The 57,671-nt window shown below is 39.1% G+C and carries 49 protein-coding genes and 1 tRNA gene; 37 read left to right on the forward strand and 13 right to left on the reverse strand.

The annotated features are described in order from the left end of the window. The first annotated feature begins 152 nt into the window (after positions 1-152). Entirely contained in the window at positions 153-554 is a 402-nt protein-coding gene (locus AC27I2_RS17705) for a hypothetical protein (protein WP_487205044.1), read from the forward strand. Between the two features lie 67 nt (positions 555-621). Here AC27I2_RS17705 and AC27I2_RS17710 read toward each other — a convergent pair whose 3' ends face one another. Continuing rightward, the gene (locus AC27I2_RS17710; protein WP_219423103.1) at positions 622-960 is read right to left on the reverse strand and encodes a zinc ribbon domain-containing protein YjdM; all 339 of its coding nucleotides are present in this window, start codon (positions 958-960) and stop codon (positions 622-624) included. Between the two features lie 317 nt (positions 961-1,277). On the opposite strand from AC27I2_RS17710, the gene AC27I2_RS17715 reads away from it, so the two are divergent. Genes AC27I2_RS17715 through AC27I2_RS17725 form a run of 3 tightly spaced genes read left to right on the forward strand, consistent with a single transcriptional unit; the run spans position 1,278 to position 4,316 of the window. Beyond that, positions 1,278-2,672: a RimK family protein gene (locus AC27I2_RS17715; protein ID WP_487205045.1), complete on the forward strand. Its 1,395-nt coding sequence runs from the start codon at positions 1,278-1,280 to the stop codon at positions 2,670-2,672. A gap of 4 nt (positions 2,673-2,676) precedes the next feature. Continuing rightward, the gene (locus AC27I2_RS17720; RefSeq protein WP_487205046.1) at positions 2,677-3,786 is read left to right on the forward strand and encodes a GNAT family N-acetyltransferase/peptidase C39 family protein; all 1,110 of its coding nucleotides are present in this window, start codon (positions 2,677-2,679) and stop codon (positions 3,784-3,786) included. Positions 3,787-3,803: 17 nt separating this feature from the next. Further along, entirely contained in the window at positions 3,804-4,316 is a 513-nt protein-coding gene (locus AC27I2_RS17725) for an MgtC/SapB family protein (protein ID WP_058403909.1), read from the forward strand. Positions 4,317-4,334: 18 nt separating this feature from the next. Here AC27I2_RS17725 and AC27I2_RS17730 read toward each other — a convergent pair whose 3' ends face one another. Next, positions 4,335-5,345 (reverse strand): GlxA family transcriptional regulator, encoded by a 1,011-nt coding sequence (locus AC27I2_RS17730; RefSeq protein WP_487205047.1) that lies wholly within the window; start codon positions 5,343-5,345, stop codon positions 4,335-4,337. A 124-nt stretch (positions 5,346-5,469) separates the two neighbouring features. On the opposite strand from AC27I2_RS17730, the gene AC27I2_RS17735 reads away from it, so the two are divergent. Together AC27I2_RS17735 and AC27I2_RS17740 are read left to right on the forward strand one after the other, a co-directional pair. Beyond that, positions 5,470-7,377 carry a beta-ketoacyl synthase gene (locus AC27I2_RS17735; RefSeq protein ID WP_487205048.1) on the forward strand — a complete coding sequence of 636 codons (1,908 nt, stop codon included), beginning with the start codon at positions 5,470-5,472 and terminating at the stop codon, positions 7,375-7,377. Positions 7,378-7,539: 162 nt separating this feature from the next. Further along, entirely contained in the window at positions 7,540-8,562 is a 1,023-nt protein-coding gene (locus AC27I2_RS17740) for an energy transducer TonB (RefSeq protein WP_487205093.1), read from the forward strand. Positions 8,563-8,625: 63 nt separating this feature from the next. Here the strand turns inward: AC27I2_RS17740 and AC27I2_RS17745 are convergent, their stop codons facing one another. Then, complete coding sequence (locus AC27I2_RS17745) at positions 8,626-9,042, reverse strand: MgtC/SapB family protein (protein WP_006794759.1); 417 nt, start codon at positions 9,040-9,042, stop codon at positions 8,626-8,628. A 244-nt stretch (positions 9,043-9,286) separates the two neighbouring features. Here AC27I2_RS17745 and AC27I2_RS17750 point away from each other — a divergent pair, with 244 nt between their 5' ends. Continuing rightward, a complete protein-coding gene (locus AC27I2_RS17750) occupies positions 9,287-9,664 on the forward strand; it encodes a hypothetical protein (RefSeq protein WP_487205049.1) in 378 nt (125 codons plus the stop codon). Here the strand turns inward: AC27I2_RS17750 and fghA are convergent. After that, a complete protein-coding gene (fghA, locus tag AC27I2_RS17755) occupies positions 9,618-10,460 on the reverse strand; it encodes an S-formylglutathione hydrolase (protein ID WP_487205050.1) in 843 nt (280 codons plus the stop codon). The genes AC27I2_RS17750 and fghA overlap by 47 nt on opposite strands. A 68-nt stretch (positions 10,461-10,528) precedes the next feature. After that, entirely contained in the window at positions 10,529-11,650 is a 1,122-nt protein-coding gene (locus AC27I2_RS17760) for an S-(hydroxymethyl)glutathione dehydrogenase/class III alcohol dehydrogenase (protein ID WP_138530120.1), read from the reverse strand. Between the two features lie 131 nt (positions 11,651-11,781). Here AC27I2_RS17760 and AC27I2_RS17765 point away from each other — a divergent pair, with 131 nt between their 5' ends. The 7 genes from AC27I2_RS17765 (at position 11,782) to AC27I2_RS17795 (ending at position 17,815) form a co-directional block, all read left to right on the forward strand. Next, a complete protein-coding gene (locus tag AC27I2_RS17765; protein ID WP_487205051.1) occupies positions 11,782-12,654 on the forward strand; it encodes a LysR family transcriptional regulator in 873 nt (290 codons plus the stop codon). A gap of 137 nt (positions 12,655-12,791) precedes the next feature. Continuing rightward, positions 12,792-14,009, forward strand: coding sequence for a lipoprotein-releasing ABC transporter permease subunit (locus tag AC27I2_RS17770; protein ID WP_487205052.1), 1,218 nt, complete (start codon positions 12,792-12,794; stop codon positions 14,007-14,009). Further along, complete coding sequence (gene lolD / locus AC27I2_RS17775) at positions 14,002-14,700, forward strand: lipoprotein-releasing ABC transporter ATP-binding protein LolD (protein WP_487205053.1); 699 nt, start codon at positions 14,002-14,004, stop codon at positions 14,698-14,700. The genes AC27I2_RS17770 and lolD overlap by 8 nt, the downstream gene beginning before the upstream one ends. Beyond that, positions 14,690-15,934, forward strand: coding sequence for a lipoprotein-releasing ABC transporter permease subunit (locus AC27I2_RS17780; protein ID WP_487205054.1), 1,245 nt, complete (start codon positions 14,690-14,692; stop codon positions 15,932-15,934). The genes lolD and AC27I2_RS17780 overlap by 11 nt, the downstream gene beginning before the upstream one ends. Positions 15,935-16,040: 106 nt before the next feature. After that, on the forward strand, positions 16,041-16,502 hold the full coding sequence (locus AC27I2_RS17785; protein WP_058403919.1) for a YehS family protein: 462 nt from the start codon (positions 16,041-16,043) through the stop codon (positions 16,500-16,502). Positions 16,503-16,730: 228 nt separating this feature from the next. Continuing rightward, a complete protein-coding gene (locus tag AC27I2_RS17790; protein WP_487205055.1) occupies positions 16,731-17,075 on the forward strand; it encodes a hypothetical protein in 345 nt (114 codons plus the stop codon). Between the two features lie 14 nt (positions 17,076-17,089). Then, the gene (locus AC27I2_RS17795) at positions 17,090-17,815 is read left to right on the forward strand and encodes a GGDEF domain-containing protein (RefSeq protein WP_487205056.1); all 726 of its coding nucleotides are present in this window, start codon (positions 17,090-17,092) and stop codon (positions 17,813-17,815) included. Between the two features lie 43 nt (positions 17,816-17,858). On the opposite strand, the gene AC27I2_RS17800 is transcribed toward AC27I2_RS17795, so the two are convergent. From AC27I2_RS17800 to AC27I2_RS17810, 3 genes are all read right to left on the reverse strand, one after another. After that, the gene (locus AC27I2_RS17800) at positions 17,859-19,592 is read right to left on the reverse strand and encodes an AMP-binding protein (protein ID WP_487205057.1); all 1,734 of its coding nucleotides are present in this window, start codon (positions 19,590-19,592) and stop codon (positions 17,859-17,861) included. Between the two features lie 179 nt (positions 19,593-19,771). Beyond that, positions 19,772-20,944, reverse strand: a complete 1,173-nt coding sequence (locus AC27I2_RS17805; RefSeq protein ID WP_487205058.1) for a zinc-binding metallopeptidase family protein — start codon at positions 20,942-20,944, stop codon at positions 19,772-19,774. A 75-nt stretch (positions 20,945-21,019) separates the two neighbouring features. Next, positions 21,020-21,838, reverse strand: coding sequence for an SHOCT domain-containing protein (locus AC27I2_RS17810; RefSeq protein WP_487205059.1), 819 nt, complete (start codon positions 21,836-21,838; stop codon positions 21,020-21,022). Positions 21,839-22,434: 596 nt separating this feature from the next. On the opposite strand from AC27I2_RS17810, the gene AC27I2_RS17815 reads away from it, so the two are divergent. The 5 genes from AC27I2_RS17815 to AC27I2_RS17835 all read left to right on the forward strand — a co-directional run bounded on the left by AC27I2_RS17815 (position 22,435) and on the right by AC27I2_RS17835 (position 31,687). After that, complete coding sequence (locus tag AC27I2_RS17815; RefSeq protein WP_487205060.1) at positions 22,435-25,746, forward strand: transglutaminase family protein; 3,312 nt, start codon at positions 22,435-22,437, stop codon at positions 25,744-25,746. Positions 25,747-25,864: 118 nt separating this feature from the next. Continuing rightward, the gene (locus tag AC27I2_RS17820) at positions 25,865-28,384 is read left to right on the forward strand and encodes a circularly permuted type 2 ATP-grasp protein (protein ID WP_487205061.1); all 2,520 of its coding nucleotides are present in this window, start codon (positions 25,865-25,867) and stop codon (positions 28,382-28,384) included. Beyond that, complete coding sequence (locus AC27I2_RS17825; RefSeq protein WP_058403923.1) at positions 28,381-29,259, forward strand: transglutaminase family protein; 879 nt, start codon at positions 28,381-28,383, stop codon at positions 29,257-29,259. Before AC27I2_RS17820 ends, AC27I2_RS17825 begins: the two co-directional genes overlap by 4 nt. A gap of 42 nt (positions 29,260-29,301) precedes the next feature. Next, the gene (locus AC27I2_RS17830; RefSeq protein WP_058403924.1) at positions 29,302-30,756 is read left to right on the forward strand and encodes a circularly permuted type 2 ATP-grasp protein; all 1,455 of its coding nucleotides are present in this window, start codon (positions 29,302-29,304) and stop codon (positions 30,754-30,756) included. Position 30,757: 1 nt separating this feature from the next. Beyond that, positions 30,758-31,687 carry an alpha-E domain-containing protein gene (locus AC27I2_RS17835; RefSeq protein WP_058403925.1) on the forward strand — a complete coding sequence of 310 codons (930 nt, stop codon included), beginning with the start codon at positions 30,758-30,760 and terminating at the stop codon, positions 31,685-31,687. Between the two features lie 76 nt (positions 31,688-31,763). On the opposite strand, the gene AC27I2_RS17840 is transcribed toward AC27I2_RS17835, so the two are convergent. Next, positions 31,764-32,210, reverse strand: coding sequence for a DUF3010 family protein (locus AC27I2_RS17840; protein WP_058403926.1), 447 nt, complete (start codon positions 32,208-32,210; stop codon positions 31,764-31,766). Between the two features lie 358 nt (positions 32,211-32,568). Between AC27I2_RS17840 and thrS the strand changes: the two genes are divergently transcribed. From thrS to AC27I2_RS17890, 10 genes are all read left to right on the forward strand, one after another. Continuing rightward, positions 32,569-34,479 (forward strand): threonine--tRNA ligase, encoded by a 1,911-nt coding sequence (thrS, locus tag AC27I2_RS17845; protein ID WP_058403927.1) that lies wholly within the window; start codon positions 32,569-32,571, stop codon positions 34,477-34,479. 59 nt (positions 34,480-34,538) lie between these two features. Continuing rightward, positions 34,539-35,099 (forward strand): translation initiation factor IF-3, encoded by a 561-nt coding sequence (gene infC / locus AC27I2_RS17850; protein WP_006794470.1) that lies wholly within the window; start codon positions 34,539-34,541, stop codon positions 35,097-35,099. Between the two features lie 212 nt (positions 35,100-35,311). Then, positions 35,312-35,512, forward strand: coding sequence for a 50S ribosomal protein L35 (gene rpmI / locus AC27I2_RS17855; RefSeq protein WP_002960713.1), 201 nt, complete (start codon positions 35,312-35,314; stop codon positions 35,510-35,512). Between the two features lie 15 nt (positions 35,513-35,527). Then, a complete protein-coding gene (rplT, locus tag AC27I2_RS17860) occupies positions 35,528-35,887 on the forward strand; it encodes a 50S ribosomal protein L20 (protein ID WP_002960711.1) in 360 nt (119 codons plus the stop codon). 297 nt (positions 35,888-36,184) lie between these two features. Continuing rightward, a complete protein-coding gene (locus tag AC27I2_RS17865) occupies positions 36,185-38,002 on the forward strand; it encodes a M14 family metallopeptidase (RefSeq protein WP_487205062.1) in 1,818 nt (605 codons plus the stop codon). Between the two features lie 2 nt (positions 38,003-38,004). Continuing rightward, positions 38,005-38,646 carry an MBL fold metallo-hydrolase gene (locus tag AC27I2_RS17870; protein WP_487205063.1) on the forward strand — a complete coding sequence of 214 codons (642 nt, stop codon included), beginning with the start codon at positions 38,005-38,007 and terminating at the stop codon, positions 38,644-38,646. A gap of 115 nt (positions 38,647-38,761) precedes the next feature. Continuing rightward, the gene (locus AC27I2_RS17875; RefSeq protein ID WP_002960703.1) at positions 38,762-39,220 is read left to right on the forward strand and encodes an Lrp/AsnC family transcriptional regulator; all 459 of its coding nucleotides are present in this window, start codon (positions 38,762-38,764) and stop codon (positions 39,218-39,220) included. A 114-nt stretch (positions 39,221-39,334) separates the two neighbouring features. Then, positions 39,335-40,891 (forward strand): SulP family inorganic anion transporter, encoded by a 1,557-nt coding sequence (locus AC27I2_RS17880; protein WP_058551890.1) that lies wholly within the window; start codon positions 39,335-39,337, stop codon positions 40,889-40,891. A 244-nt stretch (positions 40,892-41,135) separates the two neighbouring features. Further along, on the forward strand, positions 41,136-42,209 hold the full coding sequence (locus tag AC27I2_RS17885) for a sensor histidine kinase (RefSeq protein ID WP_058403929.1): 1,074 nt from the start codon (positions 41,136-41,138) through the stop codon (positions 42,207-42,209). After that, positions 42,206-43,030 (forward strand): LytR/AlgR family response regulator transcription factor, encoded by an 825-nt coding sequence (locus AC27I2_RS17890; RefSeq protein ID WP_058403930.1) that lies wholly within the window; start codon positions 42,206-42,208, stop codon positions 43,028-43,030. The genes AC27I2_RS17885 and AC27I2_RS17890 overlap by 4 nt, the downstream gene beginning before the upstream one ends. Positions 43,031-43,087: 57 nt before the next feature. Here AC27I2_RS17890 and pyk read toward each other — a convergent pair whose 3' ends face one another. Next, the gene (gene pyk, locus AC27I2_RS17895) at positions 43,088-44,524 is read right to left on the reverse strand and encodes a pyruvate kinase (RefSeq protein WP_058403931.1); all 1,437 of its coding nucleotides are present in this window, start codon (positions 44,522-44,524) and stop codon (positions 43,088-43,090) included. A gap of 378 nt (positions 44,525-44,902) precedes the next feature. Between pyk and gndA the strand changes: the two genes are divergently transcribed. Continuing rightward, positions 44,903-46,276, forward strand: a complete 1,374-nt coding sequence (gene gndA, locus AC27I2_RS17900; protein ID WP_487205064.1) for an NADP-dependent phosphogluconate dehydrogenase — start codon at positions 44,903-44,905, stop codon at positions 46,274-46,276. A 67-nt stretch (positions 46,277-46,343) separates the two neighbouring features. On the opposite strand, the gene ansA is transcribed toward gndA, so the two are convergent. After that, complete coding sequence (gene ansA / locus AC27I2_RS17905) at positions 46,344-47,354, reverse strand: asparaginase (protein ID WP_058403933.1); 1,011 nt, start codon at positions 47,352-47,354, stop codon at positions 46,344-46,346. 81 nt (positions 47,355-47,435) lie between these two features. Then, a complete protein-coding gene (sppA, locus tag AC27I2_RS17910) occupies positions 47,436-49,301 on the reverse strand; it encodes a signal peptide peptidase SppA (protein ID WP_487205065.1) in 1,866 nt (621 codons plus the stop codon). 288 nt (positions 49,302-49,589) lie between these two features. On the opposite strand from sppA, the gene AC27I2_RS17915 reads away from it, so the two are divergent. The 7 genes from AC27I2_RS17915 to bamJ all read left to right on the forward strand — a co-directional run bounded on the left by AC27I2_RS17915 (position 49,590) and on the right by bamJ (position 55,044). Next, positions 49,590-51,551, forward strand: a complete 1,962-nt coding sequence (locus AC27I2_RS17915; protein ID WP_487205066.1) for an oxidoreductase — start codon at positions 49,590-49,592, stop codon at positions 51,549-51,551. 89 nt (positions 51,552-51,640) lie between these two features. Continuing rightward, positions 51,641-52,324, forward strand: a complete 684-nt coding sequence (locus AC27I2_RS17920) for an HvfX family Cu-binding RiPP maturation protein (RefSeq protein WP_487205067.1) — start codon at positions 51,641-51,643, stop codon at positions 52,322-52,324. 246 nt (positions 52,325-52,570) lie between these two features. Further along, positions 52,571-53,119, forward strand: a complete 549-nt coding sequence (locus AC27I2_RS17925; protein ID WP_058403937.1) for an NAD(P)H nitroreductase — start codon at positions 52,571-52,573, stop codon at positions 53,117-53,119. A gap of 203 nt (positions 53,120-53,322) precedes the next feature. Beyond that, positions 53,323-53,700 (forward strand): hypothetical protein, encoded by a 378-nt coding sequence (locus AC27I2_RS17930; protein WP_058403938.1) that lies wholly within the window; start codon positions 53,323-53,325, stop codon positions 53,698-53,700. A 125-nt stretch (positions 53,701-53,825) separates the two neighbouring features. Then, a tRNA-Ser gene (locus AC27I2_RS17935) sits at positions 53,826-53,916 on the forward strand. A gap of 51 nt (positions 53,917-53,967) precedes the next feature. Continuing rightward, positions 53,968-54,354 (forward strand): hypothetical protein, encoded by a 387-nt coding sequence (locus tag AC27I2_RS17940; protein WP_058403939.1) that lies wholly within the window; start codon positions 53,968-53,970, stop codon positions 54,352-54,354. A gap of 69 nt (positions 54,355-54,423) precedes the next feature. Next, positions 54,424-55,044, forward strand: coding sequence for a BamJ family beta-barrel-assembly machinery protein (bamJ, locus tag AC27I2_RS17945; protein WP_487205068.1), 621 nt, complete (start codon positions 54,424-54,426; stop codon positions 55,042-55,044). A 215-nt stretch (positions 55,045-55,259) separates the two neighbouring features. On the opposite strand, the gene AC27I2_RS17950 is transcribed toward bamJ, so the two are convergent. After that, entirely contained in the window at positions 55,260-57,647 is a 2,388-nt protein-coding gene (locus AC27I2_RS17950; protein ID WP_487205069.1) for a TonB-dependent receptor, read from the reverse strand. Positions 57,648-57,671: the final 24 nt, after the last annotated feature.

Here is a 57,671-nt window from a genome sequence, read left to right on the forward strand (position 1 = left end):
GAGTCAGGTTGGAAACTGATAATAACTAATTATACACCTATCTAAATTTTGAAATTAAGATGGATGTCAGTCTAATAAATAGTTTGTTCGGAGCAATTTTCGCTACGTTTCAAATGCCCGCTGAGCTAGGCAGCAGTAAACAAGGAAGTATTTTGATTTATAGATTTTTATCAATATTCGCAGTGCTCTTTTTATTATCAGCTTGCACAACAGGAAAGCTTTATTACACGAAGGCTTCTGGCGAACGTGTTTTAGGGTGTGATGTGGAGTTTGTTGGTTTACCAAGTGTAGACAAGTTTGCGGTTGAATATGCACTAAGCCTTTGCGCAAAAAGCTCTGTTAAAAAAGGGTATTCCATAGATAAAGAAATGGAGTATCTACTTACCCTAGATCTTCAAATTCCAGAGCCAAAATGTGGTGAATCATGGAACCATAAGTCGGTAAAAAAGCTGTATAAAACTGGTAAACTGTCAAAGAAGGAATATGGCTATATTGTGGCTCACATAGACCTGGGTTTAGCGGTTGTTAATGAATGTTCACCTTTAGCTCAATAAACTTAATCATTTGGAGTGTTTGGGCGAGACATGCAGGATGGCTTCGCCACTTATCCGACCTACCCAACTAGTTAGCTTTTTTCACAAACTTGGCTGTTACCATCATTTCGCCAATGCCATCTACTTTACAATCTAGCTCATGATCTTTTTTATCAAGCACTCGCCTTACGACCGCTTTGGTGCCAATTTTAATAACTTGTGAGCTGCCTTTTATTTTTAAATCTTTGGCTACGGTTACTTTATCGCCATCAGTAAGTAGGGTGCCGTTGGCATCTTTAACTAAAATTGCGTTTTCATCCTTTGTACTATTTGGGTTCCATTCATAGGCGCACTCAGGGCAAATAAGCAGTTGCTGGTCTTCGTAGACATATTCAGATTGGCACTGTGGGCAGGCTGGGTGTGACATTTTTAACGCTCATAAAATAGTAATTTTGCGTATTTTAATCTGCATTAATTGGAAAATATAGTTAATCAATATTTTTTATCTTTACGCTAAAAATATCTCGTTTGTGTGGTTTTTAAAAAGGGCATATAAAGCAGATGTCGCCTAAGCAATTTAGGCGCTAACACTTACAGTAGGTATTTGTTAAAGCACCCATCGGATTAAGTGATACGCGCAATGCACACTTAGTACGATGGGTGTTTCTATTTATAGTGCGATAATTTAAAGATCGCACGCATTTATATTTGGCTTACTACCGATTGGTATAACTAGGAAAAGTCGTGTTTAAAACCTTAATAGTGGTTGATAACAACGAGCAAACACTTGCTCAATCTTTCGAAAATGTAATTACGTTTAATAGTTACTTACGTGATTACCCAAAACATAATGAACCTAAAACTCGCATTATTAATTTATGCGACTCAAGCCAATACTTGAGTAAGGGTTACTATTGCTCATTGCTTGCAGAGGCCCGCAAGCACCAAGTGTTACCCAGTGTAAAAACAATAAACGCGCTTCGAGGCGGCCACGCACCTATGTTAAATGTGGGTCAAATTGATGGCGCAGTATATTTTGGTGATGCCTTAAACGAATTACAAAGTAAAGCGGCTAAATCGGTATTTAAACAATACCCAGCGCCTATTTTATTTGTAGATGAACAAGGTTTGTTACAGCAAGGTTCGCTTAGCTCTTTAAACGAGGAGCAATACAGCAATTTTGTAGCAAAACTAAATATGTTTACCCAAACTCAATGGCGCATTGGCAATGTGCAGCGCCGTTTTAGATGGGATATGGCAATACTCGTTGATCATAACGAAAAAGTACCACCGAGTGATAAAGACGCCATTGCCCGTTTTATAAAAGCAGCGGCCAAACATGGTATTAATGCACAAGCATTGAGCTTTGACGAAATAGACAACATTGCCCAGTTTGATGCGTTATTTATTCGCCAAACTACAGCGATTGACCATCCAACGTATCGCCTTGCAAGTAAAGCGCAAAGCCTTGGTTTAGTGGTAATAGACGATGCTGAGTCTATTTTACGTTGTTGTAATAAAGTGTACTTACACGATGCGTTTAATTATCAAAAAGTGCCCAGTTTAAAAACGGTTGTAGTGGCTGATCAATCAGCGCAAACGCTTGAGCAATTAGAAGAGGCGTTTACCTATCCGCTTGTGTTAAAAATGCCTGAAGGGTCGTTCTCAAAAGGGGTGTTTAAAGTTGCAAACCGCAGTGAGCTTGAAGCTAAATTAACCGAGCTGTTTGAATATAGCGCATTGGTACTTGCACAAGAATACATGTACACAGAATACGATTGGCGAGTGGGTGTGTTAAATGGCCGCGCTATCTATGCGTGTCGTTACTTAATGGCGCGCAACCATTGGCAAATTTATAACCATGACGCTAAGCGGTTTTTCTCGGGGGGCTTTGAAACGCTACCAACCTTTGAGTTACCAAAAGCTGTATTAGATGCCGCATTAAAAGCATGTAAAACTGTGGGGAAAGGCTTATATGGCGTTGATGTTAAAGAGCATCAGGGCCGTGCTTATGTACTTGAAGTAAATGACAATCCAAGTATTGATCACAAAGTAGAAGACGGCTATTTAGGCGACGAGCTATACATGATCATTATGGACGAATTTAAACAACGTTTAGAAGCCCGAGGCCGTGGATAATAACATGAGTAACCTTGTTATTCGAAAGGCACTTAACAGTGATTTAAACGCACTGATTTACGTTGAAAACGTCTGCTTTAATAACGACAAATTGAGCCCGCGTAGTTTAAAACGCTGGTTAAGTGCTAAGCACGGTATTTTACTAATTGCAGAAAATGGCGAGCAAGTATGCGGCTATGGGCTTGTGTGGTGCCATAAAGGTACACGTTTAGCGCGTTTATATTCGCTAGCTGTAAAACCCACAATGCAAGGTAAAGGCATTGCCAAAATGCTATTAGCTGCGCTTGAAAAACAAACCTGTGAGCGTGGGCGTATTTACCTTCGCTTAGAAGTGGCTGTAAATAACGACAGTGCGATAGGGCTTTATAAAAGTTTGGGTTACAGAGTCTTTGGCCAATACAGCGATTATTATGACGATCATAGTGATGCGCTGCGAATGCAAAAAAATATTCGCCAAACGAGTGAGTTAAAAGTAGCGCGATTAACGCCGTGGTATCAGCAAACTACCGAGTTTACCTGTGGGCCTGCGGCGTTATTAATGGCAATGGGGGCACTTAAGCCAACAACCGAGCTTAGCCAATCACACGAGCTGGCACTGTGGCGTGAAGGCACCACCATTTTTATGACCTCAGGGCATGGTGGTTGCCATCCGTTTGGTTTAGCACTTGCCGCTAACAAACGCGGCTTTAAAAGCGAGGTCATGGTTAATACCACAGAGCCTTTGTTTTTAGATGGCGTACGCAATGAGAACAAAAAAGTGGTACTAGCAACAGTGCATCAACAATTTGTTGATGGCATTGCACAGGCAAATATACCGCTGATGCACAAAGACGTAGAGCTTGAGCATATTGAACAGTGGTTAAGCCAAGGCTTTAGCGTACTGTTATTGATTAGTACATACAGTTTTGATGGTAAAAAATCACCGCATTGGGTGTGCGTTACCCACCTTGATGAGCACTGCGTGTATGTTCACGACCCATTTTGCGAGCCAGGAAGCGACAAACAACTCGCAATAGATTGCCAGTACGTGCCTATAGCGCGCAGTGATTTTAGTAAAATGTCAGCATTTGGTGGCCAACGGCTAAGAACCGCAGTAGCCATTGCTAATAATTAATAGGTATTAATTAAAGAGTGACTTTTTTAGATTTAATTGATGTAGCCCCTTATTCGTGGGCAGCCATTGGCACCGCCGCTTTTTGCGGTGCCATAATTGGTATAGAGCGCCAGTTACGAGGTAAACCTGTGGGTATTCGTACCTCAGCGTTAATAACGCTGGGCACGTATTTGTTTTTATCGACCGCGTTTAACTTACAAGGCGATGTGATTGATCATTCTCGTGTAGTGGGGCAAATAATTACAGGCATAGGCTTTTTAGGCGCTGGGGTCATGCTTGCAAAAGACGGCGCCGTAGTAGGGGTTACCTCAGCTGCAACCATTTGGGTGCTTGCCTCAATTGGCGTAATGATAGCCACCGACAATTTAGGCGCTGCTATTAAACTTTCAGTGCTGGTGGTTGGTATTTTATATGGTGTAGATGTACTTGAAGCAAAATTTAAAAGCTTAAGTAAAGGCGTACACGCTAAAGTAAAAAACTATCAAAAGCGTTACTACCGAAAAGACTTTAACGACATAGAACGCCACTAATTTAGTGGCGTTTTTGCATTAGCCAAATAATTTTCTTCTTACTACTTTTCTGTACTCGCTTGGCGTTTGGCTTAGCACTTTTTTAAACACGCGAGTTAAATGACCTTGGTCGTTATAGCCAACCTCAAGCGCCACTTCTTGAATAGTTAAATTAGACGACGCTAATAATTCTTTAGCTCCTTCAACCCGTAATTGCTGCCAATATTCTATAGGGCTTTGATTAGTGGCAAGCTTAAAACGCCGTGTGAAGGTACGGTAGCTTAAACTAAATTGTGCCGCTACTTCTTGAAGGTTTAATTCGCTGGCTAGATTAGTTTTAAGCCAAAACTGAATTTGCGCTATGAGTTCATCTGGGTGGCGGTCAACCGCGCCTTCAAGGTAGCGCTGATCTTCGTAAGGTTTTCGTACTTCGTGCGAAAAGTTACGTTCTACGTGCTGCGCAGCGGCTTTGCCGTAATATTGGCTAATAATATGTACGATCACATCGGCAAGGGCATTTAAGCTTGCCACCGTATACATGCGCTCAGATTGGGTTATAAAAAAGTCGGGTTTTAGGCTTACTAATGGGTAGTCGTGGCTAAATTGTTTTGCATAATGCCAGTGGGTTGTTGCAGGGTGCCCATCAAGTAACCCTGCCTCTGCAATTAAGCAGTTACCAGTGCCCACACCAATTATATGGCTGCCAGTTTCAAAGCTTTCTTGTAGCCATTCAACAATTTCTTTATTAGTACGAACGACAGGGCGTGGGTTTCGCCAAATGCCGGGGACTATAATTAAATCGTTATATGGTGCGTTGGCAGTCGTGAAGTCGGGAACTATAGCAAGGCCTGTACGGGTTTGTATTGGCTCATTATTTTTAGCAATTAAATTTATACTAAGTGGTCTAAAGTCAGCTTGGTTTAAGTGGCCTTTTGCATAGGCTTCGCCCGCTCTCAGCATTTCAATGGGGAGCGTTAAACTGGTAATGAGTAAGTGTGGGTACACAGTGATTGCAATGTTTAGCGCGGGGTTAAGCGATTTTTTATTCATTTCAATGCTCCGACCAGTACTTTTTGGCCTTTTGTGCAAAATATTTGGCTATTAAAGCATAAAGAGTTGTTATTAATCCAATTAAACTGTTTGCTTCTCCAATAACACGCATTAAAGGTTAATTATGACAGCATTACCCATAATAGTAGGCATGGGCGGTATAAACGCCGCAGGCCGAACTTCTTTTCATCAAGGTTACCGCCGTATCGTATTAGATGCATTAAACGCACAAGATCGTAGTGAAACATTTCTAGGCCTCGCCACATTAATGAACTTGGTAAGCGTTGTTGATGGTAACCTTCAAGATTCAAATGGTAATAATGTTGAGCAAAGCGACATAGAAGCACGCTTTGGTGAGCAAATTATTGCTGGTACACTTATTCGTAAAATTGAAAAAGAACATTTTGATGCAGATGCCACGCCTTGGCAGCAAAAAATGACGTTAAAGACATCTGATGAAAACGCAATTGTATTTGAAACTCGCGCACGTGATTTACCAACCCCTGTGCCTGCAAGCTGGAATGTGCAAGAGCTTGACGGCAAAAAAGTAAAAGTAACCATAGCCGCAGACTTAGACGTAAAGCTTGATTCTACCCGTGACAACCCAATTAAATCGGCAGGGCAGCTTCCTACTGGGTTTGACCCATCAATTATGTATAACAGCCGTTATCAGCCTCGCGGTTTGCAAGCCACCATTTTTGCTGCAAACGACGCGATTAAATCAACAGGCCTTGACTGGCAACGCATAATGAATAGCGTAGAGCCAGATAAAATTGGTACCTATTCAGCCTCTGTTATTGGCCAAATGGACGACAAAGGGTTAGGTGGTTTAGTTAAAGCGCGTCAGCAGGGCGATCGCGTTAGTACTAAGCAATTAGCACTGGGTTTAAACACGATGTCGACTGATTTTATAAACGCGTACGTTACCGGTAATGTAGGCACTACGTTTTCTACCTCAGGGGCATGTGCCACTTTTTTATATAACTTACGCGCTGCAGTAAACGACATTCAAGCTGGGCGTACCCGTGTTGCAGTTGTTGCAAGTGTTGAATGCGCTATTACGCCTGAGGTAGTTGAAGGGTTTGGTAATATGAGCGCGCTTGCAAATGTTGAAGGCCTGCGCCGTTTAGATAACTTAAGTAGTGAACAAGAGCCCGATTACCGTAAAAGCAGCCGCCCATTTGGTGAGAACTGCGGTTTTACCTTAGGTGAGGGGGCTCAGGTTGCTATATTAATGGATGATGCACTGGCTCTGGAACTCGGTGCAGACATTATGGGCTCAGTACCTGATGTATTTGTAAATGCCGATGGTATTAAAAAATCAATAACCTCACCGGGCCCAGGTAATTATATTACCATGGCTAAATCTGCGGCATTGGCAACAAGCTTATTAGGTAAAGAGGCGCTTCAAAATCGCAGCTTTATTTTAGCGCACGGTTCAAGTACGCCGCAAAACAGAGTAACTGAGTCACTTATTTATCACAAAGTAGCGCAAACCTTTGCTATTGATAACTGGAAAGTAACGGCGCCAAAAGCTTATGTAGGGCATACAATTGCACCTGCTAGTGGCGACCAGCTAGCGATTGCGCTGGGTGTATTTAGTCATAATATTATGCCGGGTATTACTACCATAGATAAAGTTGCTGACGATGTTTATGCAGATCACTTAGATATACGAAACAGTCATTACGATTGCGGCGATATGGACATAGCCTTTATAAACTCAAAAGGCTTTGGCGGTAATAACGCCACAGCGACTGTACTTAGCGCTAAAGTGACACTACAAATGCTTGCTAAGCGCCATGGTCATGAGGTTATGAGTCATTATGCAGATAAAAATACATCTGTTGTTGCTGCGCAAAATACCTATAGAGCACAGGCTGACCTTGGCAAGTACGAATTAGTATACCGTTTTGGCGATGGCGCCATTGACGATAACGACATTGTAATTGGCGAAGACGGTATTGAACTACCAGGTTTTGATAAAGCCATCTCGTTTAGTACAACCCACTCCTATCAAGATATGTTTTAAGCACACATACTTGAAACCCAAGGCGCTTTATTAAGCGCCTTTTTTATATTTATGAGCTTATTAGTCTATAGTTAAATTTTGGTTAGTTATAAATATAAGCTTGCATCTTTTTATAATGTTTGTTCCATAATAGCTACTTTGCGTTCTAGGATGGATAATCAAATGAAAAAACTCTCTATAGCTCTTTCTATAATACCTGCATTAACTTGTGTGCCAGTAATGGCAGATTTTGTGCCAGCTGAAGTTGTTAAGGACAACTACAATAAACAAACAAATACATCTTCTCGTGTGTCACGCTTTGAAGGCTTAAATTTAAGTAGTTATGTTGTGAATGAAAGTGGTCAAGTTAGTGATATTGAAATTGTTGCATCTATCGGGCAAGACAAATACAAAAGAGAAGTTGTAGAGTATGTGTCAAAACTAAATTACAAGAGTGCTCAGGTCGATGGTAAATCAGTGCCAAGTGCAAAGCTTATTACTGTAACGTCTCAAAATTTACACTTGGGATACACTAATGACAAAGCAACGCATGGCTTTTTTAATGATTATGAAGCGGCAAGTAATTTAATTAATGAAAAAAAACTAGACGAAGCGCAAAGTAAAATAATAGAGCTAGAACGCGACCATGCCAAAAATACTGTTGAAATAGTATTACTTTCATGGTTAAAAAGTCAGCATAGCTATTTTACGAAAGATTGGAACGGCTTTGACAAACACATTAACAATGCATTTTTGTTCAGAGATAATTTACCAGATCAGATAAAAGTGCGAGTGGTAAAAAATGCTTTGCAATGGTTTATTTCTAAACAGGATTACGTGCGCGCTTATGATGCAATTGATGCCCTAGGAAACATTAAAGCCTTTGTTTTTACAGATGAAAATAAACAACAGTTGTTAACTCAAGTTAATGATATTTATAAAAACTCAGACGATATAAACCAGCAGATAATGATTGAAACAGATCAAGCTGTTATGCCTTTATTGTCTAAAAGTGAGGTGGTGCTTGAATCAGCAATGCCACTTAGCAAGGTTCAACTGCGCTGTGAAAATAAAGTGGTAAATTACAACACAAGCGCTATTGATAAAATTACTATTTCTAAAGACGATTTACGCTGTGGATTATTAATTAAAAGTGCGCAAGCACAAACGGTCACTTTAAAACAAAGTGGTTATGCTTTTTTGTAAATAGCTAACAACATAGTCTTAATAAAAACCCCAATAATTGGGGTTTTTTATGCTTAAGCTATATTACTTTAATTTTTTTACATACCTGAGCGTTATAAAGTTAATTATAGCCAGCAAAATGGCTACTTCATATCGGTTATTTGCCACAGCAATACCAATTAAACCCATGTTCCATATGCTCGCTGCGGTTGCAGTACCTGATGTTGACTGGTTATTCTTCAAAATTGCGCCACCACCAATAAATCCGATGCCGGTTATAATTCCTTGTAGCATTTTAGATTGTGCTTCAGATGAGTCTAACACCGACATAGCTATAAGTGCGTACCCGCACGATGCAACCGCGACTAAAGGAAATGTTCTTAGCCCAGCCCCATCTTTACTGCGCTCTCTGTCGTATGCCATTGGCAATGCGAGAGCGTAGGCAATGCCTAAATGAATTAAGTTATCTAAGATTTCGTTCCACTGTAAATCAAATTCCATTGCTATTCTCGATTAAATAAACTTAAGTTACAAAAGCAAGTGCCGCGCCAAATATAAAAACATTAAAAATCAATGAGTTGCTTTTCATACCAGGTTGGTTGAGAGCATATTTAGTAAAATGTACACATTGGTTTATCACTTTTACCTCATGTGTTTATAGGTGTATTTAAATTGGTTTTACAACTTTTTACAGTCTTAATTTTATAATCGTTTAGTATTTATAAATATTTTAGAGGAGGGGATTATGAAATTATTAGTAACTATTTTAATAAGTGTGTTTTTAAGTGGTTGCACGGTGGCAGGAGTTTTAATAGATGGGCATGCCCAAAATAACGAAAAATTAAATCAAAATATGAATAGCACTGCTCGTTCAGATCCTTACAAAGATCCCTTTAAACCCATTGCAAAAGATAGAGAAGGGTTTTCTTTTACAAAATTAGGTTTAAAAATTGATTCTGCATTAGTCGACTTTGTCAGTGTGGAGAATAATCAACAGCGCAAAGTGTGTAGAAAGGTAGGTAAAAGTTTAAAAGAGTGCGTAGAACTAGAGAATCCAGAACTACACACTAACGAGGCTACGCAGTTAAAAACTGACTATGAAATAATAAGTGTTGGTCAATAAAGCTACTGATGAAAAAGTAACTATGGTCGTAACCTTCTTGCATTTCAAGCGTTAACGGGTAACTCTTATCGTGAGCAACTGCCACTAGGTTTTGTGGTTTTAGTTGCTCTTCTAAAAAACCATCGGCATCACCCTGCGATAGCAGCATAGGTAGGTAATCCGCTTGCTTTGCTAGTTTCATAAGTTCGCAGGTATCGTATTGCGCCCAAAGTGATTTATTGTCACCTAAATAACCAGTAAATGCTTTTATCCCCCAAGGGCAATTTATTGGGTTAACTATTGGGCTAAACGCAGAGGCACTTACATAGGCTGTTGGATTTTTAAGTGCAAGCATTAAAGCACCGTGCCCACCCATAGAATGACCACTAATGGCTTTGGTACTTGTTACTGGAAAATGCTGTTCAATAAGCGCAGGTAGCTCATTAACCACGTAGTCGTACATATTAAAATGTGTGTTGTAAGGTGCTTGCGTTGCATTAACATAAAAGCCAGCACCTTGCCCAAAGTCGTAATTATCATCGTTGGGTACATTATCGCCACGCGGGCTCGTATCGGGTGCCACTATTGCAAAACCCAGCTCGGCGGCTTTTTTAAAAGCGCCTGCTTTTTGCATAAAATTTTCGTCGGTGCAGGTTAAACCCGATAGCCAATAAAGCACAGGTACTTTGTTTTTTTCACTTGCATCAGGTGGTAAAAATACTGCAAAACGCATAGTGCAATGGGTACTTGTTGCAGCATGAGTATATTGCTTATGCCAACCACCGGCTACTTTTGTACTTGATATATTCTCTAACATAATAATCCTTAAAAGCCGTAAACTTTTTGGTTTTACGGCTTTTTATTAAGTCGTTTACTAAGTGCTTATTAGTAATGAATTACGGTACGAATACTTTTACCTTCGTGCATTAAATCAAACGCGTCGTTAATTTCCTCAAGGCTCATTGTGTGGGTAATAAAGTCGTTTAACGCAAATTCACCCGCCATGTAGCGCTCAACAATTTCAGGAAGTTGCGAGCGGCCTTTAACACCACCAAATGCGCTACCACGCCATACTCGGCCAGTTACCAGTTGGAAAGGACGTGTAGAAATTTCTTGGCCAGCACCGGCTACACCAATAATTACAGATTCCCCCCAACCTTTATGACAACACTCAAGTGCAGAGCGCATTACATCAACATTACCAATACATTCAAACGAGTAGTCAACACCACCGTCAGTCATTTCAACAATTACTTCTTGAATTGGTTTGTCGAAGTCTTTAGGGTTTATTAAATCAGTTGCGCCAAGTTTAGTGGCAAGGTCAAATTTACTGGTGTTAATGTCTACACCAATAATACGACTCGCGCCTGCCATTTTTGCACCAATAATTGCAGATAAACCAATACCACCCAGGCCAAATATAGCAACGGTATCGCCTTCTTTAACTTTGGCTGTGTTAGTTACCGCACCCATTCCGGTTGTTACACCACACCCTAATAAACAAATTTCTTCTAAAGAAGCTTCTTTGTTTACTTTGGCTAATGAGATTTCTGGAAGTACTGTGTACTCAGAAAACGTAGACGTACCCATGTAGTGATAAATTGGTTGGCCATCTTTAAAAAAGCGAGTTGTGCCGTCTGGCATTAAGCCTTTACCTTGGGTTTCACGTACTGCTGAACACAAGTTAGTTTTGCCAGATGTACACATTTTACAAACGCCACATTCCGCTGTGTATAAAGGAATAACATGATCGCCCACTTCAACACTTGTTACGCCTTCGCCAACTGCGTATACAACGCCTGCGCCTTCGTGGCCTAAAATAGCTGGGAATATGCCTTCAGGATCTTCACCTGATAAGGTAAATGCATCGGTATGACAAACACCAGTAGCAGTAATTTTTACCATTACTTCGCCTTTTTTAGGCATCATCACATCAACTTCTTCTACGCTTAAAGGTTGGTTTGGGCCCCAAGCAATCGCCGCTTTTGATTTAATAAATTCAGACATGTGTTTATCCTTTGTAGTGGTATTAAATATCAATTGTAGACCCAATTTGTTTGGGTGATGCGACTATTGTATTTGTTTCTCATATAATGATAATCTCTGATTTATTAAAACACTTTTACAGTATGGTAATAATGGCACGTTGGGACGGGATTGACGAATTTATAGCAGTCGGTGAAGAGGGGAGCTTTACTGCTGCGGCAAAAACGTTAGGGCTTTCGGTTGCGCATATTAGCCGGCATGTAACCGCCCTTGAGCAACGTTTAAATACCCAGCTTTTAACGCGTACTACCCGCAAAGTGGTTCTTACCAAAGAGGGTGAGATTTTTTTACATCAAATAAAGCACTTACAGCATGCAATGGACGATGCTACGCAAGGCCTTGCAACACATCAAACTACGCCTAAAGGAAAAATTAAGTTAACGGCCCCTGTCATGTATGGGGAGACATTTATTATGCCTATTGTGCACAATTTTATGCACGATCACCCTGAAGTAGAAGTTATTGCCACCTTAAGTAACGAACAAGAAGATTTATTAGATGGAGGGTTTGATTTAGCAATACGGTTAGGGCATTTAAAAGATTCAAGTTTAAAAGCTCGAAGGTTAAGTGCTCGGCGCTTTATTATGTGTGCATCGCCTTCATATTTAAGGCGCTTTGGTGAGCCACATACGTTGGGGGAATTAAATAATCACCAGTGCTTAATAGGTAATAGCAGTTATTGGCGTGTAAACGAAAATGAGCGTGAAAAACACATTAAAATTGCTGGTAGGCTACAGTGCAATAGTGGGTGGGCACTTGTTGATGGTGCTAAAAAAGGCTTAGGAATTGTACAACTGCCTGACTATTACATAGGGAACGAGATTAACAGTGGTGAACTTGTGCCTATTTTAACGTCATACCAACCTAAGCAAGAAGGTGTGTGGGGTGTTTACCCGCCGCGCCAGTTTGTAGCTACTAATGTACGTGTATTGCTAGATTATTTAGTTGCTGACCTCAAAGCGTAAATTGCGCTAAATAGATTGCTGAAAAATCAGCCAAGTCTCAGATTTATAAATTATTTCTTACATTTATGGTCATATTCAATTGCGCTAACTTCGTGCTACTATAGCAGAACACTTTTAACACAAATGTTTTAAATAATATGTTTCAACCGGTTAGCCTATTTATAGGACTTAGATACAGCCGCTCCTCTAAAGGGAACGCGTTTATATCGTTTATTTCTTTTTTTTCTATTGCCGGTATTGCTATTGGTTTAATGGCTTTATTTACTGTAAGCAGTGTAATGAACGGCTTTGAGCACAGTTTAAAAACCAATATGTTAGGCCTCATTCCTCATATTGAAGTTGAATCTGGAAAGCATAAACCAGGTGAAATGTCGGTTCTTAAATCAAATCTAGCTAAATCTCCTTACGTGGAACACGTTAATTTATATCGCCATGGCGAAGCTATTTTACAAACCAATAAAGATCTTCACGGCGTATTGCTGCAAGGCTTATATGACAATAACGGTGCGTTATACAAAGTGACTGACAAAATAGTGCAAGGTAATTGGCAAACAGTACTAAGTACAAACTATAACATTGCTATAAGTCGCTATTTAAGTCGAAAACTGGGCATTGGTTTAGGTGATAAACTCCGTGTGATCATGCCAAATGCATCTACTTACACGCCTTTGGGGCGTGTGCCTAGCCAGCGTTTATTTAAAGTTGCAGCAATATACGAAACAGGCTCTGAAATAGACATGGCACTTGCCTTTACAAGTGGGGCATCGCTTCAGCGTGTTTTAAAGTTAAATAAAAATGTTGCCCCAAATTTAAGCGTGTCACTTTATGAACCTTTCGAATTAGATGAATTTACAGACGCGAGCAAACTTATTTTAAAGGGTTACAACTATTCAGACTGGCGAAGCACCCAAGGTACTTTATTTGCCGCAGTAGCAATGGAAAAGCGGATTATGTCTATGCTACTTGCACTTATTGTGCTGGTGGCTGTATTTAATATTGTATCAGCCTTAACAATGATGGTGAGTGAAAAACAAGGGGAAGTTGCGATACTGCAAACTCTTGGCCTTACCCCATCGCAAGTACAAAAAGTATTTATGGTTCAAGGGCTTTATAACGGAGTTATTGGCACATTAATTGGGGCTTTTGTGGGTGTACTACTGAGTTTATACATTAATGAACTACTTGAGTTAGTTGGCTTGAATCTACTTGCTGGCATTGAATTACCTGTGAAATTTGATGTGATTAGTTTAGCAATAATTGCGTTTGCCAGTATTGCTATGAGCTTTTTAGCTACCTTATATCCTGCGCGCAAAGCCGCAAAAGTTAAACCAGCAGAGGTGTTGCGTTATGAATGATTTAGTAATTAGTTGTGAAAATTTAAGCAAAGTATACCAAGACGGTAATAACCAAGTAGAAGTGTTAAAAGGCGTTGACTTATCACTTCAACAAGGTGAAATGCTGGCTATTGTAGGTAGCTCTGGCTCGGGCAAAAGTACGCTTTTGCATGTACTCGGTACACTTGATACTGCCACTGCAGGTATTGCTAAAATCAAAAATCAAGAAGTGGCTAAGTTATCTCGCACTGAACAAGCAGCATTTAGAAATAACAACCTAGGGTTTATTTATCAGTTTCACCATTTATTGATGGAGTTTAGTGCTGTTGAAAATGTAGCAATGCCACTATTAATAAAAGGTTTAACTGCAAAAGAAGCCAAATTACAGGCGCTCGACATGCTCGAAAAAGTTGGCCTTGCGCATAGAAGTGCGCATAAACCTTCAGCACTTTCAGGAGGAGAGCGCCAACGTGTTGCCATTGCCCGTGCTTTGGTAACCAAACCTGCGTTGGTTCTTGCTGATGAGCCAACCGGTAATTTAGACAAGCAAAACGCAATTAAAATTTATGATTTAATAAACGAGCTAAACCAAAGTTTAAACACCAGTTTTGTAGTGGTAACTCACGACTTGGAGCTTGCTGATAAGCTAGGTAAAATTGCGTATTTAGATGACGGTAAATTAGCAGTAAAAGAGTCTAGCCATGTTGCTTAGTGCATTTTTAAGTAAACGGTTTAGAGCATACTCTGGCCATAAAGACGAAAAAAACGGGTTTGTTAGTTTTATTGCTAAGGCTTCTACTATCGGTATTTTATTGGGGGTAGCTGTATTAATTGTTGCACTTTCAGTAATTAATGGCTTTGAGCAACAATTAGTCCATCGTTTATTAAGCGTAGTACCACAGGTTGAATATGTAGCGCCAAGCCGTCCTATTGCTAACTGGCAACAAAAAATAGCTAATTTAGAAAGTCAGCCGCATGTCACTGGGGCTGCTCCATTTATAGCGGTGAATGGTATGGCACAGTATAAAAGCCAATTAAAAGCGGTTGAAATACGGGGTGTTAGCCCTTTGTATGAGGGTAAGGTTTCTGCAGTGAATCAGTTTGTAACAGGCAAGTTGGTGAGCCAACTATCCACTGAAGAGGTTATTTTAGGCCAGCAAATAGTAAAGCAACTTAATGCAAAAGTGGGTGATAATATTACTTTGCTAATACCTCAAGTTGGACAAACGGGAGGTCAGTTATTAGCACCTAAACGCGTTACATTAAGCCTTGCAGGTGTTATTGAAATGGGTGGCCCCATTGATAGCACGGCTGCGTTTATACATTTGACAAAAGCACAGCAAACACTTGGCTACGACGAAACCCAAGTAACAGGTTTAAGATTAAGTGTTGATGACGTGTTCTCGGCGCACCAGATAGCGCTTAATGTAGGGCAAACCATTAGCGATTATGTGTATATTTCTAGTTGGTTTAGAACACAAGGCAGCTTATACCAAGATATACAAATGGTTCGTACCATTGTGTATATTGTTGTGTTTTTAATAATTGCTGTTGCGAGTTTTAATATTGTGTCGTCGCTAGTCATGGAAGTGCGTGAAAAAGAAGGCAATATCGCCATTTTAAAAACCATGGGCGCGAAAGACAGCACTATTTTAGCCACCTTCGTAATGCAAGGGTTAACGCAAGCGTTTGTAGGGGTATTGCTCGGTACTTTTATAGGTGTTGTATTGGCATTAAATATAAGTGAATTATTTGCTTGGCTAAGCCAGTTAATGGGGGCTAATCCTCTTGAGGGCGTTTACTTTATTGAGTTTTTACCTAGTAAACTTGTACTCGAGGACATAGGAATTACAGTAATAGCGACCTTTATACTCGCAGTTTTTGCGACTATTTACCCTGCCTGGCAAGCTACACGAGTCGATCCCGCAAAGGTGCTTGGTAATTAACCTCATTAAAATAATAGGGTCGGGTTTGTAAAGCTGCTAAACTACGCGTTTATATAATGTTGAGCGCTATTGCTTAGCTTTACAATCCCTTACTCAGGAAATTACTTTGACAAATAACGATATTTTACGCCGCCTTCGCTACACTTTTAATTTAACAGATACTGCCATGGTTGATATTTTTGCTGCAGCAGAGGCCACAGTAACCACAGATCAAGTCTTTGCATGGTTAATAAAAGAGGGCGAGCAAGGCTTTGTTGAAATTTCAGACACTGAATTTGCATCGTTTTTAAACGGTTTTATCAACACTAAACGTGGTAAGCGTGACGGCGAACAACCAATACCAGAGAGTAAGTTAAATAATAATATTATCTTTATGAAGTTACGCATTGCTTTAAACATGAAGGCAGAAGATGTAATAGCCACGCTTGCATTGGTTGATTTTGATTTAAGCAAACACGAATTAAGTGCGTTTTCTCGTAAAGTAGACAACAAGCATTACCGAGTGTGTAACGATCAAATTCTGCGTTTATTCTTAACAGGCGTTCAGCAGCAATACCGCCCTGAGTAATTACTAATAAATATTTTGTCCAAAAACGTTGTAATAACCAACGTTTTTTAGACAGTCATCGTTAAGTGTTTACTAATATTGTAATTAATCAAACATAGCGATAATATTTAAAGGCTAATTTTACTAGACCAATTTAAATGGCTTAAAAAGCAACCATCATATAAATACAAAAATAGCGGCTTTTAAGTACATTATTTCAAGCCAACGAAAGTATAAAAGGAATTTAAAATGCAATTAATACCCGCAACATTTTATTTTCCGCCTGACAAAGAAAAAGACTTCCAGCATCAACTTAATAAAAGCACCGTTCACTTTGCTAATATAGCCTTGTATTTAGCTGCTTTATTTTTAACGATTTTGGTTATTCTTTCGTGGTTAAACGATGAACAATCTATATCCTCTGTTATTAATATTCTTAGGCTTTCGATGGTTTGTTTGTCGTTTGTATTGATTTATGTAAACAATAAATTAAAGGAAAATACTTACATTATCGTTGTTTTGCTTATGGTATTTTATTTTGCGTTTTATTTGGGTATTTATTTTGGTCCTTTGTTGGGCTATATGGTTATTTAAACGAGGGAGGGCCTATGCTTGTAGTGGCTTCCTTTTCTGCAATACCCATGCTTCATTTAGGCCATAAACTTATTTTATGGACAATTACGGGGCTAAGCCTTTTAAGTGTTCATTTGTTTTCATCCACGCCAATAATATGGAGTATTTACTTTTACATTAGTATTGTAATTGTGATGGCGTGTATTCAATATCAACTTGATATACTTTTACGTAAACAATATGAAGCAGAGCTCGTGGAAACACAAAAAGCGAATGTAGATCAGCTAACAGGGTTGCATAATAGACACAGTTTTGACTCAGAATGTAAACGCTTAATGAATCAAATTAAGCCATCACAATCGCTAGCGCTTGCTATGATCGATATCGATGATTTTAAAAAATACAACGATAATTACGGTCATTTAGATGGAGATAAAATACTTATTGATGTTGCAAGCAGATTGCAAAATTGCGAGGCAGATATCGTTGTCAGGTTTGGCGGCGAGGAGTTCATCTTAGTTAAAATATTAGGCCAAAACAAATTAGACTGGCTTGACGACTTACCTATTCGCTTTGCCTCAAGTCCGATAAGCCACGAATACTCAACATTTAAACGTATAACAGTTTCTGCTGGCGTGGTTGTAGCTGATTTTTGCTCCCTTCGTCCGGATATGAAAGTATTACTAGCATCTGCCGACAAAGCGATGTACACAGCAAAAAATACAGGGAAGAATAAAGTAATTAAAGATTATATATCATAGCGTTGCCCAACATCTGTATTTTGTGGTGTTGGGCAAGTATATGTTATGAAAATGATTTACCTAATAATATTTCGTGCATTTGCTCGCGCATTTTAAATTTTTGTAGTTTGCCTGTGACTGTCATTGGGTAGCTCTCTACAAAACGAATATATCGAGGCATTTTGAAGTAGGCTAACTTGTCTTTTAAAAATGCACGAATTGCCTGTTCATCGAGTGTTGTATCTTCTTTTGCTTGGATCCACGCACACACTTCCTCACCGTATTTTTCATCGCTAATACCAAATACAGCAGCGTCTTGTACGCCGGGGTATGTATAAAGCACCTCTTCAATTTCTCGAGGGTAAACGTTTTCACCACCACGAATAATCATGTCTTTAATTCGCCCAACAATACTTACAAACCCTTCGCTATCCATAACACCTAAATCGCCTGAATGAAGCCAGCCGTCACTATCTATTGTGGCTTTTGTTTTTTCTTCGTCATTCCAATAGCAGCGCATTATGCCTGCACCTTTTGAACATACTTCACCAGGTAAACCTATTTTTTGAATATTACCCAGTTCATCAATAATTTTAACCTCAGTATGAGCAAGGGCGCGCCCAACAGTGGTTACTTGACGCTCTATTGATGAGTCAGTTTCAGTAATATTATTTATAGGGCTACATTCAGTTTGCCCATAGGCAATTAAAACCTGATGCATATTCATTTGGGTTTGAACTTTACGCATGACTTGTTCAGGACAAGTAGAGCCTGCCATAACACCGGTTCTAAGTGACCTTAAGTCATATTTATTAAAACTACTGAGCTCAAGTTGGCTAATAAACATAGTGGGAACACCGTGTAGTGCTGTACAGCCTTCTTGTTCAACTACATCAAGAGTTGTTTTTGCATCAAATGAATCACTTGGATAAATAGCTGCAGCACCTTTGGTAATGCACAAGAGGCTCCCCAAAACCATACCAAAGCAATGATAAAGAGGAACAGGAATGCAAAGTTTGTCTTTATGTGTAAACCGCATAGAGTCGGCAACAAAAAGCGCATTATTTAAAATATTTTTATGAGTCAGTGTAGCGCCTTTGGGGTTGCCCGTTGTGCCTGATGTAAATTGTATATTTATGTCCTGATCGGCGTTTAAATTAGCCGCTATAGCGTGTAATTCGAGCTGATGGGCGGGTGTAGCTAACTGCATAATATGTGAAAACGAAAACATACCAGGGATGGGATCATCACCAATACTAATAACGTTTTTAAGGCTCGGTAGTACTTTTGACTCAAGCTTACCTGGGTCGGATTGGTTAAACTCTGGCGCTAAACTAGTTAGCATCTCTATATAATTACTGCCTTTAAAACTGTTTGCAGTAATTAAAGTGGAACAATCTACGCTATTTAGCGCATAAGTCAGTTCGCTCGGGCGATATGCAGGGTTTATACATACCATAATGGCACCAATTTTTGCGGTAGCAATTTGAGTTAGGCACCACTGAATGTTATTCGGTGACCATATTCCTACCCGTTCACCTGGTTTAACGCCTATGGCTAATAGCCCCATCGAGAGTTGATTTACTTCTTTTTGAAACTCTTTATAGGTTAAACGGATGTTTTGATGATTTACTACCACCGCGAGCGAATTGGGGTTTTTGTCGACAATAAAATCAAAGTAGGCACCAATGGTTTTATTGGTTAAAGGTGTATTTTGTGAGCCTTTAAAATAGCTTTGTGACAACGGTAATGTGTTTATAAGTTCTACTTCTTTAACCGCTTTATGTTTTGTGTGCATTTGTTTTCTCCGTGTCGATGTGTGTGACGTACATAAACTAAAGTTTAAATAAACATATATTGTCGACAAAGAGAAGGGTGGTTAGACTAATGTATTAGTCATAATTGTGAGGTAGTATATAAGGGTTGCATCTAAAGCGAGGCATAAGTTTTTTAAAACCTTATGCCAAATACGCTAAGTTAGTCAGTAGATGTGTTAACTAAATTGGGCATTAAGTTAAGTCTGTTATGAATTGCATGATGAATAAATTCAAGCTTTGTTCTTACTGCTTGCGTTAACACAAACGGATAGGCATCGGCTAAACCCATGCTGCGGTTAAGAGAATTTAATATAATCGAAAACTCCATCCAACTATCTAAAATTGATGTTATTGAAGTTTGCCCATAAAAATAGTGTGAATTTTGTGGCAGTCTTAGCTCATTGGCTTCATCTATCTCGTATTCACTACCGGTAATAGAGCCTGTAATTGAAAAGTTTTTTGCAGTCTCTAGTGTGTCAATAATATGCATGTAGTGAGCCCATGTTTCAGCCCAGTCTTCAAATGGGTGCATAGTGGCATACTCGCTAATAAAGTTTTCATGCCAATTAGCGGGTGCACCATTTTTATAATGTAAGTCGAGCGCTGCTTGATAATCAAGCGCGTCATCGCCAAAGTATTGCTTACATAAAGCGTGTTTTTCTGGTGAGTTGGCTATGAGTTGATCAAAATAATAATGGCCTAATTCATGTCGAAAATGACCAAGTAACGTACGGTAGCGCTCACCCATTGCATGTTTTGTATGTGAGCGCGCTATATCATCTGCTTCGGCTAAGTTTATAGTGATATGCCCACAATTATGTCCGGTAAAAACATCCTCATGACCAGCGAGCTTTGTAACAAAGTGATCGTTTACGTTTCTGTCTGTTATAAAGTCAAAACTTAAACCATTTACAGGGTCTTGGTTTAAGTTATTAAGCGGAACACAAAGTGCCTTTAAAGTATATAAAGCACGGCGCTTAGCCGTTTCCATATTGCGCCAAAGCGGAATATGTTTGTCTATAGTTAAATCGGGAACTGTTTCATTAAAGCGACACGCAAAACAGAGCGTTTCGTCTTTATCTACGGGGGGGGCAAACGTATTTAAATTAACCATGCCATTACATGCGCCAAAGTGTGCGTTGTTATCGCATTTTTGATAAGGCACAGTGGGTTGCTCTGTCTTGAAATATAACCCTGTTTTCTCGTTAAATTCGTAGGGTTCAACAAGGTTAAAATTGTCGTCAATTCCTAAAGTACGACCACAGGCTAAACAATGACTACTTTCAAAAAAAATGGTGAGGTTATCTTTACAGTTACATTTAAAGGTTTTCATATTTTTACCGAACTAGCAAAAAAGGGCATAAACAACAAAATGGGTTATGCACGTGAACAGTCGCAAAGTTACGCATTATATGCGTTGTAATAATTCAGTCTTTTTAGTATTAAACTCACTTTCACTTAGCGCACCTAACTCTTTTAAATGCGCAAGCTTTTCGATTATTTCGAGAGTTTCAGTTACCGAAAATGGCAAAACATTCCCTTGTGAATTTATTATATTATTTACCGCTTTTTGTTGCGTTTGCTGAGCTTGTTGATCACTTGCTGGGTTATTTACAGGTTGCTCAATAGGGACTTGTGTTGCTTGTGCAAAATTTTGTTGCTCAGGTTGAATAATAGTATTTGTTGGTTGTGAAATTAATGGCAAACTATTTACGCTAATGTTTCCCCACTGGCTGTTAAACGTAAGAGAAGTATCGCTACCTTGTTGCTGGCTTACACCACTAATTTGGTGATCAAGCGTATCGTAAATAGTTATTTGGCCATTTAGCTCAATGGCTAACCTGTTTTGGAATACCGCATAACGGATATTATTTTGCGCGCCACTACTAAAAGGGCTTCCTAAATCAGTTGGCCACCATTGATCGTTACCTGTTGTACCTGCTGGTATTACAGGAAATACCTGATTAGCACTTAAAAGGTTAGCTAGTTCATTACATAAGTTATCGACGGTATTTTTTAACCCGTTATTAAACATATCACCAACCATGGTCATACCACCTCGCATCCATTGACCCGAACCACCAAGCTCAGGGCAATTAAACTGAGCCATTGAGCCGCCACCATGATTTACTGCTATTAGCATATGCACTACGGCATCGTAGCTAAGGCCATAACGCGCAGATATATCTTTTACTAAATTATCGCCAGTATCAGTTAGCGTTTGCATAAATAGGTGTCCTTTAATTAAGGGTGTGTCATTTGCACATTTCCATGGTGCATTTGATGATAATAAAAGCGTGAAGATTAATATTACTTTAATCGTTTTGCTTTAATCTGAGTTTGACTAATTCTTAAAACATAAATGGTTAAAAATCGCTCCACTATAACAGCTTTATAAATTTAAATAGCAGTATTTAGTATGAACTATTTTTTAATGCTCGGCGTGCTTATTTAAAGTGAAATAATTTAAATCAGTTGTTTTTTATTTAGCCATTAATGGTTTTATAGAATACAGTTAGTAAAACATTAATGGATATTTTTCTTTGTTAATATTCAATATTTTAAATTGTTGTAATTTAATAAAGACTAAATTTTAGTCTTTATTGGTGCAGCGTTTGCACCAAAACAAAGGCAAAATTTTTTTAATTACGTAAATTTGTGAAAACTAATATCTATGTGAATGGCCAATGTGTGTTTTTTAGCAGTTTTTAAGGCCTCGTATAAGTAAAAATTTTATGGAATATAAATTGCACAATATTGCTTAGGATAAGTCATATTTTGTAATACCTAACTGGCTATACATTATTAAAGGGGAATTAATCAATGACAATTACTGTTGGTATAGCGCACCATACTCAATACAAGTACGACCGAGCGGTAAACATGGGGCCACATATCTTTCGTTTACGTCCTGCTCCGCATAGCCGCACAAAAATAAAAAGCTACTCGATTAAAATAGTCCCTGAAGATCACTATATAAATTGGCAACAAGACCCTTTTGGCAATTATCAAGCAAGGGTTGTGTTTAATAAGCCTACAACGGAGTTTAGCTTTACGGTTGACCTTGTTGCTGAAATGACCGTAATTAACCCTTTTGATTTCTTTTTAGAAGAATACGCAGAAGAGTTCCCTTTTGAATACGATAAAGTGTCAAAAGCAGAGCTTAATCCTTATTTAAAAAAGCGAAAGCCAAGCCCTAAATTCGTCGATTTAATTGAGTCTTTACGCCCTGAAAAGCCTATTAGAAGTGTTGATTTTTTAGTAGCGGTTAACCAAGCTATTTATAACTTGGTAGGGTATGGCATTCGTTTAGAGCCTGGCGTTCAAACGGCAAATGAAACACTAACTAAAGGTACTGGTTCGTGTAGAGATTCTGCATGGTTATTAGTGCAACTTTTTCGCCATTTAGGCTTAGCTGCTCGCTTTGTTTCTGGTTATTTAATTCAACTAACGTCAGATCAAAAATCATTAGATGGTCCAAGCGGCCCTGAAGAGGATTTTACCGACTTACACGCATGGACCGAGGTTTACATTCCTGGTGCTGGTTGGATAGGGCTTGATCCAACGTCAGGCTTATTTGCAGGCGAAGGGCATATCCCGCTTGCGTGCACGCCTGAGCCAAGCTCTGCTGCACCGGTATCGGGTGGTATTGATGAATGTGAATCTGAATTTAGTTTTTATAATAAAGTGACGCGTGTTCATGAAGACCCGCGTGTAACTAAGCCATACTCTGAAACACAGTGGAGCGCTATAAACCGTTTAGGTTTACAAGTTGATGATATTTACAATCAAGAAGGGATCCATTTAACAATGGGCGGTGAACCTACGTTTATTTCAATAGACGATATGGAGCACCCGCAATGGAATACAGAAGCAGACGGCAAAGAAAAGCGCGTACTTGCCCAAAACTTATTTGTTGCTATGAATAAGGTATATACAAAAGGCGGCTTTACACATTACGGACAAGGCAAGTGGTACCCAGGCGAACCATTACCTCGTTGGCAATATGCATGTTACTGGCGCAAAGACGGACAAGCGCTTTGGAAAGATACAAACTTACTCGCTGATCCTAATAAAAACTATAAATTAGATCACACAGACACTAAGCGCTTTACCGAAAAGCTCTGCGAGCAAATAGGCTTAGAAACAAAAGCAATTACAACTGCCTATGAGGATATTTTATATCATTTATGGCAAGAGGCTTCGTTACCTAAAGAGGTCGGCCCAAAAGAGCCTGAGTTGTTAAATGCCATGAGCCGAAAAGGCTTTTTAGCAAAAATGGAAAAAGGTATAGAAAACCCTGTAGGTTATGTGCTGCCATTACAATTTAATGAAGGTAGACACTGCTGGCAATCCTGCCTGTGGGAATTTAAACGTGAACACTGCTTTTTACTACCCGGTGAATCACCGCTGGGCTATCGACTACCACTTGATAGTTTACAGTGGAGCGGCAATATAATTGACCGTGACCCATTTGATATACCAACAAGTTTTGAGAAAACTAAAAAACTTAAAAAAGGCTTTATTGGTAGCGAAATGATCAAAACGGCTATGGCACTTGAAGTGCGAGAAGGGCGTTTATATATTTTTATGCCGCCAACGAGTCATTTTGAACATTACATCGCATTATTAAATGCAATAGAAAGCACGGCTAAAGCGCTTTCAATACCCGTTGTTATAGAAGGCTACAGCCCACCTAAAGACAGCCGTATAGAAAAATATGCAGTCACACCTGACCCAGGTGTTATTGAAGTAAATATACATCCTTCAACCTCATGGAAGCAGCTAGTTGATAGAACAACAACACTGTATGAGCTTGCTAAACAAACGCGCTTAGGTACCGATAAGTTTATGGCAGATGGTCGCCATACAGGTACTGGTGGTGGTAATCATGTAACACTTGGAGGCGAAACGCCTGATCAAAGCCCATTTTTACGCCGTCCAGATATATTAAGAAGCTTTATTACCTATTGGCAGCATCATCCGGGGTTATCTTATTTATTTTCAGGTTTATTTATAGGCCCTACAAGCCAAGCACCCCGTGTAGATGAAGCGCGTGATGAGCTGCTTTATGAACTTGAAATTGCCTTTTCGCATATGCCTGAGGGCGAAGTGCCTGAGCCATGGCTAGTGGACCGACTACTACGCAATTTATTGGTCGATTTAACAGGTAATACGCACAGAGCAGAGTTTTGTATTGATAAACTGTATTCACCTGATTCGCCAACGGGGCGCTTAGGTATTGTCGAGTTTAGAGGTTTTGAAATGCCGCCGCACTCGCGAATGAGCCTGGTGCAAATGTTATTACTGCGTACCTTACTTGCTTGGTTTTGGAAAAAACCTTACCACAAACCATTGGTACGGTGGGGTACAGAGCTTCATGATAAGTTTTTACTGCCTCAGTATGTCGAAGACGACTTAGCTGAAGTAACGCGTGACTTACAAGAAGCAGGTTTTGCGTTTCAATTAAGCTGGCTTAATCCATTTTTTGAATTTAGGTTTCCGGTTTGTGGCACACGCGAACTCGATAACGTAACCCTAGAATTAAGAACCGCAATAGAGCCTTGGCATGTTCTAGGTGAAGAGGCTAGTGCATCAGGTACTGCACGTTATGTAGATTCATCCCTTGAGCGTGTACAAATAAAAGTAAAAGGCGCTATAAGCGATAGATACATTGTTACTTGTAATAGCCGTAGAGTGCCGTTAAAAGGGGTTAAAGGAAAAGGGCATGATGAACTTGTAGCGGGGATTCGCTACCGAGCTTGGCAGCCACCTACAGCACTACATCCTACTATTGGCGTACATGCCCCCTTAGTCTTTGATTTAATTGATACGTGGGAAGGGCGCTCACTAGGCGGATTTGTTTATCATGTAAGCCATGCTGGAGGACGCAACCCTGAAACTTTACCTGTTAATGCATTTGAAGCTGAAGGGCGCAGAGTTGCACGTTTTTGGGAACACGGTCATACGCCATCGTTGTTAGCATCCGATCAACCAAGTTGGAGCCCTTCAGCGGCAACGCGTACGTTTACGAGCGCAGAAACGGTGAGTGACTTTGTTGTACCTGATGAAGAAAACGTTAATATGGATTACCCAAATACGCTTGATTTAAGACGTCAACCACGATTCAAATAAAGCATAAATAAGCTTAATAATGATGTTATTCCACTTTTAAATTAATTAAAGTGGGATAACCTATATTCAATCCTAGCTTTAAAGTTAACGATATAACTTTAAGATGGAGCACTTTAATTTGTATATAAATAATAACGCAATGCCTGAGTTACCACAGTGGTTGTCTGTGTATCTTGAAAAAGGCCACGGGCATGACGAGTTAGCAAATCACAGTGGTTTGAGGCCTGAGCATTGGGATACATTATTTAATCGTTTATCAAGCTTAACGAGCGTAGACTTAAGCAGCCGAGCAATTGAAATTCGTCAGCTTCTGCAAAATGGCAATATTAAAAGTGAAAACAATCAACAATGGGACTTAGATCCACTGCCATTTATGTTCTCCGGCAATGATTGGAAAGCCCTTGAAAAAGGGATCAAGCAACGCACCTCACTACTTAACAAAGTTCAAAATGATATTTATTCTGAGCAAAAGCTACTTTTAAATGGGCACATTAGTGCCGAAAACCTGTATCAAGACAGTCACTTTATGCGTGAGGGCTTTAGTTTACCTAAAGACGAGCTTAAACTATTTTTTACGGCACTTGATGTGTATCGAACGCCTTCTGGCGAATTTAAAGTATTAAAAGATCACTGCCAATGCCCACTTGGGCTTGGGTTATTACTAAAAAGTAGGATTATTGCGCGCCGTGTAATGGCTGAAGAATTTGCCGAATGCAATGTGCAGCAAATAAAAGACTTTTTAAACCTATTTCAAGAGGGTATTAATGAATATATTCATTATATGGATGACCCTCGAATTGTTATTTTAACCCAAGGTATAGACGATCCAAACTATAATGAGCATGCGTTTTTATCAACCTACTTTGGCTATACTTTAGTACAAAGCGCCGACTTAACGGTAAGAAACGGCGAAGTGTGGCTAAAGTCATTGCAGGGGCTTGGAAAAATCAACGTGATTTTGCGTTGGATCCCCGACAATAGTATTGACTCATTGGAACAAACTGAATATTCATTACACGGTATTGCAGGGTTATTACAAGCTGTACGCGAGGGCACCGTTAAAGTTTTAAATCCGTTTGGTAGTGGTGTATTGTCATCTGCAGCTATTCAATTTAACTTAAATAAGCTATGTGAGCAGCTTTTAGGTGAGCCATTATTAATTCCAGGGGCTAAGTATTATAAAGCCACTGAAGCTGATGACTTAGATTGGAGCACACTTGAATTCACAAGCTTCAAAAACCCCGATTTTAAGCTCGATGGTGTATTAGACGAAAAAAAAATTAAACAACATATTCAACAAAATCCAGATGCGTACTACTTTCAAGAAAAGCCTGTATTTAGTAGTGCCCCCTTTTGGCAAGACGGTAAGCTAATAGCCAAACCTGTTATTTTTAGATGCTATGCGTTAACAACAGAGCAAGGTATAGAGGTTCTGCCTTCGGCTTTGTGTTTATCTACACAGGCACGAAATTCAGCTGGTAAATCAGGGGGCCTCAAAGATACATGGGTAAACACGGTCGATAATATTGAATTAGAAGAACAAAATGCACCGGTACCTATTCGTAAAAGAATGGACGTTACCCTACTAGAAGGAATTATTTCAAGTAGGACCGCTGAGCATTTATTTTGGCTTGGACGTTACTTAGAACGCTGTGAAAATACGATTAGGATTCTACGTATTTTTATCGACCGCTATACAGAACTTGCTATATATCCCGATTTAATAAGGCGTAATATTGTTACTAGGTTACTCACTGCTATTAAGTCGCAACATATTGTATACCCGTATATTGAGCAAAGTATTACAAATGAGGAATTTGAAACCCGCGATGCTAAGCAAAGTTCTTTTGTGTTACTTGCAGATGAGCAATGTGCTGGCAGTATTATTAATACGCTTAAATATTTAGCTAATGCATCGGTACAAGTACAAGAGCTGTTATCACATGATAGTCGTCGTATTATTGATGAAATGAACGAGCAAATAAAAATACTTAAGCACGTTAATATCAATATATCTACGCGCACCATTCAAAGTATTTTAGATAAAGTGATTGGCCTTATTATGGCTTTTAACGGCTCTCTGGCAGATTGTATGCCAAACAGTAATGGTTGGTTTTTACTTGAGATAGGTAGGCGCATCGAGCGCAGTCTTCAAATAATCTCTTTGGGAAATACATTACTCACCCAAAAACTAGATGAACCTGAAGAGCTAGGTTTATTAGAGGCCGTACTAAGCAGCCAAGTGAGTTTAGTAACTCATAAACGCCGCTATAGAATGTATCAAACAATAGGTACGGGGCTTGAGTTACTATTATTAGATGCAGAGTATCCTCGCTCACTATTATTTCAACTTGAGCAAATAAATCAGCTTTGCCAACATTTACCCAATAAACGCAGGCAAGGCGTAATTGCAGCTCATGAAAAAGCTATTTTACTCTCCAAAACGAGTTGTTATGTAACCGAAAAAGATTATCTACAAACAACAGAAAGCGGACAGCGCAAACATTTAATTGAATTTAACCATAACATAAGAGTAAACCTAGATACTTTTTGTGATGTATTATTAATGCAGTATTTTTCTCACACACAAACGGCTAATAAATTGAATTGGACCAATATTGAGCAAGCTCAATCGTGAAATATAAAATTAAGCACTCGACAACCTATAACTATACTGATTTTGTAAGTTTGTGCCAAAACCAAGCACGTTTAACACCTAAAACTAATCGTGGGCAAATTTGTCATAGTAGCCGCATAGAGATAGAGCCTATTGCTAACTATGTTCAAGAATTCATAGATTACTTTGATAATAAAGTCACTACGTTTGAAATAGTAACGCAACATAAAAAACTAACAGTGACTATGATAAGTGAAGTTGAACTAATTACGACTGCAAATAAAAACTTAAATACTGCTGTCATTAGCTGGGAAGAAGCGCGTAATTTTTTAGCAAGACCAAATACAGCACAATTATTAAAAATATCTGAATTTATTTTGCCCTCTCAGCTTACACCCATTGAAGAAGCCTATAAGGATTATGCGTTAGTGTCGTTCTTACCTAATGCTAATTTGATAGATGCCTGTAAGGATTTAATGGCACGAATATTTCATGAGTTTCACTATGATCCCGGTTTTACAACTATAAGCACACCTTTAAGTGTTGTTTTTGCACAAAAAAGGGGCGTCTGCCAAGACTTTGCACACTTTGCACTCGCGTGTTTACGCAGCATTGGCTTAGCTGCTAGGTATGTTAGCGGCTATATAGAAACACTACCACCTGAAGGTGAAGAAAAGCTTGAAGGCGCAGATGCAACCCATGCATGGTTTGCACTGTTTGTTCCTGATTTTGGTTGGGTAGACTTTGATCCAACAAATAATATTTTACCAAGTGGGCAACATATAACACTTGCAGTAGGGCGTGATTTTTCTGATGTAACACCGCTTAAAGGTGTTGTATTTGGTGGGGGTTCTCAACTACTTGACGTAGCTGTAGATATGATTCGATTAGAATAAATTAACAACTTCATAGTTATTATGGATAAGACGGAAGGGTGTATGAAAATTGATTGGAAAACGTACCAAACGAATGGCTTTTTTGATGAATTAATAGACGCACAAGGTAATATTCGATCGCATGGCAAACAGCTTGCGCAATTTTTTGCTGGTTTATCTGAAGAAGAACTCATAAAAGCTAGAGCGGTTGCTGATTTAGCAATTAAGGAAATGGGTATTACCTTTACGGTTTACAACGAAGGTAACATGATCGATAGAGCGTGGCCGTTTGATATTATCCCACGCACTATTGGTAAAAAAGAATGGCAAAGTGTAGAGGTTGGTTTAAAACAGCGCGTTGAGGCTTTAAATTTATTTATTGATGATTTATATCACGATCAAAAAATTATAAAAGATGGGATTTTCCCAAAAGGACTCCTAGAAAAGTCCGTTAACTTTAGGTCTCAGTGTGTAGGCATTAACCCACCTAATAAAATATGGGCACACATTTGTGGCTCTGATTTAGTGCGCGATGGCAACGGCACTATGTATGTACTTGAGGATAACCTGCGTGTGCCTTCTGGCGTATCCTACATGCTTGAAAACCGCTCTGTAATGAAGCGGGTTTTTCCTGAACTATTTGAACAAACTACTATTTTACCTGTTGATGATTATCCATCGCAATTATTTGATATGTTAGCGGCTATGTCTCCACGTAAGCAAGATAAACCCGAAGTGGTTGTACTAACACCTGGCGTATTTAACTCGGCATATTTTGAGCATTGTTACCTTGCTCAAGAGATGGGGTGTGAGCTGGTGGAAGGTAGAGATTTAGTCGTCGAAAAAGACGACTGTGTATACATGCGAACCATAACTGGATTACAACGAGTTGATGTAATTTACCGTCGAATAGATGACTTATTTTTAGACCCAGAAGCATTTTTACCTGAGTCCCAATTAGGTGTCCCTGGTTTGATGCGTGCATGGTCTAAAGGGAACGTAGCCCTTGTGAATGCACCTGGTGCAGGTGTTGCCGATGATAAAGTTGTTTATGCATATGTACCTGAAATAATAAAGTATTATTTGGGTGAAGAAGCTAAGCTTGAAAACGTACCGACCTTTAAATGCCTCGATCCTAAAGAGTGTGACCATGTCATTCAAAACATTGATAAGCTTGTTGTGAAGCCAGCTAACGAGTCTGGCGGTTATGGATTATTAATTGGCCCTAAATCGACTAAAAAAGAACAACAAGAAACGATTGCTCAAATCAAAGCGGATCCGCGCAACTGGGTAGCACAGCCAACACTTGATTTATCAACTGTCCCCACGCTTGATGGAACGCAGGTAGATGGGCGCCACGCTGATTTAAGGCCGTTTATTTTATCATCAGGTAAGGACACACAAATAACGACAGGCGGTTTAACGCGAGTTGCGATGGTTAAAGGCTCTTTAGTCGTTAATTCATCACAAGGCGGTGGCAGCAAAGATACATGGATTGTGGACGAGGAGGCTAAATAATATGTTATCAAGAGTAGGTGAAACTTTATATTGGGTTGCTCGCTATGTTGAACGTGCTGAAAATGTGGCTCGTTTAATCAACGTAAATAATATGCTAATGATGGACTTACCAAAAGGTGTTTGTACTGGGTGGGAGCCGTTAATAGATATTATTGGCGCGCGAAAAGCATACCAAGAAAACCATACCGATTATAGCGAGCAAAAAGCGCTGTGTTATTTATTGGTAGGTAGTGATAATAACTCCTCGATATTAAATTCGATTATTAGTGCTCGCGAAAGCGCACGTACCATTCGTGACGTGATCCCGCGTGATGTATGGGAAGAAATTAACTCTTTATATTATTATGTAAAAGATAACCAAAAAGAAGGGTTAACAAAGCGCGGTCGATTTGCTTATTTAAAACAAATCATTGAGTCAGCTCATTTAATTTTTGGTGCGTTAGATGCGACAATTAACCACGATCATGGATTTACTTTTATACGCTTTGGCTCATTAATAGAGCGCGCAGATATGACCTCGCGAATTTTAGATATTCGCTCAGAAACACTTATTACTAGCGATGAAGCAAAACCATTTGAAAATATTCAATGGATAAGTTTATTACGTTCACTCAGTGCGTACCAAATGTACCGACAAGAGATGGGTGTACGCGTGCAGCGCTCAGATGTGCTTGAATTTATAATGCACAGTAAAGTGTTTCCTCGCTCTATAATGTTTTGTTTAATGGAGTTAAAAAAGCAGGTAAGTGTTTTACCAAATTCAAAAGGTATTATCGATTTAATTGAGATTGCAATTAAAGAGTTAAAATCAGAAGAAGTAAGGCAATTAAAAAATGGTTTTTTGCATAAATATATTGACCAAATACAAATTGAATTAGCGGGTATTCATAATGAATTTGCACACACTTATTTTTTAAAGCCAGCTGAGTAACTACAATTAAAATCATTCGGTTTTATGCATAAAAAACGCGCCATTTAGGCGCGTTTTTACTTTAAAGCTTGTTAAATTACATTTCGTCGCTACGGTACGTTTTTTTCATTATGTATACGTAGGCATTAACAAACGCATTTTCTTGATATTTTTTAAGGCCGGTTTCTTCAAAAGCAATAGGGATAGGGTTACGTTTCACTTGTTCTTTAATTTCAGTTGTTGAGAACACGCGAACATCTAGGTTTTCAATTAACTGAATAGCGGTTTCCATTTTGAAACCTTTAGCGCTGCCTGCAAATTTACCTTTAGGTTGGCGTTCGCGAATAGCCACAGAGTCAATTTGGTAATCTTGCATTAGTTTTGCAAAATCAAATTGAAATTTGCGCATTACTTCAGTGTCGTTACCATTACCTAAGGTAAAACGTGTTTGGCGCACATCGCGAATGTCAAAAACGTCGTTATCTTTACTTAAAATACAAAGTAGTACGTCACTACCGGTAATTTCTACACCACATGTTCTCATTGCTGTTCTCTAATAAAACTTAATTGTTGTGTATTATACGCAACATCTATTAAATTGCGAGAATAAGCAATAAGACGAAATTTTATTACGCATTTCTCAAAATTGTCATTGTTTTTATCTAAATTTACAAACTTAAGTAAAATAACACCTTTAACAGAGCCTTTAAACTTGTAATTGTTTCTCGCTCACGCGACAATATATTTTTGTAGTTGAGCAGACTCAGCATCTACAGCAGCCTGTTTGGCGAAAAATAGTCAATGCTTATTCGTAAGAGCGTTGTCGAGTCATTCTCATTTAATTTTATTTAAAAATACACGTGATACATTGTAGGTGTCACCACTGTATGTAAGGATTTATAATGCCAGTTATTACTCTTCCTGACGGCAGTCAGCGTAGTTTCGAAAACCCTGTAAGTACTCTTGACGTAGCAAATGATATTGGCCCTGGTCTTGCTAAGGCAACCATAGCAGGTCGTGTTAATGGTGATCGTGTTGATGCGTGTGACCTAATTAGTGAAGATTCTCGCCTTGAAATCATTACTGCTAAAGATGACGACGGCCTAGAAATTATTCGCCACTCTTGTGCTCACTTGATTGGACATGCAGTTAAGCAACTTTTCCCTGAAGCTAAAATGGCTATTGGTCCAACTATTGATAACGGTTTTTACTACGATATCGATATGGAACATTCTTTGTCACAAGATGACTTAGATGCCATTGAAAAGCGTATGCTACAACTTGCAAAAACAAACTACGACGTAGTGAAAAAAACAGTAAGCTGGCAAGAAGCTCGCGATACGTTTGAAGCGCGTGGCGAAACATACAAAATTGAAATTTTGGACGAGAACATTGCAAAAGATGATCGTCCAGGATTATACCATCACGAAGAATATGTAGACATGTGTCGTGGTCCTCACGTACCAAACATGAAATTCTGCCAAAACTTCAAAATAATGAAAGTAGCAGGTGCATACTGGCGTGGTGACTCTGAAAACAAAATGTTACAGCGTATCTACGGCACAGCGTGGGGTGATAAAAAGCAACTTAAAGCGTATTTAAAGCGTTTAGAAGAAGCTGAAAAACGTGATCATCGTCGTATAGGTAAGGCTCTAGATTTATGGCACTGGCAAGAAGAAGCGCCAGGTATGGTATTTTGGCATAACGATGGTTGGAGCATTTACCGCGAGCTTGAAGAGTTTGTGCGTGAAAAATTACGTGAGTACCAATACGAAGAAGTAAAAGGTCCGATGATGATGGACCGTTCGTTATGGGAAAAATCAGGTCACTGGGAAAAATATTCAGACGCCATGTTTACTACAGAATCTGAAAAGCGTGAATATGCAATTAAGCCAATGAACTGCCCAGGTCACGTACAAATTTTTAACCAAGGTTTAAAATCGTACCGCGACTTACCATTACGTATGGCCGAGTTTGGCTGTTGTCACCGAAATGAGCCATCAGGTGCTTTACACGGACTAATGCGTGTACGTGGCTTTACACAAGATGATGCTCACGTTTTCTGTACAGAAGAGCAGGTAATGGACGAAGTGTCAGCGTGTATTAAGATGGTTTATGATACTTATGAGACATTCGGTTTTGAAAAGATTGTGGTTAAGCTTTCAACTCGCCCGGAACAACGTATTGGCGACGATGAAATTTGGGACAAAGCTGAAGTTGCATTAGCCGATGCACTAAAAGCAAACGACATCGAATTTGATTACCTTCCTGGTGAAGGGGCGTTTTATGGCCCTAAAATTGAATTTACTTTGTACGATTGTTTAGACAGAGCGTGGCAGTGTGGTACAGTGCAACTAGATTTTGCATTACCGGGTCGTTTAGGTGCTACTTATGTAGCAGAAAATAACGAACGACGCACACCTGTTATGATACATCGTGCTATTTTGGGCTCAATTGAGCGCTTTATCGGAATTTTGACTGAAGAGTATGCTGGTTTATTCCCTACGTGGCTTGCACCAAAGCAAGTAGTGATTATGAATATCACTGATAAACAAGCACCTTATGTGCAGGAAATTGTACAAAAATTAAATAAACTTGGAATTAGAGCCGCTGCTGACTTGAGAAATGAGAAGATTGGCTTTAAAATCCGTGAACATACATTAAAGCGTATACCTTACTTATTAGTTGTTGGCGATAAAGAAGTTGAACAACAAGAAGTAGCAGTACGTACGCGAACAGGTGAAGACCTGGGTAAATTTAATGTCGATGATTTTGTAGCTAAAATAAGCGAAGAGATTAAAAATCGACAGTAAAAATCGAGCGTGTAGGGCAATTACTAAAAGCCATCTACACGCTTATATTATTGATATTCTTGGAGGAACGTACCATTAGAGGCGGCAAGAAAGGGCAACAAACAGCTCAAAAAAATCGTATTAACGAAGAAATTACAGCTCAAGAAGTTCGTTTAATCGACATCGACGGCGAACAAGCTGGCATTCAGTCATTAAAAGACGCACAAGCTATGGCTGATGCAGCGGGTGTTGATCTTGTAGAGATTAGCCCTAACGCTGAGCCGCCTGTTTGTAAGGTTATGGACTACGGTAAGTTCATCTTTGAAAAAAGCAAAGAACTGAAAGAGCAGAAGAAGAAGCAAAAGCAAATCCAGATTAAAGAAATCAAATTCCGTCCTGGTACGGATGAAGGTGACTATCAGGTTAAGCTTCGCAACTTACGTAAGTTCTTAGAAGCTGGCGATAAAGCTAAAATTACCATCCGCTTCCGTGGCCGTGAAATGGCTCACCAAGAAATTGGTATCGAACTATTAAACCGCGTTAAAGGCGATTTAGAAGACTTAGCAGTAGTAGAGTCTTTCCCAAATCGCGTTGAAGGCCGTCAAATGGTTATGATGATGGCACCTATTGCTAAAAAGTAATTTTTAAGTAATAATGCGCACCGAATTTAGCTCAGGTCTGCAAGCAATATGTAAATATTCACCTGAGTTAACCGGTTTTAAAGTAAAGTTGCAGCATTTTATGTTGGGCTTTCACCGGAACATGGCAGTAAGTTAGGCCTAAAAGTGGAGCTATAGAAATATATCTCACGCCTGCTTACTAATTTAAAAGCAATACAATTGGAGTTATTGCAATGGCTTATAAGCTAAAAAGTCACAGTGGCGCTGCTAAGCGTTTCAAAAAGACTGCTTCTGGCGGTTTCAAGCGTAAACAAGCGCATCTTCGTCATATTCTGACTAAGAAAACTTCTAAGCGTAAGTTACACCTACGTCCTAAGATGATGGTTCATAAAAATGACCATGGTCTAGTTTCACGTATGTTACCGTTCGCTTAATAGGGGTTTTTAGAAATGGCAAGAGTTAAACGCGGCGTTGTCGCACGTGCACGTCACAAAAAAGTTTTAAAACAAGCAAAAGGTTACTACGGAGCACGTTCACGTGTTTATCGCGTAGCTTTCCAGGCTGTTACTAAAGCGGGTCAATACGCTTACCGTGACCGTCGTGCGAAGAAACGTACTTTCCGTCAATTATGGATTGCACGTATCAATGCTGCTTCACGTCAAAATGGTCTGTCTTACAGCCGTTTTATCAATGGTCTTAAAAAGACGTCTGTAGAAATCGATCGTAAGATCCTTGCAGATATCGCTGTTTACGACCAAGTTGCATTCGCAGCGCTTGTAGAAAAAGCTAAAGAAGGCCTAGCCGCTTAAGCTTTTTTATAAGAACTGAAAAGGAGCCCATTGGCTCCTTTTTTTGTGCCTAAAATTTGATATAAAACCCCCAACATACAAGAGCTACTCTAACTTCCCAAGCAAAATAATCCGTTATTAATTTAAAGGCTAAGCTGTATTTAATTGGATGCTAATTATGCTTTAATCTCAATAAAACATTCCTGATACATTATTAACTTACCTTAGGCTGTGTTTTTTGTTGAACTACCGCAGTTTTTTCGTAACGATTGGTTAAGTTGTTATAATTTGGCTATTAAAGCGTTTTTTGAGAATAATATGTTAGCCAGCTTACTCTTTTTAACTGCAAGTATGACTTACGATAGCCATTTACCCCCTTTGCTACCTTGGGAGGGAGAAAGTTTATCGCTGATACAACAGGCGGGGCCCCTGACAACGGATTTTGAGCTTTCAGATGGTTATATATCTCCGGATTACAACAACACAATGGCTTTTGTAGAGCGTTTAGTTGCTGCAAATCCGACTCAATTTAAATCGCAAATAATAGGTTTTAGTAATAGTAAGCGTGCTATTAAAATGGTTGTGGCGACTGAGCAAGGTTTTTTTGATGCAGATCAGCTTGCCAATAGCACTAAGCCAACAGTGCTTATTCAAGCGGGAATTCACGCTGGCGAGATTGACGGTAAAGACGCCATGTTTATGTTGTTACGGGACATAGCTACAGGCAAACGTAGAGATATTTTAAAGAAAGTAAATATTTTATTTATCCCAATCTTAAACGTTGACGGACATGAAAGAAGCAGCCATTTTAATCGCATTAATCAACGCGGCCCGAGTAAAATGGGTTTTAGAACCAATGCAAATAATTTAAATTTAAACCGTGACTTCACAAAACTTGAAACACCCGAAGTTAAAAGTGTTTTAAAGGTTATTAATGACTATAACCCAAACCTTTATATTGATGTGCATGTTACTGACGGTGCCGATTATCAATACGATGTGACCTATGGATATAATCCGGTTTTTGCAAGTGAATCTCCTGCTATTGCTGATACGTTAGATAGATACTTTAAACCGGTCATAGATAATAAGTTAGCATCACAAGGGCATATTCCTGGGCCTCTTGTATTTGTTATGAATAAGCGAAACTTTAAAGAAGGGCTTGCGGGTTGGGTTGCTACACCCCGGTTTTCGAACGGTTGGGGTGACTTAAAATCATTACCTACAATTTTAGTCGAAAACCACTCATTAAAACCTTATAAGCAGCGTGTATTGGGCACTTATGTGTTTATTGACGGGGCAATTGATGCTTTATCAAAGCATGGACATGAACTAGCTAATGCAGTAAAAAAAGAACACGCATTTGTACCAAAGCAGCTTATTGTTCAACGAGGCTATAGTAAAGACCCTGTAGAAATTGCATTTAAAGGTATTCGTTATACGTCAAAAGTGAGTACGTTATCGGGTCAAACAGAAGTTCAATATATTGGCGAGAAAGAAGACTATACAAATTTACCTGTATATTGGCAAAAAGATGTACAAAAACGTATTGAAGTACCTAAGGCATTTTTTATACCACCTGTTTACACCGATTTAATTGAAAAACTGTCGCTTCATGGTGTGTCTGTGAATAAATTAGTTGGTGAAAACACACAACCATTAAAGCAGGCAAAAATAGATGAGCACTCGTTTGCTAAGTCACCGTTTGAAGGAAGGTTTAGGGTAACAGCCACTTTCGATTATAAACCTGCTATTAATGTAAACTTAGATGGTTGGTTTGAAGTTACAACTCAACAAAAAGCAGGGGAATTGGCTGTTCATCTACTGCATCCAGAGGCGCCTGACTCGTTTTTTTCATGGGGAGAGTTTAACACGATTTTTCAGCGCACTGAGTATATGGAAAATTACGCGCTGATCCCTTTTGCTCGTAATATGTTAAAAGAACAGCCAAAACTAGCTTTACAATTTGACCAAAAATTAAAAACTGAAAAGTCATTTGCAAGTGATGCTGATGCTCGCTTAGATTGGTTGTATCAGCACAGCCCATTTTATGATGAAGCATATCTAAAGTACCCAATACTTATGTCGTTTGAAGAAGAAATAGCAATACCAGATCAAAAAGATAAAGAAATATAGTGATGAGAATTATAACAATACCAGTGACTCCTTTTGCACAAAATTGCAGAATAATAGCTTGCGAAAGTACCCAAGAAGCAGTCGTTGTTGATCCTGGCGGTGACAGCGATAAGATAATTGCAGCTTTAACGAGTAATAATTTAACCCTTAAAGCTGTTTGGTTAACCCATGGGCACTTAGACCACGTTGGTGGAGCAGACGTACTTCGTAAGCAGTTTAATACTAAGATTATTGGCCCACACAAGGATGAACATTTTTGGTTTGAAAATTTATCAATGCAAGCTCAAATGTTTGGTTTTTCACCTATTAAACCATTTTACCCAGACGAATGGTTATCGCACGGTGATACTTTGAGTCTAGGTAAGTTAACATTTGATGTATTTCACTGCCCAGGCCATACACCAGGGCATATTGTATTTTACGAAAAAAACCAACAATGTGTCATTGTTGGTGATGTTATATTTAAAGGCTCTGTAGGACGTACTGACTTTCCTAGAGGGAATAGTCAACAACTTATAGAGTCTATTAAGGCTCATATACTAACCTTACCTTTACAGACCGCGATTTTGTCTGGCCATGGCGGTGAAACAACCGTTGAGCATGAAATTAAAACGAATCCTTTTGTAAGTGGGCAGTACGGCTAGTGAGTTAAATGTATTAATTATGAGTAATTTATACATAGAAAAATTAAAAATAAGCAGACTGTTTTTAAAAATGGTTGTATAATTTAACCAGTTTATTTGATAAATAAGAAATAAAATGTCTCTAAATCACGTAGATCGCCAAATTTTGGCACTTTTGCAACAAGACGCAAGTCTATCAACTGCTGAAATAGCAGATAAAGTCGGCTTATCTCAATCACCTTGTTGGCGTCGAATTGCTAAACTAGAGCAAGACGGCTACATAAAAAGCAAAGTGGCATTGTTAGATGAGAAGAAACTTGGCTTTGATATGTTGGTGTACGCACATGTGCGTTTATCTAATCACGGTAAAAAAAATCTAGCTGAATTTGAAAAATTGATCATGAGTTACGATGAGGTCACTGAGTGTTATACAATGGCAGGCACAATGGATTTTATGTTGCGAATAATCTCACAAGGGATAGAAGGCTACGAACATTTTGTTCGAGATAATTTATTAAGTTTAGAGTACGTACAGGAAGTGCATTCAAACGTGACAATGACCTGTGTAAAACGCAGCACATCTCTACCTTTGTAAACAGATAACTTTTTAAAGCTATTTAGTTTAAAAACACAATGTAATTGTTAAATGAGCGCTAATTTGCTAAAATTTAGCGCTTTTTTTATACCCAAAATACACCTGAGGATCTCAATGTTTAACTTACTAAGCAGGGCGCCAAGCTCAGCTAAAAACGATATTCTATCTGGTTTAACTGTGGCGTTAGCCCTAGTGCCAGAAGCTGTTGCGTTTGCCTTTGTTGCAAATGTAGAACCTTTAGTTGGTCTATATGCCGCGTTTATCGTAGGTTTAATTACGGCTATATTCGGTGGCCGCCCAGGCATGATCTCAGGTGCAACCGGTGCTTTAGCGGTTGTAATGGTAAGTTTAGTGCTTGATCATGGTGTTGAGTATCTCTTTGCAACCGTACTTCTGATGGGTATTTTGCAAATACTCGCGGGAATATTCAAGCTCGGTAAGTTTATACGTATGGTACCGCATCCTGTAATGCTAGGGTTTGTAAACGGCTTAGCTATTGTTATATTTTTAGCCCAGTTAGGTCAGTTTAAAGTACCTGATGGTATGGGCGGTCAGCAATGGATGACAGGTGAACCATTGTTTATTATGTTAGGGCTTGTTGCGTTAACAATGGCTATTATTCATTTCCTTCCAAAGTTAACAACGGCTATTCCTTCATCTTTAGTTGCGATTGTAACGGTGACAGGCTTAGTTATTGGTTTAGACCTTGAAGCACATACCGTATTAGATTTTTTAAAAGGGATGACAGGTGATGAAGCAGCAACAATCGCAGGTGGGTTGCCAGAGTTTCATATTCCTATGGTGCCATTTAATTTAGAAACACTGCAAATTATCTTCCCTTACGCACTTATACTTGCTGCTATCGGCCTGATAGAGTCATTATTAACGCTTAGCTTAATTGATGAAATTACTGAAACACGTGGTCACAGTAACAAAGAGTGTATTGGCCAAGGCGCTGCAAATATAACGTGTGGTTTTTTTGGAGCAATGGGCGGTTGTGCAATGATTGGCCAATCAATGATTAATATTAATTCGGGCGGCCGCTCTCGTTTATCGGGAATAAGTGCAGCCTTAATGCTGCTTGCGTTTATCATTTTTGCATCAAGCTTAATTGAAATGATCCCACTCGCTGCACTTGTGGGGGTTATGTTTATGGTTGTGCTTGGTACATTTGAATGGGCAAGCTTTAAAATGATGAAGCGCGTACCATTGTCAGATGCCTTTGTAATCGTGTTAGTTTCGGGTGTAACCGTGATTACCGATTTAGCGATTGCAGTGTGTGTAGGTGTGATTGTGTCTGCACTTGTTTTTGCATGGCAACATGCTAAACATATCTACACAACAAACTACATTGATGAAGAAGGCTCAAAAGTATATGAGTTACATGGGCCATTATTTTTTGGTTCAGTTAAAAACTTTTCTGAATTATTTGATGTTAAAAATGACCCAGAGAACGTTATTGTAGAGTTTAAACATAGCCGTGTATCAGATCACAGTGCAATAGAGGCTATTGACGCATTAGCTGATAAATATACTAAAGCGGGTAAGCAGCTTCATTTGCGTCATTTAAGTAAAGACTGTACTCAGTTATTGCACAAAGCGCGTGATTTAGTTGAGGTCAATGTAATAGAAGATCCTACTTATAAAGTTGCGTCAGATAAACTAGCTTAAACACTAACTATCAACGTATTTATGAAAGCGAAAGGATAACACCTTTCGCTTTTTTATTGCGTGTGAGTATAGTTTGCGTTGATTGTATTAAAAACTAAGATAGGCGGTAGTGCTAAATATCCTCGTAAATCTATATAATAGATGACGATATTATTCAGTTTATTTATAAAACTATTTAGTTATTAATAAATACACACTAAAAATAGATTTTAAAGTAGTTACTATTTTGGAGACGATGTAAATTTTGAATTGGCAATCTTTAATTGATAACCGTCAGCGCTTTTTTTGGCTTTTGCAGATTGCGGGCTGGATAGGGTATGCGCTTGTCAATTACATTGGTTCTAAAGTATTTGAAATGCGTGATATTTACGTATTCGTTATATTATTAAATGCTTATGCTGGCTGTTTGATGACAGTACCACTTCGCTATATTTACCGTACAGTTTGGAATGCTTCACCTATAGTGCTTATGTTAGTGGTGTTTGGTGCATCTTATATTACGGGTACCTTATGGGCTGTTGTACAGAAGTTTAATCTATGGGAGATATATCGCCATGGTTACAGACCTGAAGAGTGGTTTTATTATCTTCAACAAGGTTTAGATTCGGTCTACATTATTTTATGTTGGAGTGGCTTATACTTTGGTGTTAAATATTATCAGCTATTACAAAGTGAACGTCAAAAAGCATTAAAAGCAACTACAATGGCGCACGAAGCCCAATTAAAAATGCTTAGATACCAGCTTAACCCGCATTTTTTATTCAATACGTTAAATGCTATTTCAACATTAGTTTTGGTAAAAGAAAATAAAGATGCTAACTTAATGGTGTCTAAATTAAGTGACTTTTTAAGGTATACCCTAAATACAGATCCCATAAAAAAGGTACCACTTGAGCAAGAGTTGCATGCGTTAAAATTATATTTAGATATTGAACGAGTTCGTTTTGATGAACGATTAAAAGTAAACATAGATGTAAGCGAACAAGCTAAGCAAGCATTAGTTCCTAGCCTTATACTGCAACCTATTATTGAAAACGCAATTAAATATGCGATTGCCCACTTATCTGAAGGTGGGGTAATAGATATTAAAGCCCAAGTGTTTGCTAACGAATTACTCCTTGAAGTGGGAGATAATGGGCCTGGCACCGAATTAGAAAATGGCAAGCTTGTTAACGCACAAGGTGTTGGTATTGCAAATACCAAAGATAGATTAAAAACGCTCTACGAAAATAATTATTCGTTTGTATTATCACATAATACGCCAAGTGGATTAAAGGTTAATCTGCGAGTGCCGTTTGAGAAGGCTGTGAAGAAATGATGAAAATCAGAACGCTTATTGTTGATGATGAACCATTAGCGCGCAAAGGCTTGGATGTAAGGCTTTCAGAATTTGATGACATTGAAGTTATTAAATTATGCAGTTCAGGTGCAGATGCAATAGAGACGTGTAAAAACGAAAAAATAGATTTAGTATTTTTAGATATTCAAATGCCAGGCATGAATGGCTTTGAAGTTGCTCGCGCGTTAAGTGAAAGCACTAAAATACTTCCGGCAATCGTGTTTGTTACCGCATTCGATCAATTTGCGGTGAAAGCATTTGAAATTCATGCATTGGATTACATTTTAAAACCCGTTGATGATAACAGACTAAAACAGGCGGTAGAAAAAGTGCATACCTATTTAAAAACGCAACAAGACAACGCCCATAAGAAAAAACTCGCGAGTTTTGTAGCTGGCATTACCGGAAATAATTGTGAAGAAATTCTCAAAAAACTGGCAACCGGTGATACTTTAGCTGATAAACGTTACCCAGAATCCTTAGCCGTAAAAGAGCAGGGCGAAATTATCCGTGTTCCAGCAGCAACTATTCAATGGGTTGACGCAGCCGGGGATTATATGTGCTTACATTGCCAAGATGGGCAAACACATATACTACGAAAAACAATGAAAGAACTTGAGCAAGAGCTAGACCCTCATTTATTTGTAAGGGTTCATCGCAGCGCAATTGTTAATACAAAACAAATCAGTAAATTAGTTACACAGGTCAGTGGTGAATATTTACTTGTTTTAGAGAATGGTCAAGAGCTAAAAGTTAGTCGTAGTTACCGTGATAAAGTAAAAGCAGCGTTGGCTAGTTAATATAAGTTTAAGAATATAAAATGCGAGCTAAGCTCGCATTTTTTTAGAAAACTTTAATTACTCAACAGTAACAATTTTCATTGTATTTGTTGCGCCCACAGTTTCCATTGAATCACCATGCGTTAAAATCACAGTATCACCTGAAGCCAATGAACCTTGAGCAACAAGTGTATCTAATGCTGCTTTAACCATTGCATCTTTTTCTGTTTGTGTTGAATCAAAAAACACCGGATAAACACCACGATAAAGTGCAGTTTGACCAAGTGTACTGGCATGACGTGACAACGAATAAATTGGTAAGCCAGAACTTATGCGTGACATCAGTTTTGCTGTGCTACCAGATTCAGTAAGCGTTACAATAGCCTTAACAGAATCTAAATGGTTTGCTGCATACATAGCCGATAGAGCAATTGATTCAGCATTATTAGAGAAACGACTATCTAAACGGTGTTTAGATACATGCGTTTCTTTTTGTGACTCAGCACCTAAACAAACGCGTGCCATAGTTGCTACCGTTTCTTCAGGGTAATCGCCAGCAGCTGTTTCTGCAGAAAGCATTACAGCATCAGTCCCATCAAGCACTGCGTTTGCAACATCCATTACTTCAGCACGTGTTGGCATTGGGTTATCGATCATCGATTCCATCATTTGCGTGGCTGTAACAACAGTACGGTTCAACGAACGTGCACGACGAATAATAAGCTTTTGCTTGCCCATTAGCGCAGCATCGCCAATTTCAACACCTAAGTCACCACGTGCAACCATTACAGCGTCCGAAGCAAGCACAATATCATCGATGGCTTCTTGTGTTTCTACAGCTTCAGCGCGTTCAATTTTTGCTAGAAGTTGAGCTTTAGAGCCAGCAGCTTCTGCTAATGAACGAACGTAACGCATGTCATCGCCACTACGTGGGAAAGAAACCGCAATATAATCTACATCGATTTCTGCTGCTGTGATTAAGTCTTCTTTGTCTTTTTCGGTAAACGCTGGAGCTGTTAATCCACCGCCCAAACGGTTAATCCCTTTGTTGTTTGATAAAACGCCTCCCACTGTAACAGTACAGTGAACGAGATGATCAACTACTTTATCAACCGTAAGTTGAATTAAACCATCATTTAAAAGAAGTAAATCGTTAGGAGATACATCTTGTGGAAGCTCTTTGTAATCGATACCTACAGCGTTTACATCGCCTTGGCCTTTTTCCATTTTAGCATCAAGAATAAACTTAGCACCCACTGCTAGGGTTACTTTGCCTTCTTTAAACGTTGAAACTCGGATTTTAGGACCTTGAAGATCGGCAAGTATAGCAATGTGTTTGTTTAATCGTTTTGCAATATCACGAACTGCTTGTGCACGGTCTTTATGATCTTGTGCCACACCGTGTGAGAAGTTTAAACGTACTACGTTTGCGCCTGCGCGAATGATTTTTTCTAGGTTGTTATCTCTATCGGTAGCAGGCCCAAGGGTAGCGACTATTTTTGTGCGTCTTAGCATCAATTTCTCCTGTGTGCTTGGTGAAAGCAGGTTGACGGTTATTTTGTTTACGAAGAATACAGCTTAAAAAAGCAATATCTTAAGTTGTAGGCAAAGCTGAACGAATTGCCACTATTTTATACAAAACTATTGTGTCATCATTATGACACCGGTGTCAAAATGCGTCAATGATCTTAATTTCAAATAGCTGTGCTTTAAGTCACCCCTAGAGCATTGATGTTTGATATAATTACAAAGCTTATTTATCTTTAATAAAAAAGCATGTTGTATTGGCTCATGGTTAGCATTTTATGACTGCATGAGTATAATGCACGCGGTATTATTTAATGAATACACTGAATTTTCTAACCAAATAGTTGTTACCGAGGAGGACACTAAATGCAAGTTGCATTAGTCGGGTTAGGCGTTATGGGGAAAAATCTTGCCCTAAACTTAATAGATAAAGGGATAACGCTTGTTGCTTATGACAAAAACCCACATGCGGGTGAAGAGTTAATAAGCTGTGCTAAATCTCAAGGCATGGCTGATAGACTTCACATTGTCTCTGATTTAGGAGACATGGTAAGGCGTTTAGAAGCACCTCGCTCTATTTTATTGCTTGTTCCTGCAGGTGAGTTAGTCGATACCGTTTGTAACGAACTGGTAGACGCAGGCGTAGAGTGTGATGATATTATAGTCGACTGTGGTAACAGTAATTATAAAGACGGTATTACTCGCAAGCTAAAGTTTCAAAACAAATTTGAGTTTGCCACTATGGGTATTTCAGGCGGAGCAGAAGGCGCTCGCCATGGTCCGGCAATGATGGCCAGTGGATCAGAAGGTGGCTGGGAACGCATTGAGCCATGGTTTGAAAAAGTAGCTGCAAGCTATAACGGTAGCTCTTGTTTTGCGCGTGTTGGCCAGTCAGCCAGTGGACACTTTGTGAAAATGGTTCATAACGGTATTGAATATGCGCTTATGCAACTAATTGCAGAGATGTATCAATTACTCCGCTTAGGTACAAACCGTTCTCCAAAAGAAGTCGCGGCAATATTTGACGAATGGTCAGAAGGGCAGTTGAATAGTTACTTACTCGCTATTTCAAGTCATATATTAACCCTTGAAAATGATAAAAATGTGCCTCTAGTAGACCTGATTGATAATAAAGTTGGCGCTAAAGGTACTGGTTTGTGGACGGCACAAAATGCACTTGAGTTAGGAATTGCAGTACCCTCACTGGTTGCTGCTGTTCAAGCTCGACATCTAACCAATGCATGCGATACAACTGCGGCACAAGAAATGACCTATGCTTCAAAATCAACTAATACCGTTGATATTGACCTTGAAGAGCTTAAAGATGCGTTTACGTTAGCGAGTCTTTTAGCTTATCGCCAAGGCCTTGCGTTAATTAAGGGAGCCTCTCGGACACATCAATGGAAGGTAGATCTTTCGAAAACATTACAAACTTGGCGTGCAGGTTGTATCATTCGAGCTGATTACCTTGACAGCGTAGCGCAAGGTGTCGAATTTATAGACTCGCTTGATAAAGAAGCCAATGCATTGCGTAAGGTAACAGGACATGCTGTTATGTCTGGCCTGGCGTTTCCAGTATTAAGCTCAACACAAACTTACTTAGCAACGCTAACAACACCAAGTAATGGGCACTTAGTTCAAGCCCAGCGTGATTACTTTGGTGAGCACGGCATTAAAACCCACAGCGGCGAGACATGTCACTTAACTGACTTAGTAGAGATTGACGCTAAGGTGCGCTAATTCATTATTAAACAAAAAAAGGCACGCTATACGCGTGCCTTTTTGATTTACAGGTGCCTGTAATTGTTTATCGAGTTAATTCGCCGCGCATATTATCTTGCATTAAATGACGAATAGTTTCGATTTCTAGATTTTGGCTGAATAGGTAATGAAGCTTTGTTAAGCAGGCTTCTAATGTCATATCATAACCACTAATAACGCCAATATTTAACAATGCGTTGCCAGTTGCGTAACCGCCCATATTGACCTGACCTTTCAGGCATTGTGTTAGATTAACAATGATCATCCCTTTTTTACTTGCGTCACTTAGCACAGAAAGAAACTTATCGTCCTGAGGTGCATTGCCCACGCCAAAACTTAATAACACTAAGGCTTTAATGTTATCGTTTACAAGGCTTCTGACCACCTCGGTGCTTATTCCAGGGTATAAATAAAGCACGCCAATTGGTTGTGGCGTTATAGTGGTAACTTGAAGTTCATTTTCAACATAAGGGCTCAGTTGGCCTTTGATAAGTTGAATATTAATACCTGATAATGCAAGAGGCTCTAAATTTGGTGAAGCAAAAGCATCAAAACCATCTGCATGCGCTTTAGTGGCTCTATTACCTCTAAATAACTGGTTATTAAAAAACAAGCTTACTTCTGCAATTGGGTAGTTTGCAGCAAGATACATAGCATTTAATAAATTAACCTGTCCATCAGAACGAAGTTGAGAAAGCGGGATCTGTGAGCCGGTAACAATAACGGGCTTAGTTAAATTATCAAACATGAAGGAAAGTGCCGAGGCTGTATAGGCCATGGTATCGGTACCATGTAATACGACAAATCCATCGTATTGCTGATATTTGCTTTTTATATCATCGGCAATGAGCTGCCAATGTGCAGGAGACATGTCAGAAGAATCGATAAGAGGGCAGTATTCGTGAATATCAAACAAGGGCATTTCATCACGATTAAATTCAGCATTATTCATAACCGTTTCTGTTAAAAAACCTTCAGCGGGAATATAGCCGCGACTTGATTTTTTCATCCCTATGGTACCGCCTGTGTAAGCGATATATATGCGTTTACGTTTCATAAAAAAAGCCCAGTAAAAAAACTGGGCTTAGTATAACCTGTCGCTAAAGTAAATAAAGCAACGAGTGGTGCTTATGCACTTTTATTGTGCAACATTACATTCTAAACAGCGTGCGTATACACCTTGTGGATCGTTATAATCTTTAAGGTTTTCTAGTTCAGAACTTAACTGCTTCACTACGCTTTGTAAATTAGCTTGTGTTGCTAAAACCGATGGGGTAGTTGATTGTACTCCCAGCATGGACTGAACCGATGCGCTGCCAAAGATATCTTGCAGCATTTTTTCTTGCGGGCTTAAATCTTGAGTGATTGTTTTCACATCGTAGTTAGTTAATTTAGCAAGCGCGGCTGCAGCATCAATTGCATCTTGTTTGTCACCAAGTTTATCAATTAATCCCAGTTCAAGAGCTTGAGATGCGATCCAAACTCGACCTTGTGCAATTGCATCAACCTGCTCTGGTGTCATGCCTCGCGCTTGTGCAACAACATCTAAAAAGCGGCCATAAGCTTCTTCAACACTCATTTGAATGACTTGAGCCATTTTTTCGTTAAGCGGGCGAGTGACTGAAAAACCAGCCATTTCGGTAGTAGCAACACCGTCAGAATACACACCAATTTTTGATAATGTATTTTCAAATGTCATAAACGTACCAAACACGCCAATAGAGCCAGTAATCGTACTTGGTGCAGCCCAAATCTCATTAGCTGCAGATGCAATCCAATAACCACCAGAGGCGGCAACAGAGCTCATTGATGCAATTACAGGTTTACCAGCCGCTTTGAGCGCTAATACTTCAGCACGAATAACTTCTGAGGCAAACATACTACCGCCACCCGAATCAATACGCAGTACTACGGCTTTAACTTTATCGTCTAGTCGTGCTTTACGTAGTAAGGCTGCAGTAGAGTCGCCACCAATTTCGCCTGCTCTTCGCTCACCATCAACAATAGTGCCTCTCGCTACCACAACCGCTACTTTTTCAGTAATAGGGTTGTCAAATACAACAGGCGGTTTAACTAAACTTAGGTACTCACGAAATGACACTTGCTTAAATGTTTTACCATCTTCTTGCGCACCGACTAAGTCTATGAGTTGTTGGCGCACTTGTTGAGTCGTTTTAAGTGAATCAACCCATTGATTATCTAATGCGTATTTACCCGCATCACCGTTAGCTGCTTGCATTTTTTCTAAGTAAGCATCCATAGTTTCATCAAAGTTTGACTCATCAAATGGGCGAACTGACGATACATCTTGCTTATATTCACTCCAAAGCGCACCCAACCATACTCGGTTTGCTTTTTTAGCTGCATCAGACATATCGTTACGAATAAAGGGCTCAACAGCTGATTTAAATGTACCAACACGGAAAATATGCTGCGTTACTTCTAGTTTTTCTAGTGCGTCTTTAAAATAAAGTGGATACATTCCGTAGCCTTCAATAGCGACACTACCGTAAGGGTGCATTGCTATTTCGTCAGCATGTGCAGCAATATAATACTGAGCTTGTGTGTAGTAGTAACCCGTAGCAATTACTTTTTTACCAGCCTGTTTGAAGCCTTCAATCGCGTTGGTAATTTGCTTAAGCTTGTTTAAATGCGCTTTAGGCATTTCTTGCAGGTCAAGCAGAAGTACACTAATTCGGCTATCTTTTGTTGCTTCATTTATAACTTCAATAACATCGTCAAGTAAAATTTCGCTTGGCTCATCGTTACCTGAGGTTGCATCATTTAAAGCGGCTTCAATAGGATCTATATATAATTTTTCTTCAACCAATGGACCATTTAGGTTTAATCGAAGAACAGAGCCTTCATCAACTATTATTTTGTCTTCGTCGCTTGAAATACCTGCAATAAATACAATAACAAGTAGCACAAACAAAAAGTTAATAATTAATCGACGAGAAAAGTTTATTCCAGCCCAAATACCTTTAAAAATTTTTGCTATCAAAATAGCTCCTTAATTTGGTACAGCTAATACATTTGTTTCATCTTATCCTAGAATAAATATAAATTTAACTGCTAAATCGTAACGAAGTGTTTATAAATACGTTTAAGATACCGAAAACAATGGTTTTATTATGCTATACATGCACGCATTAAATAGTAATTTTGATATGAGTACGTATTTTAAGCGTGGCTAAAGTATCAAATAAATACATGCAAATATTGCTTATTCGTTGTCGTTGAAGCAGAATTAGTGAATCTACACAGGTTAGACCAGTTAATGGGGCATAAGATGTTAGAACAACAACTACAATTAAAACACACACAATTACGAAACAGATTAGTTATGGGCTCAATGCATACGGGCCTTGAAGAGGGATGGCATAACAGAAAACGTTTACGTGCATTTTATGAAGCCCGCGCGAAGGGCGGTACTGCCATGCTCATAACAGGTGGCTATAGTCCGAACCTACGAGGCAAGTTAACGCCAATATCTTCTTCTTTTAACAGTTATTATGATGTATTTAAACACCGCGCATACACAGATGCTGTTCATAAGCATGGTGGAAAAATTTGTTTACAGCTACTACATGCTGGTCGCTACGCTTATCATCCTTTCAATCAGGCACCTAGTGCTATTCAGGCTCCAATTAATCCTTACAAGCCTAAAGAAATGTCACTGAGCTCAATTAAAAAAACGATTAAAGACTTCGCACATTCTGCTTATATGGCAGAAAAAGCAGGTTACGACGGTGTTGAGGTAATGGGCTCTGAAGGGTACTTAATTAACGAGTTTATGGCGCCGCATACAAACAAACGTACTGATGAATTTGGTGGTAGCCTAGAAAACCGCATGCGTTTAGCACTGGAAATAGTAAAAGCGGTTAGGGCAAAAGTTTCAGATAAATTTTTAATCATATTTAGATTATCTGTAATGGATTTAATCCCTAATGGTTCAACGCCAGATGAAGTTGTTATTCAAGCCACTGAGCTTGAAAAAGCCGGGGTTGATATTTTTAACACAGGTATTGGCTGGCATGAAGCACGCGTTCCTACAATTGCTAGCATGGTTCCACCAGGGGCTTTTAAAGAAGCGTCTAAGCGCTTAAAAAGTGTTGTTAGCGTTCCAGTCATTGCGGTTAACCGCATTAACACACCTGACATTGCAAATGATATATTAAATGCTGGTGAAGCCGACCTTATATCAATGGCTAGACCTTTATTAGCTGATCCTGAGTTTTTTAATAAATACCAAAACGATCAAACCAAACAAATTAATATTTGTATTGGCTGTAACCAGGGTTGTTTAGATCATGTATTTAAAAATAAACGTGCAACCTGTTTAGTTAACCCCCAAGCCGCCTTTGAACTTGACTACCCGCTCGATAAAGCCACAATCTCAAAAAACGTACTTGTTGTGGGGGCTGGCCCGGCTGGCTTATCTGCAAGTTGTTATTTAGCTCAGAAAGGTCATAAGGTCACTTTGATTGACCAAAAATCGCAAATGGGTGGCCAATTTAATTTAGCCATGCAAATACCTGGTAAAGAAGACTTTAATCATACACTGACATACTTTATTAATGAGCTAGAACGTTTAGATGTATCGGTTAAACTTGAAACGTCTTACAACGAGTCAATGCTGACACAGTTTGATGACATTGTTTTTGCAACGGGTGTTCGCCCCCGTGAGGCGTCAATTAAATGTAGCGATGACAAACGCGTATTTGCATACGATGAAGTAATTCGTGGCGAAGTCGAGTTAGGTAATTCTATTGCTATATTAGGTGCTGGCGGTATTGGTTTTGATATGGTGGCATTTTTAAGTGAGCATAAATCGCAAACCATTGATGAATTTAAAACACAATGGGGAATTGAATGTGAACCGCAACCACACAAAGACGACCGCCAGTTGTACATGTTAAAAAGAAGTTCAGGCCGATTTGGTAGTGAACTTGGTAAAACAACAGGTTGGATCCATCGTCAAGTAGCTAAGCAACATGGTGTAAAACAAATTGCAGATTGTCAGTATCAGAGCTTTGACAGCAATGGTTTAACTATTACAGTTGGTGGTGAAACTCAGGTGTTACCTGTCGACACTGTTATTGCGTGTATTGGTCAAGTTTCAAATGATGAAGTTGTAAAGCCCCATGCTGAAAACGCAAAAGTACACGTGATTGGCGGTGCAAAACTCGCAGCTGCAATTGATGCTAAGCGTGCTATTTTTGAAGCGCTTCAAATAGCGAGATCTATTTAAGCCTTAGATAGATTGAAAGAGTTTACCTGTTCATGCGGTCTTGGTTGTTTATAGTCTATAACTAAATAAACACAGCACTCAGGAAACGCATGAACACACTAACCCACCTATACGAATCAGCAATAGGTAAACTATTTTTTTTAGATGGTTTACCTTCTTTACTTTTCAGACTAATTTTAGCGCCAGTGATGATTATTGCCGGATACAATAAGCTTGCTATAAGTGGTGAAGCCGACGGTTTTTTAAACACCTTATTAGCGTCGCCTGATATTGTGCAATGGTTTGGGAATAGTGAATGGGGCTTAGGCTTACCATTTCCTGATTTACTCGCATTTTTAGCTGGTTGGAGCGAATTTTTGGGAGGCTGGTTTTTATTATTTGGCCTTTTTACTCGCCTAGTTAGTATCCCGCTTATGTTTACCATGGTTGTTGCTGCAACATCAGTGCATTGGCACAATGGCTGGTTTGCAATAGCACCTACTAATCCTGACACGAGTGCAGCTCAGGTACTCGATTGGTTATCAATCCCTGGTGCAAAAGAAAGTCTCGAAAACTCACTTGAAGTACAAGAGCGAATTGGCAAAATTCGCGCAATAGTGGAAGAACACGGTTTTCCTGAGTATTTGTACGAGAAAGGCAAACCTTCAATTCTAAACAATGGGATTGAATTTGCTGCCATTTACTTTGCTATGCTGCTTAGTTTATTTTTCACTGGAGGTGGGCGCTTTGTAAGCGTTGATTATTGGATAAAGCGAACAATCAGCAAAGAATAGGGTGTTTCAACATACTTGAACGGCCATATAAATATTTTAAACGGCCGTTTTTTGTATATGCTATATAACCTCATTGGGTATTTATAGCTTATGCATATCTTTTCACAATTTTACAAATCGAATCCACCTCAGCAAAAATAGTTTTTTATGAAAAGGCTTAATTAATTATAACGAGCGAGATAACCAAATTGGTAATACTAAGGTTTTAAATGCTATTCTAGCGTTTTGAATTTTTGAGTTATTTTTATGGATGCTATTGAGCTTTTACTTACTCGCCAATCTGATTCTAAACTTACTGAACCTGGCCCATCACCTGAACAGCTTGATATAATAAAACAGGCAGCACTGCGTGTTCCCGATCATGGTTGTATTGCACCGTGGCAGTTTATCCTGGTTCAAGGGGATGCTCGCATAAAGCTAGGTGAAATGTATTATCAATGCGCTTTAGCAGAGCAACAATCAGAAAAAGTGGTTAATCGTGCTAAAGATCTTCCTCTTCGAGCACCTGTAATCATCATTGCTATTGCTAAATATGAAGAACATCCAAAAGTACCACGCATAGAACAAATACAAAGTGCAGGGTGTAGCGTGCTTGCAATGCAACAAGCTGCATTTGCACAGGGGTTAGGTGGTGTGTGGCGCACGGGTTACTTTGCGCAAAGTAATGCGGTTAAGCAAGCGCTCAATTTAAATGAATTAGATGAAATTGTGGGATATTTATACATAGGTACTCCAGCTGTCGATTGTAAAAAGTCGCCACGGCATAAGCCTGAAAGTTATTTTACTAATTTATAAACAAGGGTGAACTTTTAGACACTGTGATGGTCACTTATAAATGAGTATAAAATTTAGTCACTACTATTTTGCAGTGACATGCTGTTAGAAGTGCACGGAAGCTAAATAAGCTAATAATTCTTCTGCAGATTGTTTTTTAATCGGTTGTTTTTTGATAATGTATGGAGAGTCTCAAAATAACAATGATAAAGAAGACTTAATTTATGGGAAATTTATTTTTACGTGAAAAAGAAAATTGGCTTGCTTGGTCTATATGGGGGCTTTTGGGGGCGTTTGTTACGTTATATGTAGCAATGAGTACAAATGCAACTCCATTTATTGCAGGTTCGGCCGTAAGTGTATTAGTTCTACTTACTTGGTGGATGCAGCAATCAAAGCGATTCGATTTTGGGCGCGCCTTCAAAGTGTGCTGTTACGTGCTTATGTTAAGTATTTTACCTGCTTTTATGTTTGTAATTGTACCAAGCGACGAATTAAACCGTTTTGATCTAATTTTTCAAGGGGTCACTTTTTTCTCATTGAGTTTACTGGTATGCCTACTATGCTCATGGATTGCTCGTAGACCTAAGCAATATTATTAATCTCATTAACAGCACGATGTTGCTGCCATTGGTATGTAGTTTTTTAAGTCATTAAACAAAATTTTATATTTTTTACATTTAATGCTTTACAAATAATGAGATAAACCCTATTATTCGCGCCGTACGGAGAGATGGCAGAGTGGTCGAATGCACCGGTCTTGAAAACCGGCATAGGTTTGTAGCCTATCTAGGGTTCAAATCCCTATCTCTCCACCATTATTTAAAAAACCGCCTTATTGGCGGTTTTTTGCTATCTGGGGTTTAGTAATGACAAACAAAGCAAATTTACCTTTAAGTGCACAGCTGTTAAAACATATTTTATTGTGGACTGTATTCGGTTATTGCTATCAAAGCGGTTTGAGTGTGCTAATAAAAATGGCAGCCGATGCGCAACCCGAGCACCCACTAATAACAGCGTTCGTATATGGTGTTGGATTTAATATTTTAGTTGCTCATTTAATTACTAAATACGATACAAAATGGCCTGTTATCGCATCAATTTTTATTGGTGTAGTAGGGCTTATTGCGGTGCCAATTATCCTTGGGGGCACCTCTAGTTTATTAACTTCTCCATTGCTTGTAGGATTTTTATGCAGTTTGGTCCTTAGTTGCTTTATTGTTGGCCTATTAAAGGTAAAACTCGATAAAAACTAGGACCAAACAGGCTTGATTTTGTGATAGCATATCCATGTCTTTTAACTAACAAAACGTGAAAAACACATTATGTCAGATAATTTTACTACAGATGCTGAAAAAGCAAGTTACGGTATTGGCTTACAAATGGGTGAGCAACTTAAGTCTAATCCTTTTGAAGGCTTAAACCTAAATTCAGTGTTTGAAGGCATGAAAGATGCGTACGCTGGTGGCGCTTTTCAAGTTGAGATCCCTGAGATCCAAGCTGCATTTGAAAAAATTAACGAAGAGATCCAAGCTCGTCGTGAAGAAGAATCAAAAGTACTTTCTGCTGAAGGTATTGCTTTCTTAGAAGAAAATGCTAAACGTCCAGAAATCACTGTTACTGAGTCTGGCCTTCAATATGAAGTACTAGTAACGGGTGAAGGCGAAAAGCCAACTGCAGAGTCTACAGTTCGTGTTGATTACCACGGTACTCTTATTAACGGTACTGTTTTTGACAGCTCTTACGAGCGTGGTCAACCAGCTGAGTTCCCAGTTGGTGGCGTGATCAAAGGTTGGACTGAGGCATTACAAATGATGCCAGTAGGTACTAAATGGCGTATATACGTTCCTCATGAGCTTGCTTATGGTGAGCGCGGCGCAGGTGCAGCAATCGCACCTTTCTCAACGCTTGTATTTGACGTTGAGTTACACGAAATAATTTCTTAATAGTATTCTATTAAGTTATTTAAAACCGCGCTTATAAATAGCGCGGTTTTTTTGTATCTGTTTTAATTATGTTCAGGTAATGCGTAATGGTAATTTTTAAAACGATTAGCTTTTCACCTTAATTACAACGCGATTTATATAAAAAAAACCGCATTCACAAATACGGTTTTAAAAGGGAGTTATTAATCAAACAGGCTGAACATAACGTTTAGTGATTAAAAGTAGCCACGAACACCCAAGCGAATATTTCTACCTGGAAGAGGGGCTTTATCTTTGATAAATGAGGTATGAACAAACCCTAGTTCATCAGTTAGGTTATCAACATTTATATAAAGTTGAGCATCAACAGGACCTAAACCTAATTGGTAGTTAGCTTGAGCATCAAATAAAGTATAACCATCTGTTTGGCTTTCAAACGCAGTGATGTCATTCTGGTCGAAGTAATGAGTGCCGGTTAGCGTTAGTTGTAAGTTACCTAAATCATACTGTAACTCAGAGCCTAATTTGTTTGCTGGTATACGCGGAAGGTTACCTTCATCGTTTTTAAGTTTAGCGCGAGTAGAGTCACCAAATACTTTAACCATGGCGTTTGGTGTCATCTGGTAGTGAGCATCAAACTCTATACCGTAAAGCTCAGCGTCTTTACTTCTAAACTGATAAACGGCTACTGCATCGTCGTGTGCACCAATTGCTGATTCTAAACCGTCTTCTTCATCGAAGACTAAGCCTGTATTTTCTTGAAAATAGAAATTTTTAATATCGTTATAGAAAAAGTTCACGGTGTAACCAAAAGCACCGCTAAAACGCCTAAAGCTAATGTCTAAGTTTGTTGAGGTTTCTTGTTTAATGTTCTCAGGCTCGAAATGCGCTTCATTATCCTCAATATGGTAACCTAAGCCCAGTTCATAAGTACCCGTTGCAATGTGTAAGCCATTAGATAATAACTCTGCAGAAAGTGGGGCTCGCTCTGAGTGAGAAATACTTGTAGCAATACTATGTCCAGGTTTGTACTGCCAAATTGCACCAGCAGATAGACTTACATTGGTAAAGCTTTTGCTATAAGCAATAGATTCTTCATCGTGCTCTTCTTCTTCAACTTCCTCTTCATCATGGTCATGATGCTCAGCTGCTGAAATATTACTGTCAATTTTGTAATCTTCAATGCGGGCACCCAGTTCTACCGTTACATCACCAAATACGCGTTCTTCTAATAAATAAAGGGCATGTGAAGTTGTTATACTTGCTGGGGTAAATGCTTCATCACCAATTGCGTCGTAGTCAGAGTCGCTGTAATGATAGCCCAGCATACCATGCCAATCAGCAAATTTATGTTCTACGTTTAAACGCGCTTCGGTAGTTTCGTTAGTGAACGTTGTGCCAATTTCACCATCTTCAATTTCACTGTGTGAGTAATCGGTATAACCAACACGCAAGTTTATTGTTTCTATCCAGTTGTTGTGAAGCGCATAGCTCACCAACCCTTGCCAGCGGTCTTGCTCTAGCTGTGCAAAAACAACTTCTTCGCCTTCTTCTTCACCCTCATGTTCTGCATGTTCTTCTTCCGTTTCACCTTCGTGATCATGCTCATGGTGATGTTCATGTCCAGGTATTCCATAGTCGGTTTCTATAGTACCGTATGAAAATCCGACAGTAAGGTGCTCGCCAACGTAGCTTGTTCCAAAATTAAGTGTTTCACTGTCAATAAACGTGTTTTCTACTGAGTTTTCAGTTTCTACGTCGCCATCTTCGTCAGTTACTCTAAATGTAGGCGTTTCATAGTCATCGCCACTGCGTTTAGTCCCATCAAAATGAAAGTTAAATCCGTCATTCCCTGTTTCTAGTTTTGCGGCCACGGTATTTGAGTTAGAGACAGTGTCGTGGCTATATTCAGCTGCACCTTTAAAGTCATCAATGTTGTTTGTAGGAATACGATTATCAACCACATTTACAACTCCCCCAATAGCACCTGAGCCGTATAAAAGGGTACTTGGACCACGTAATACTTCAATTTGCTCAGCAGATAAGCTGTCGCTTGACGTAGCATGATCGGGCCCAATACGCGAAGCGTCACTGGCATCTAATCCATTTTGGGTGATTTTTACACGAGGGCCATCTAAACCCCGAATAATAGGGCTTGAAGATACAGGGCCAAAGTAACTGGCATTTACACCAGGTAAGCCTTTTAGTGTTTCTCCAAGTGTTGGTTTTGATTTATTTCTTAACTCATCACCAGAGAGAACACTTACTGGCGAAATCATTTCAAGACTGTTTTTATGCAGGGCAGACGCATAAACCACAACGGTTTCTACAGATGTTGGTAAGAGTGAAACAGTGACATTGTTTGATGATTCAGTCACCGCTATTCTTGAATCTATGTAGTTGTCTTTACTAATATGAAGTTGGCTGTCAGCATCAATGTCTATTGAAAATTCACCAAGTTCATTGCTTTTAACAGTTTGATTTTTTCCATGAACATGAACGGAGGCATTTTTAATTGGGTTTTTTTTATCATCTAAGATTGTGCCAGTAACCGTAGCAGCTAACGCTGATTGCGTGCATAAAACAGAAAAAATTGCAGAAGAAATTAATGTTAACTTTGTCATGAGTAAATTATTTTGTGATTGCTT

The organism is Pseudoalteromonas sp. NH0006-46 (genome assembly GCF_057547735.1).

Excerpts from the sequence above, each read along its gene's own strand:
- bamJ (WP_487205068.1), top strand. The coding sequence starts at position 54,424 with ATGTCAGATAATTTTACTACAGATGCTGAAAAAGCAAGTTACGGTATT.
- pyk (WP_058403931.1), bottom strand. The coding sequence starts at position 44,524 with ATGCTAAGACGCACAAAAATAGTCGCTACCCTTGGGCCTGCTACCGAT.
- AC27I2_RS17750 (WP_487205049.1), top strand. The coding sequence starts at position 9,287 with ATGAAATTATTAGTAACTATTTTAATAAGTGTGTTTTTAAGTGGTTGC.
- AC27I2_RS17780 (WP_487205054.1), top strand. The coding sequence starts at position 14,690 with ATGTTGCTTAGTGCATTTTTAAGTAAACGGTTTAGAGCATACTCTGGC.
- AC27I2_RS17815 (WP_487205060.1), top strand. The coding sequence starts at position 22,435 with ATGACAATTACTGTTGGTATAGCGCACCATACTCAATACAAGTACGAC.
- AC27I2_RS17830 (WP_058403924.1), top strand. The coding sequence starts at position 29,302 with ATGAAAATTGATTGGAAAACGTACCAAACGAATGGCTTTTTTGATGAA.
- AC27I2_RS17760 (WP_138530120.1), bottom strand. The coding sequence starts at position 11,650 with ATGTCTGAATTTATTAAATCAAAAGCGGCGATTGCTTGGGGCCCAAAC.
- fghA (WP_487205050.1), bottom strand. The coding sequence starts at position 10,460 with ATGTTAGAGAATATATCAAGTACAAAAGTAGCCGGTGGTTGGCATAAG.
- AC27I2_RS17740 (WP_487205093.1), top strand. The coding sequence starts at position 7,540 with ATGAAAAAACTCTCTATAGCTCTTTCTATAATACCTGCATTAACTTGT.
- AC27I2_RS17875 (WP_002960703.1), top strand. The coding sequence starts at position 38,762 with ATGTCTCTAAATCACGTAGATCGCCAAATTTTGGCACTTTTGCAACAA.
- AC27I2_RS17880 (WP_058551890.1), top strand. The coding sequence starts at position 39,335 with ATGTTTAACTTACTAAGCAGGGCGCCAAGCTCAGCTAAAAACGATATT.
- gndA (WP_487205064.1), top strand. The coding sequence starts at position 44,903 with ATGCAAGTTGCATTAGTCGGGTTAGGCGTTATGGGGAAAAATCTTGCC.
- AC27I2_RS17930 (WP_058403938.1), top strand. The coding sequence starts at position 53,323 with ATGGGAAATTTATTTTTACGTGAAAAAGAAAATTGGCTTGCTTGGTCT.
- AC27I2_RS17790 (WP_487205055.1), top strand. The coding sequence starts at position 16,731 with ATGCAATTAATACCCGCAACATTTTATTTTCCGCCTGACAAAGAAAAA.
- AC27I2_RS17805 (WP_487205058.1), bottom strand. The coding sequence starts at position 20,944 with ATGAAAACCTTTAAATGTAACTGTAAAGATAACCTCACCATTTTTTTT.
- AC27I2_RS17950 (WP_487205069.1), bottom strand. The coding sequence starts at position 57,647 with ATGACAAAGTTAACATTAATTTCTTCTGCAATTTTTTCTGTTTTATGC.
- AC27I2_RS17890 (WP_058403930.1), top strand. The coding sequence starts at position 42,206 with ATGATGAAAATCAGAACGCTTATTGTTGATGATGAACCATTAGCGCGC.
- AC27I2_RS17920 (WP_487205067.1), top strand. The coding sequence starts at position 51,641 with ATGAACACACTAACCCACCTATACGAATCAGCAATAGGTAAACTATTT.
- thrS (WP_058403927.1), top strand. The coding sequence starts at position 32,569 with ATGCCAGTTATTACTCTTCCTGACGGCAGTCAGCGTAGTTTCGAAAAC.
- rplT (WP_002960711.1), top strand. The coding sequence starts at position 35,528 with ATGGCAAGAGTTAAACGCGGCGTTGTCGCACGTGCACGTCACAAAAAA.
- AC27I2_RS17730 (WP_487205047.1), bottom strand. The coding sequence starts at position 5,345 with ATGAATAAAAAATCGCTTAACCCCGCGCTAAACATTGCAATCACTGTG.
- AC27I2_RS17835 (WP_058403925.1), top strand. The coding sequence starts at position 30,758 with ATGTTATCAAGAGTAGGTGAAACTTTATATTGGGTTGCTCGCTATGTT.
- lolD (WP_487205053.1), top strand. The coding sequence starts at position 14,002 with ATGAATGATTTAGTAATTAGTTGTGAAAATTTAAGCAAAGTATACCAA.
- AC27I2_RS17925 (WP_058403937.1), top strand. The coding sequence starts at position 52,571 with ATGGATGCTATTGAGCTTTTACTTACTCGCCAATCTGATTCTAAACTT.
- AC27I2_RS17915 (WP_487205066.1), top strand. The coding sequence starts at position 49,590 with ATGTTAGAACAACAACTACAATTAAAACACACACAATTACGAAACAGA.
- AC27I2_RS17795 (WP_487205056.1), top strand. The coding sequence starts at position 17,090 with ATGCTTGTAGTGGCTTCCTTTTCTGCAATACCCATGCTTCATTTAGGC.
- AC27I2_RS17800 (WP_487205057.1), bottom strand. The coding sequence starts at position 19,592 with ATGCACACAAAACATAAAGCGGTTAAAGAAGTAGAACTTATAAACACA.
- ansA (WP_058403933.1), bottom strand. The coding sequence starts at position 47,354 with ATGAAACGTAAACGCATATATATCGCTTACACAGGCGGTACCATAGGG.
- rpmI (WP_002960713.1), top strand. The coding sequence starts at position 35,312 with ATGGCTTATAAGCTAAAAAGTCACAGTGGCGCTGCTAAGCGTTTCAAA.
- AC27I2_RS17870 (WP_487205063.1), top strand. The coding sequence starts at position 38,005 with ATGAGAATTATAACAATACCAGTGACTCCTTTTGCACAAAATTGCAGA.
- AC27I2_RS17840 (WP_058403926.1), bottom strand. The coding sequence starts at position 32,210 with ATGAGAACATGTGGTGTAGAAATTACCGGTAGTGACGTACTACTTTGT.
- AC27I2_RS17745 (WP_006794759.1), bottom strand. The coding sequence starts at position 9,042 with ATGGAATTTGATTTACAGTGGAACGAAATCTTAGATAACTTAATTCAT.
- AC27I2_RS17810 (WP_487205059.1), bottom strand. The coding sequence starts at position 21,838 with ATGCAAACGCTAACTGATACTGGCGATAATTTAGTAAAAGATATATCT.
- AC27I2_RS17720 (WP_487205046.1), top strand. The coding sequence starts at position 2,677 with ATGAGTAACCTTGTTATTCGAAAGGCACTTAACAGTGATTTAAACGCA.
- AC27I2_RS17940 (WP_058403939.1), top strand. The coding sequence starts at position 53,968 with ATGACAAACAAAGCAAATTTACCTTTAAGTGCACAGCTGTTAAAACAT.
- AC27I2_RS17865 (WP_487205062.1), top strand. The coding sequence starts at position 36,185 with ATGTTAGCCAGCTTACTCTTTTTAACTGCAAGTATGACTTACGATAGC.
- AC27I2_RS17770 (WP_487205052.1), top strand. The coding sequence starts at position 12,792 with ATGTTTCAACCGGTTAGCCTATTTATAGGACTTAGATACAGCCGCTCC.
- AC27I2_RS17710 (WP_219423103.1), bottom strand. The coding sequence starts at position 960 with ATGTCACACCCAGCCTGCCCACAGTGCCAATCTGAATATGTCTACGAA.
- AC27I2_RS17765 (WP_487205051.1), top strand. The coding sequence starts at position 11,782 with ATGGCACGTTGGGACGGGATTGACGAATTTATAGCAGTCGGTGAAGAG.
- AC27I2_RS17735 (WP_487205048.1), top strand. The coding sequence starts at position 5,470 with ATGACAGCATTACCCATAATAGTAGGCATGGGCGGTATAAACGCCGCA.